49 protein-coding genes are annotated in these 54,235 nt (G+C 58.0%); 27 read left to right on the forward strand and 22 right to left on the reverse strand.

The genetic code is table 11. From position 1 onward, the window contains the following. The 3 genes from ACTIEN_RS15685 to ACTIEN_RS15695 all read left to right on the forward strand — a co-directional run. Positions 1 to 168: aldehyde dehydrogenase family protein (locus ACTIEN_RS15685; RefSeq protein WP_439524136.1), on the forward strand; the 168-nt coding region annotated here is incomplete at its 5' end. Next, positions 165 to 1,508: a (R)-1-hydroxy-2-aminoethylphosphonate ammonia-lyase gene (gene pbfA / locus ACTIEN_RS15690; protein WP_439524089.1), complete on the forward strand. Its 1,344-nt coding sequence runs from the start codon at positions 165 to 167 to the stop codon at positions 1,506 to 1,508. The genes ACTIEN_RS15685 and pbfA, both read left to right, overlap by 4 nt. Continuing rightward, positions 1,505 to 2,332: an EamA family transporter gene (locus tag ACTIEN_RS15695; RefSeq protein WP_439524090.1), complete on the forward strand. Its 828-nt coding sequence runs from the start codon at positions 1,505 to 1,507 to the stop codon at positions 2,330 to 2,332. Before pbfA ends, ACTIEN_RS15695 begins: the two co-directional genes overlap by 4 nt. A gap of 2 nt (positions 2,333 to 2,334) precedes the next feature. Here ACTIEN_RS15695 and ACTIEN_RS15700 read toward each other — a convergent pair whose 3' ends face one another. Next, the gene (locus ACTIEN_RS15700) at positions 2,335 to 3,204 is read right to left on the reverse strand and encodes a MurR/RpiR family transcriptional regulator (protein WP_439524091.1); all 870 of its coding nucleotides are present in this window, start codon (positions 3,202 to 3,204) and stop codon (positions 2,335 to 2,337) included. 96 nt (positions 3,205 to 3,300) lie between these two features. Between ACTIEN_RS15700 and ACTIEN_RS15705 the strand changes: the two genes are divergently transcribed. From ACTIEN_RS15705 to ACTIEN_RS15735, 7 genes are all read left to right on the forward strand, one after another. Continuing rightward, a complete protein-coding gene (locus tag ACTIEN_RS15705) occupies positions 3,301 to 4,080 on the forward strand; it encodes an N-formylglutamate amidohydrolase (RefSeq protein ID WP_439524092.1) in 780 nt (259 codons plus the stop codon). After that, a complete protein-coding gene (locus tag ACTIEN_RS15710) occupies positions 4,077 to 4,658 on the forward strand; it encodes a TRAP transporter small permease subunit (RefSeq protein WP_439524093.1) in 582 nt (193 codons plus the stop codon). The genes ACTIEN_RS15705 and ACTIEN_RS15710 overlap by 4 nt, the downstream gene beginning before the upstream one ends. Next, entirely contained in the window at positions 4,658 to 5,983 is a 1,326-nt protein-coding gene (locus tag ACTIEN_RS15715) for a TRAP transporter large permease (protein WP_439524094.1), read from the forward strand. The genes ACTIEN_RS15710 and ACTIEN_RS15715 overlap by 1 nt, the downstream gene beginning before the upstream one ends. A gap of 60 nt (positions 5,984 to 6,043) precedes the next feature. Then, positions 6,044 to 7,081, forward strand: a complete 1,038-nt coding sequence (locus ACTIEN_RS15720; RefSeq protein WP_439524095.1) for a TRAP transporter substrate-binding protein — start codon at positions 6,044 to 6,046, stop codon at positions 7,079 to 7,081. 72 nt (positions 7,082 to 7,153) lie between these two features. Beyond that, positions 7,154 to 8,515, forward strand: a complete 1,362-nt coding sequence (locus ACTIEN_RS15725; RefSeq protein ID WP_439524096.1) for a glutamine synthetase family protein — start codon at positions 7,154 to 7,156, stop codon at positions 8,513 to 8,515. A 3-nt stretch (positions 8,516 to 8,518) separates the two neighbouring features. Next, positions 8,519 to 9,895, forward strand: a complete 1,377-nt coding sequence (locus tag ACTIEN_RS15730; protein ID WP_439524097.1) for an aldehyde dehydrogenase family protein — start codon at positions 8,519 to 8,521, stop codon at positions 9,893 to 9,895. A gap of 4 nt (positions 9,896 to 9,899) precedes the next feature. After that, positions 9,900 to 11,045: an iron-containing alcohol dehydrogenase gene (locus tag ACTIEN_RS15735; protein ID WP_439524098.1), complete on the forward strand. Its 1,146-nt coding sequence runs from the start codon at positions 9,900 to 9,902 to the stop codon at positions 11,043 to 11,045. A 54-nt stretch (positions 11,046 to 11,099) separates the two neighbouring features. Here the strand turns inward: ACTIEN_RS15735 and ACTIEN_RS15740 are convergent, their stop codons facing one another. Beyond that, entirely contained in the window at positions 11,100 to 12,326 is a 1,227-nt protein-coding gene (locus ACTIEN_RS15740; protein WP_439524099.1) for a urate hydroxylase PuuD, read from the reverse strand. Between the two features lie 101 nt (positions 12,327 to 12,427). Between ACTIEN_RS15740 and ACTIEN_RS15745 the strand changes: the two genes are divergently transcribed. Beyond that, positions 12,428 to 13,336, forward strand: a complete 909-nt coding sequence (locus tag ACTIEN_RS15745) for a LysR family transcriptional regulator (protein WP_439524100.1) — start codon at positions 12,428 to 12,430, stop codon at positions 13,334 to 13,336. A 62-nt stretch (positions 13,337 to 13,398) separates the two neighbouring features. Here the strand turns inward: ACTIEN_RS15745 and uraH are convergent, their stop codons facing one another. Next, positions 13,399 to 13,755, reverse strand: a complete 357-nt coding sequence (gene uraH, locus ACTIEN_RS15750) for a hydroxyisourate hydrolase (protein ID WP_439524101.1) — start codon at positions 13,753 to 13,755, stop codon at positions 13,399 to 13,401. Between the two features lie 148 nt (positions 13,756 to 13,903). Between uraH and puuE the strand changes: the two genes are divergently transcribed. From puuE to ACTIEN_RS15770, 4 genes are all read left to right on the forward strand, one after another. Further along, positions 13,904 to 15,316, forward strand: a complete 1,413-nt coding sequence (puuE, locus tag ACTIEN_RS15755; RefSeq protein WP_439524102.1) for an allantoinase PuuE — start codon at positions 13,904 to 13,906, stop codon at positions 15,314 to 15,316. Then, positions 15,313 to 15,801 (forward strand): ureidoglycolate lyase, encoded by a 489-nt coding sequence (locus tag ACTIEN_RS15760; protein ID WP_439524103.1) that lies wholly within the window; start codon positions 15,313 to 15,315, stop codon positions 15,799 to 15,801. The genes puuE and ACTIEN_RS15760 overlap by 4 nt, the downstream gene beginning before the upstream one ends. 66 nt (positions 15,802 to 15,867) lie before the next feature. Further along, a complete protein-coding gene (locus ACTIEN_RS15765; RefSeq protein WP_439524104.1) occupies positions 15,868 to 17,283 on the forward strand; it encodes a uracil-xanthine permease family protein in 1,416 nt (471 codons plus the stop codon). Positions 17,284 to 17,484: 201 nt separating this feature from the next. Next, on the forward strand, positions 17,485 to 18,252 hold the full coding sequence (locus tag ACTIEN_RS15770; protein WP_439524105.1) for a PRC-barrel domain-containing protein: 768 nt from the start codon (positions 17,485 to 17,487) through the stop codon (positions 18,250 to 18,252). Positions 18,253 to 18,439: 187 nt separating this feature from the next. Here the strand turns inward: ACTIEN_RS15770 and ACTIEN_RS15775 are convergent, their stop codons facing one another. The 8 genes from ACTIEN_RS15775 to ACTIEN_RS15810 all read right to left on the reverse strand — a co-directional run bounded on the left by ACTIEN_RS15775 (position 18,440) and on the right by ACTIEN_RS15810 (position 25,862). After that, entirely contained in the window at positions 18,440 to 18,643 is a 204-nt protein-coding gene (locus tag ACTIEN_RS15775; protein WP_439524106.1) for a dodecin family protein, read from the reverse strand. A 69-nt stretch (positions 18,644 to 18,712) separates the two neighbouring features. After that, positions 18,713 to 19,219: a peroxiredoxin gene (locus ACTIEN_RS15780; protein WP_439524107.1), complete on the reverse strand. Its 507-nt coding sequence runs from the start codon at positions 19,217 to 19,219 to the stop codon at positions 18,713 to 18,715. 40 nt (positions 19,220 to 19,259) lie between these two features. Beyond that, positions 19,260 to 20,225, reverse strand: coding sequence for an iminosuccinate reductase BhcD (gene bhcD / locus ACTIEN_RS15785; RefSeq protein ID WP_439524108.1), 966 nt, complete (start codon positions 20,223 to 20,225; stop codon positions 19,260 to 19,262). A gap of 128 nt (positions 20,226 to 20,353) precedes the next feature. Next, entirely contained in the window at positions 20,354 to 21,517 is a 1,164-nt protein-coding gene (gene bhcC, locus ACTIEN_RS15790; RefSeq protein ID WP_439524109.1) for a 3-hydroxy-D-aspartate aldolase BhcC, read from the reverse strand. Positions 21,518 to 21,551: 34 nt separating this feature from the next. After that, positions 21,552 to 22,523 (reverse strand): beta-hydroxyaspartate dehydratase BhcB, encoded by a 972-nt coding sequence (bhcB, locus tag ACTIEN_RS15795; RefSeq protein ID WP_439524110.1) that lies wholly within the window; start codon positions 22,521 to 22,523, stop codon positions 21,552 to 21,554. Further along, a complete protein-coding gene (gene bhcA, locus ACTIEN_RS15800) occupies positions 22,520 to 23,713 on the reverse strand; it encodes an L-aspartate--glyoxylate aminotransferase BhcA (RefSeq protein ID WP_439524111.1) in 1,194 nt (397 codons plus the stop codon). The genes bhcB and bhcA overlap by 4 nt, the downstream gene beginning before the upstream one ends. A gap of 189 nt (positions 23,714 to 23,902) precedes the next feature. Then, entirely contained in the window at positions 23,903 to 24,727 is an 825-nt protein-coding gene (locus tag ACTIEN_RS15805) for a bifunctional allantoicase/(S)-ureidoglycine aminohydrolase (protein ID WP_439524112.1), read from the reverse strand. 130 nt (positions 24,728 to 24,857) lie between these two features. Continuing rightward, positions 24,858 to 25,862: an NAD-dependent epimerase/dehydratase family protein gene (locus ACTIEN_RS15810; protein WP_439524113.1), complete on the reverse strand. Its 1,005-nt coding sequence runs from the start codon at positions 25,860 to 25,862 to the stop codon at positions 24,858 to 24,860. Positions 25,863 to 26,039: 177 nt separating this feature from the next. On the opposite strand from ACTIEN_RS15810, the gene ACTIEN_RS15815 reads away from it, so the two are divergent. The 4 genes from ACTIEN_RS15815 to ACTIEN_RS15830 all read left to right on the forward strand — a co-directional run bounded on the left by ACTIEN_RS15815 (position 26,040) and on the right by ACTIEN_RS15830 (position 30,103). Then, on the forward strand, positions 26,040 to 26,777 hold the full coding sequence (locus ACTIEN_RS15815; protein ID WP_439524114.1) for a metallophosphoesterase: 738 nt from the start codon (positions 26,040 to 26,042) through the stop codon (positions 26,775 to 26,777). 104 nt (positions 26,778 to 26,881) lie between these two features. After that, positions 26,882 to 29,089: an NADP-dependent isocitrate dehydrogenase gene (locus tag ACTIEN_RS15820; protein WP_439524115.1), complete on the forward strand. Its 2,208-nt coding sequence runs from the start codon at positions 26,882 to 26,884 to the stop codon at positions 29,087 to 29,089. A 569-nt stretch (positions 29,090 to 29,658) separates the two neighbouring features. Continuing rightward, positions 29,659 to 29,865: a hypothetical protein gene (locus tag ACTIEN_RS15825; protein ID WP_439524116.1), complete on the forward strand. Its 207-nt coding sequence runs from the start codon at positions 29,659 to 29,661 to the stop codon at positions 29,863 to 29,865. 31 nt (positions 29,866 to 29,896) lie between these two features. Further along, a complete protein-coding gene (locus ACTIEN_RS15830; protein WP_439524117.1) occupies positions 29,897 to 30,103 on the forward strand; it encodes a hypothetical protein in 207 nt (68 codons plus the stop codon). Between the two features lie 122 nt (positions 30,104 to 30,225). Here the strand turns inward: ACTIEN_RS15830 and ACTIEN_RS15835 are convergent, their stop codons facing one another. Beyond that, positions 30,226 to 32,472 carry a glycosyltransferase family 2 protein gene (locus ACTIEN_RS15835; RefSeq protein WP_439524118.1) on the reverse strand — a complete coding sequence of 749 codons (2,247 nt, stop codon included), beginning with the start codon at positions 32,470 to 32,472 and terminating at the stop codon, positions 30,226 to 30,228. Between the two features lie 264 nt (positions 32,473 to 32,736). Here ACTIEN_RS15835 and ACTIEN_RS15840 point away from each other — a divergent pair, with 264 nt between their 5' ends. Next, the gene (locus ACTIEN_RS15840) at positions 32,737 to 33,483 is read left to right on the forward strand and encodes a class I SAM-dependent methyltransferase (protein ID WP_439524119.1); all 747 of its coding nucleotides are present in this window, start codon (positions 32,737 to 32,739) and stop codon (positions 33,481 to 33,483) included. Positions 33,484 to 33,518: 35 nt separating this feature from the next. After that, positions 33,519 to 35,171 (forward strand): glycosyltransferase family protein, encoded by a 1,653-nt coding sequence (locus ACTIEN_RS15845; protein ID WP_439524120.1) that lies wholly within the window; start codon positions 33,519 to 33,521, stop codon positions 35,169 to 35,171. Positions 35,172 to 35,183: 12 nt separating this feature from the next. On the opposite strand, the gene ACTIEN_RS15850 is transcribed toward ACTIEN_RS15845, so the two are convergent. After that, positions 35,184 to 36,152, reverse strand: a complete 969-nt coding sequence (locus tag ACTIEN_RS15850) for a glycosyltransferase family 2 protein (RefSeq protein WP_439524121.1) — start codon at positions 36,150 to 36,152, stop codon at positions 35,184 to 35,186. Positions 36,153 to 36,379: 227 nt separating this feature from the next. Here ACTIEN_RS15850 and ACTIEN_RS15855 point away from each other — a divergent pair, with 227 nt between their 5' ends. Beyond that, a complete protein-coding gene (locus tag ACTIEN_RS15855; protein WP_439524122.1) occupies positions 36,380 to 38,587 on the forward strand; it encodes a hypothetical protein in 2,208 nt (735 codons plus the stop codon). A 60-nt stretch (positions 38,588 to 38,647) separates the two neighbouring features. On the opposite strand, the gene ACTIEN_RS15860 is transcribed toward ACTIEN_RS15855, so the two are convergent. Next, on the reverse strand, positions 38,648 to 41,170 hold the full coding sequence (locus ACTIEN_RS15860; protein ID WP_439524123.1) for a glycosyltransferase: 2,523 nt from the start codon (positions 41,168 to 41,170) through the stop codon (positions 38,648 to 38,650). Between the two features lie 376 nt (positions 41,171 to 41,546). Here ACTIEN_RS15860 and ACTIEN_RS15865 point away from each other — a divergent pair, with 376 nt between their 5' ends. Further along, entirely contained in the window at positions 41,547 to 41,891 is a 345-nt protein-coding gene (locus ACTIEN_RS15865; RefSeq protein ID WP_439524124.1) for a hypothetical protein, read from the forward strand. A 521-nt stretch (positions 41,892 to 42,412) separates the two neighbouring features. Beyond that, the gene (locus ACTIEN_RS15870) at positions 42,413 to 44,017 is read left to right on the forward strand and encodes a PQQ-dependent sugar dehydrogenase (protein WP_439524125.1); all 1,605 of its coding nucleotides are present in this window, start codon (positions 42,413 to 42,415) and stop codon (positions 44,015 to 44,017) included. Between the two features lie 781 nt (positions 44,018 to 44,798). On the opposite strand, the gene ACTIEN_RS15875 is transcribed toward ACTIEN_RS15870, so the two are convergent. The 8 genes from ACTIEN_RS15875 to ACTIEN_RS15910 form a co-directional block, all read right to left on the reverse strand. Next, positions 44,799 to 45,284, reverse strand: a complete 486-nt coding sequence (locus ACTIEN_RS15875) for a toll/interleukin-1 receptor domain-containing protein (protein WP_439524126.1) — start codon at positions 45,282 to 45,284, stop codon at positions 44,799 to 44,801. 321 nt (positions 45,285 to 45,605) lie between these two features. Further along, a complete protein-coding gene (locus ACTIEN_RS15880) occupies positions 45,606 to 46,355 on the reverse strand; it encodes a hypothetical protein (protein ID WP_439524127.1) in 750 nt (249 codons plus the stop codon). Then, positions 46,355 to 47,131 (reverse strand): hypothetical protein, encoded by a 777-nt coding sequence (locus ACTIEN_RS15885; RefSeq protein ID WP_439524128.1) that lies wholly within the window; start codon positions 47,129 to 47,131, stop codon positions 46,355 to 46,357. The genes ACTIEN_RS15880 and ACTIEN_RS15885 overlap by 1 nt, the downstream gene beginning before the upstream one ends. Next, positions 47,131 to 48,951: a hypothetical protein gene (locus ACTIEN_RS15890; protein ID WP_439524129.1), complete on the reverse strand. Its 1,821-nt coding sequence runs from the start codon at positions 48,949 to 48,951 to the stop codon at positions 47,131 to 47,133. The genes ACTIEN_RS15885 and ACTIEN_RS15890 overlap by 1 nt, the downstream gene beginning before the upstream one ends. Positions 48,952 to 48,953: 2 nt before the next feature. Beyond that, positions 48,954 to 49,181 carry a hypothetical protein gene (locus ACTIEN_RS15895; protein ID WP_224954943.1) on the reverse strand — a complete coding sequence of 76 codons (228 nt, stop codon included), beginning with the start codon at positions 49,179 to 49,181 and terminating at the stop codon, positions 48,954 to 48,956. A gap of 112 nt (positions 49,182 to 49,293) precedes the next feature. Then, positions 49,294 to 49,710: a very short patch repair endonuclease gene (locus tag ACTIEN_RS15900; protein WP_439524130.1), complete on the reverse strand. Its 417-nt coding sequence runs from the start codon at positions 49,708 to 49,710 to the stop codon at positions 49,294 to 49,296. Then, positions 49,707 to 51,251 carry a DNA cytosine methyltransferase gene (locus tag ACTIEN_RS15905; protein ID WP_439524131.1) on the reverse strand — a complete coding sequence of 515 codons (1,545 nt, stop codon included), beginning with the start codon at positions 51,249 to 51,251 and terminating at the stop codon, positions 49,707 to 49,709. Before ACTIEN_RS15905 ends, ACTIEN_RS15900 begins: the two co-directional genes overlap by 4 nt. Before the next feature lie 5 nt (positions 51,252 to 51,256). Further along, positions 51,257 to 51,436, reverse strand: coding sequence for a type II toxin-antitoxin system Phd/YefM family antitoxin (locus ACTIEN_RS15910; protein ID WP_439524132.1), 180 nt, complete (start codon positions 51,434 to 51,436; stop codon positions 51,257 to 51,259). A 112-nt stretch (positions 51,437 to 51,548) separates the two neighbouring features. On the opposite strand from ACTIEN_RS15910, the gene ACTIEN_RS15915 reads away from it, so the two are divergent. The 3 genes from ACTIEN_RS15915 to ACTIEN_RS15925 form a co-directional block, all read left to right on the forward strand. Continuing rightward, positions 51,549 to 52,895, forward strand: a complete 1,347-nt coding sequence (locus tag ACTIEN_RS15915; RefSeq protein WP_439524133.1) for a tyrosine-type recombinase/integrase — start codon at positions 51,549 to 51,551, stop codon at positions 52,893 to 52,895. A gap of 414 nt (positions 52,896 to 53,309) precedes the next feature. Continuing rightward, a complete protein-coding gene (locus ACTIEN_RS15920; RefSeq protein ID WP_439524134.1) occupies positions 53,310 to 53,516 on the forward strand; it encodes a helix-turn-helix transcriptional regulator in 207 nt (68 codons plus the stop codon). Beyond that, a partial coding sequence (locus ACTIEN_RS15925) for a hypothetical protein (protein WP_439524135.1) occupies positions 53,506 to 54,235 on the forward strand: 730 nt, incomplete at its 3' end. The genes ACTIEN_RS15920 and ACTIEN_RS15925, both read left to right, overlap by 11 nt.

Consider the following 54,235-nt stretch of genomic DNA (forward strand, 5'->3'; position numbering starts at 1 on the left):
GGGCTCAACGTCGGCACCTGCAACATCTGGGAACAGCCGGGTTACCGGATCGAGATGTCCCCCTTCGGCGGCATCAAGGACAGCGGCAACGGCGTCAAGGAGGGCGTCATCGAAGCGATGAAGTTCTTCACCAACGTCAAGACCTACTCCCTCCCTTGGCCGGGATGAGGCACACCGAAGGCGAAGCCAACACAAGCGCCGCGCGGGCCGATTGGACCGCGCGCGAAACGCAGGACGAAACGCGAGACCTTCTTGCTCGGGATGCCAATGCGTTCCTGCACCAGTCGCTGTCCTCGCCCTGCCTCAGCACAATTGCCAAGGCCGAAGGCATCTGGATTGAGGACACGTCTGGCCGTCGGTTCATGGATTTCCACGGCAATTCCGTGCACCATATTGGCTACGGCCATCCGCGCCTTGTGCAAGCCGTCAAAGACCAGATCGACGCGCTGCCGTTCTCGCCGCGTCGGTTTACCAACGATGTCTCGGTCACTTTGGCCGAAAGGCTGGGCCAGATCGCACCCGGCGATCTAAGCCGCGTTCTGTTCACCACCGGCGGATCGGACGCCGTCGAAGTCGCGCTCCGCCTTGCGCGCGCGGCGACGGGCCGGTTCAAGACGATCAGCTTTTGGGATGCGTTCCACGGTGCCGGGTTCGGCGCATCCAGCGTCGGCGGAGAGGCAACGTTCCGCAGCCATATCGCCGGCCCGCTTTTGCCCGGTGCCGAACACGTCGCACCGTTCAATTGCTATCGCTGCCCTTACGGCCATCCCGGCCCCGACACCTGCGCCCTTGCCTGTGCAAAAATGGTCGAGTTCGCGCTTGTGCGCGAAGGCGACGTGGCCGCCGTCATCGCCGAACCGATGCGCGCGGTGCCCGTTGTACCACCGCCGGGATATTGGCAGGCGGTGCAGACGGCGTGCCGCAAACACGACGCACTGCTGATCATGGATGAAATCCCCACCGGCCTTGGCAAAACGGGCAAGATGTTCGCCTTTGACCATGACGGGATCACACCTGACATCGTTGTGCTGGGCAAGGCTCTGGGCGGCGGGATGCTTCCCATTGCGGGGATTGTCGCGCGGGAAGATCTGAACGTTGCGGGTGACTTCGCCATCGGACACTACACCCACGAGAAAAACCCGGTCACCGCCCGCGCCGCGCTGACCACGCTCGACATCATCGAAGACGAAGGGCTGGTCGAGCGGTCAGCGACTTTGGGCAGTCGCGCACAGGACCGCCTGAAAGACACTTTGCACGACCATCCCAATGTTGGTGACATCCGCGGACGCGGCCTGATGTTCGGGGTCGAGATCGTGACCGACCGCGACAGCCGCGCCCCTGATCCTGACCGTGCAGAACGTATCTATTATGCCTGCCTCGACAAAGGTCTCAGCTTCAAGATCAGCGCTGGCAGCGTGCTGACCCTGTCGCCCCCGCTCGTCATCTCACAGCCAGACCTCGATACAGCGCTGTCCATCGTCATCGACGCGATCCGGGGCACCGAGTGACTCTTTCCGTCTTAGGCATCGTGCTGACCGCCGCCCTGCTCCACGCTCTTTGGAATGCCCTGGTCAAGGTCTCGGCGGATCGCGCCGTCACTTTGGGCCTTGTGGCAACGGGACATTGCCTTCCGGCGCTGGTGCTTTTGCCCTTTGTGCCTGTACCGTTTGCGGCCGCTTTTCCCTTTATCATCGCCTCTACGGTGATCCACTGGGCATATTACTACTTTCTCAACGTCTCGTACCGGTTCGGTGATCTGTCCCTGATCTACCCGATTGCGCGCGGCACTGCGCCGGTCATGGTGGCACTGGGCGCAACGATCTGGGCCAACGAATACCTGTCCGTTTGGGCATGGGCCGGGATTCTCACCATATCTGCGGGGATCATGATCCTTGCCGCCGTCCGCCATGCCGACAAGCGTGGGATCGGCGCTGCCCTTTTGAATTCAGCCATCATCGCCGCGTATTCGGTGGTCGACGGCATCGGTATCCGCCTGTCGGGATCGCCCATCGGTTATGTCGTCTGGCTGTTCGCCGCCGAGATCATCGTGGCGGTCTTCGTGATCGCATCGCGGTTTGAGCGCGCCCGCAGCATCAGCCAAAGGTCACTTGTCCTTGGCCTGTCGGGCGGCGTGATTTCCGGCCTTGCCTATGCGCTGGCGCTGTTCGCCAAAACGCTTGCCCCGATCGGGATCGTGTCGGCGGTGCGTGAAACGTCCGTGATCTTTGCGGCGCTGATCGGCGTCTACTGGCTGGGTGAAGGCCCGGCGCGCCGCCGCCTCGTCGCCGCCTCTGTCGTGGCTCTCGGCGTGATCATCCTCGCGCTCACCTAAGCTCAGGTCGATTTGCGGAAGATGCGGGTAGAGCGGAACATGTCTTCCAGTGCCTCGATCCGGGCGCGCGCTGTGTCCGAAACCCGTGTCTGCACTTCGGCAATCAGCGCTTCGATGATCAGGTTGATCGCCAGCGTCGAATCCCAGCTGGAGGGCACTTCGATCATCGCATTCACGACATGATCCGCCAGCCTGGAAATCGGCGACCCCCATTGATCGGTGAAGAGGATGATCTCGGCCCCCCGTTCCTTGGCCAGTTCCGCCAACCGGGCCAGATCGCGTTCATAGCGCCGGATGTCGAACAGGATCAGAACCGACGCGCGATCCATATCCAGAATATATTGCGGCCAGACATTCGGCGATGCCCCCAGAAGCGTCACCGCCGGGCGAACGATCTGAAGATGATTGTAGAAGTAATCCGCATTCGACCGTGTGATCCGCCCACCCGACAGGTACAGAGGTCGTTGCCGGTCCGCCAGAACCGCCGCAATCGCATCAAGCGTGTCGGGCTCAAGCCGGTCGATGGTGCGACTCAGATTGTCAAAGACCGCCTCGGCAAATGCCGTAAACGCGGCAGATCCCGGCTTGGTGTCGCCCCAGCCTTCGCGTTTGCGGATTGGGGTCTTGAACTGTTCCGACGCCTCGTCCCGCATTGCGGCCTGGAGTTCGGGAAACCCGTCAAAGCCAAGCTTGCGCGCCAGTCGGATCACCGTTGGCGTAGAGACCCCCGCCGCGTCGGCTATCCGGGTGATGGATTGCAACCCGCCCACCGGGTAATCCCGCATCAGCACGCTGGTCAATTGCCGCTCCGCCGGGGTCAGAGCCGCAGCCTGATCATGCAGTCGATCCTTGACGGACAGGGGCTTGGGCATTGCTTTGCCTCTCATTGTAGCAATCTCTACATGCTATGAATGTCGCGTACAAAAATCAACGAAACAAACTTGACAGCCGCAAGGGCCAGACCCCTAATGAGCGACGTGAAAACTGCCGCAAATCATACGATTCTGACCAAAGACGAAGGCCCCCCTGCCGAGGTGATAAACCCCCAAGGCGCGGCTGCCATTTGTCTCGTCTGCGAACACGCCAGCGCGTTTATCCCGGAATCGCTGGCGGCTCTGGGCGTCGTTCCCGAACACCGTCAAAGCCATGCCGCCTGGGACATCGGTGGCCGCGATCTGGCGGTGGCGCTTTCTGAAACGCTTGATGCTCCGCTGGTGGCCTCGCGGGTGTCGCGCCTTGTCTACGACTGCAACCGCCCGCCAAGCGCACCGGGGTGCATCCCGGCGAAATCCGAGGTGGTCGACGTTCCCGGCAATATCGCCCTGAGCGAGCAAGACCGCACCGCGCGTGTGACCGAGGTATACACACCGTTCCGCACTCTGCTGAAATCCACCCTGGACACGTTCGAAACACCGCCTGTCCTTGTAACGATCCATTCCTTCACCCCCGTGTGGTTCGGACAACCGCGCGATGTTGAACTTGGCCTGTTGCATGACAGCGATGACAGGCTTGCCCGCGCCATGTTGATGGCCGCGCCGGACGACTTGGATGCCCGGCTCAACGCGCCCTATTCGGTGACCGATGGCGTCACCCACACCCTGCGCGAACACGCGATCCCGCGTGGTCTGCAAAACGTGATGATCGAAGTGCGCAATGACCTGATTTCCGATGCCACTGGTGTCGCACGATTCAGCGCGATCCTAGGCCAGATGCTGAACAGCGCGCTGGCCACACAGGTGGGCACATGATCCGCGCGCTTCAGGCCTATGTCGGCGTGATCGACCCGTTCAACCGCATGATCGGGCGCATCGTCATGTACGGCATTTTCGTGATGATGGGCATTCTGCTGTGGTCCTCCGTCAGCAAGGTGTTCCTCGTTCCGTCGCTCTGGACGCTTGAAATGGCCCAGTTCGCGATGGTCGCCTATTACATCCTTGGCGGGCCCTATTCGATCCAGATGGGATCGAACGTGCGGATGGACCTGATCTATGGCGAGATGTCGGACCGCCGCAAAGCTGCCATTGACGCGATGACGGTGGTGTTCCTGCTGATCTATCTCGGCTTCCTGCTTTATGGCGGCATCGCCTCGACCGCCTATTCGCTGGGCTATTTCGGGTCGGAACCGATCACGTTCTTCACCGGCCTTGCAACCGGCAGCGAAGAACTGGGCTTCCTCGAACGCAGTCCGACGGCGTGGCGGCCCTACCTTTGGCCAGTCAAAACGATCATGGTGATCGGCATCTTCCTGATGCTGCTGCAAGTGCTGTGCGAACTGGCCAAGGACATCCTGCGCCTCAAGGGACATGACATGGGGGCCAAGGTCTGATGCCGTATGAAATGATTGCGGCGCTCATGTTCTCGACCATGATGCTGATGCTGCTCACCGGGCAACGCGTGTTCGGCGCCATCGGCTTTGTTGCGGTCGTGGCGGCGTTCTTCCTGTGGGGCGACCGGGGTGGATACGACCTCGGTTTCTCGGCCGCGATGAAGCTGATGAAGTGGTATCCGCTGCTGACCCTGCCGATGTTCATCTTCATGGGCTACGTCCTGTCGGAAAGCCGCATCGCCGACGATCTTTACAAGATGTTCCACGTCTGGATGGGTGGCCTGTCGGGTGGACTTGCCGTGGGAACGATCGGTCTGATGGTTCTGATTTCGGCTATGAACGGGTTGTCCGTCGCGGGCATGGCCATCGGCGCCACCATCGCGTTGCCCGAACTTCTGAGGCGAGGATACGACAAACGCATGGTCACGGGGGTGATCCAGGCCGGATCGTCGCTCGGCATCCTTGTGCCACCCTCGGTCGTGCTTGTGCTTTACGCGATGATCGCCCGCCAGCCGGTGGGCCAGCTTTGGCTCGCAGGTGTGATCCCCGGCCTGATGATGGCAACGATGTTCGTCATCTACATCGTGATCCGCTGCAAATTGAACCCGGCCCTTGGCCCCGTCCTGCCGGCCGAGGAACGCGACATTCCCCGCGCCGAGAAACTCCGCCTGCTGCGTGCGGGCCTTCTGCCGCTGGCGATCTTCTTCATCATGATGGTGCCTTTCGTGAACGGCTGGACATCGCTTGTCGAAAGCTCGGCCATTGGGGCACTGGCCGCCTTTGGTGCTGCCGTCCTCAAGGGCCGCATGACCCGCGAGGTGTTCGAGAATTCGGTCCGCCAGACCCTCGGCATTTCCTGCATGTTCATGTGGATCATCCTCGCCGCTCTGGCCTTTGGTGCGGTGTTCGACGGTCTGGGTGCGGTCAAGGCAATCGAGAACCTGTTCACCAATCAGCTTGGCCTCAGCCCGTGGGTGATCCTGATCCTGATGCAGCTTAGCTTCATCGTCATGGGCACATTCCTTGATGACACCGCGATGCTGGTGATCGTTGCGCCCTTGTACGTCCCACTTGTCGGCGCGCTGGGTTTTGACCTGATCTGGTATGGTATCCTTTATACCATCACGACCCAGATCGCCTACATGACCCCGCCTTTCGGCTATAACCTCTTCCTGATGCGCGCGATGGCCCCACCCGAGATCAGCTTGCGTGACATCTATGTCTCGATCATCCCGTTTGTGCTGGTGATGGTCGTGGCACTCGCCGTCATCATGATTTTCCCACAGATCGCGCTGTGGCTGCCCGAATATGTCTACGACAAATAACCATAACCAAGACTCCGGGATACGGAGCGCAGAAACCCAAACCAACTGAGAGGACATGACATGACCACCAGACGTAAGTTTCTCAAGACCGCCGGCATCGCCGGTGTCGGTAGCCTTGCCGCCCCAGCCGTTGTCAAGGCGCAGGACGCCATCACATGGCGCTTTCAAACCTATGCCGGAGCCGCGCTTGGCGAACACGTGACCAAGCCGGTCATCGACTACATCAACGCCAACGCCAATGGCGAGTTGAACGTCGAACTGTTCTACGCCGACCAGATCGTTCCAACCGGCGAACTGTTCCAGGCACTTCAGCGCGGCACAATCGACGGTGTGCACTCGGACGACGATTCAATGGCGTCCCCGACCCCGCTGCGCCAGTTCGGCGGCTACTTCCCGTTTGCCACCAAGCATATCCTCGACGTGCCGGTGCTGTTCAACCAGTACGGCCTGGCCGAGATCTGGGACGAGGAATATGCCAAGGTCGGTGTGAAATGGCTGTCTGCGGCAGGTCAGGATCCATGTAATTTCAACACCACCAAGGAAATCACTTCGGTCGCGGATCTCGATGGCCTGCGCCTTTATACCTTCCCAACCGCCGGGCGCTTCCTGTCGAAATTCGGCGTTGTCCCGGTCAGCATTCCCTACGAGGACGCCGAGGTTGCCGTACAGACAGGCGAACTCGACGGCATGGCATGGTCCGGCATCACCGAAGACTACACCGTGGGCTGGGCGGACGTAACCGACTACTTCCTGACCAACAACATCTCGGGTGCGTGGATCGGGTCGTGGTTCGTCAACCAGGAACGCTGGGCCGAATTGCCGGATCACCTCAAGTCGGTGGTCATGGCCGCGACCGAAGCAGGCCACACCTACCGCAACCAGTGGTATTGGGGCGGCGAAGCGGCCCTGCGCGCCAATGGCGAAAAGCTCGCCCTGCGCCAGGTGCCTGCAAGCGAATGGGCCGAGGTCGAGAACGCCGCCAAGGAATTCTGGTCCGAGGTTGCGGAGGAAGGTGAAATTCAGCAGAAGATCATCGGCATCTTCCGCGAATACAACAGCGTCATCAACCAGGCGGGTGCGCCGTACACCTTCGATTGACCTGACCGAAACAAAACAGGGCGACCCCTTCACCGGGGGTCGCTTTGATCCGTGACCAAAGAGGATTTTCCAATGGCTTTTCTCACCCTCGACGCTCTCAATGACGCCGCTGCATCCGGCGAGATCGACACTGTTCTGGTGTGCATGGTCGATATGCAGGGCCGCCTGATGGGCAAGCGGTTCCATGTGTCGAACTTCCTGGAAAGCGCCTGGAAAGAAACCCATTGCTGCAACTACCTTCTGGCCACCGACCTCGAGATGGCCACCCCTGACGGTTACAAATCCACCAGCTGGGCGGCGGGCTATGGCGACTATGTGATCAAGCCCGACATGGACACGCTGCGTCCTGTTCCCTGGCTCGAAGGCACCGCCATGGTGCTTTGCGATGTGCTGGATCACCACACCCACGCGCCCGTTCCACATTCGCCGCGCCAGATCCTCAAGAAACAGATCGCGCGCCTGACCGAGATGGGCCTGACACCGATGATGGCGACCGAGTTGGAGTTTTTCCTGTTCGAAAAAAGCTATGATGCGATCCGCAAGGGCGGCTACCGCAAACTGACCCCGATCAGCGGCTATAACGAGGATTACAACATCCTTCAGACCACCCGCGAAGAACATGTGATGCGCCCGATCCGCAATCATCTGGTCGCGGCGGGCGTTCCGGTCGAAAACTCCAAGGGAGAAGCAGAGACGGGACAGGAAGAGCTCAACATCCGCTACGCCGAAGGTCTTGCCTGCGCCGACAACCACACAATCGCGAAACACGCGGTCAAGGAAATCGCACATATGCAGGGTCACGCGGCGACCTTTTTGCCAAAATGGCACGCCGCAAAGGTGGGCAGCGCCGCGCATATACACCAGTCCCTGTTCAAGGACGGCGATAACGTCTTTTACGATGCAGACGCGCCGATGACGATGTCCGTCACGATGAAATCCTACGTCGCGGGTCTGATCAAATACGCGCCGGACATGACGGTTTTCCTTGCACCCTATGTCAACAGCTACAAACGTTTCCTGCCCGGCACCTTTGCCCCCACCAAGATCGCGTGGTCTGTGGACAACCGCACGGCGGGCTATCGCCTTGTCGGCGAAGGCACCAAAGGTGTGCGGATCGAATGCCGCATCCCTGGATCGGACATCAACCCCTACATAGCCTGTGCCGCACAACTCGCTGCGGGTATCGCAGGAATGGAGGAAAAGCTGACACTGAATGATCCTGTCACTGGTGACGTCTACAACATGACCGACGTCCCCGAGATCCCCTACACCCTGCGTGACGCCACCAAGTCCCTGCGCAGCTCTGAAATGCTGCGCGCGGCCATGGGTGACGACGTGATCGACCATTACACCCGCGCCGCCGAAGTAGAACAGGAAGCCTTTGACGCCGTTGTCACCGACTGGGAACTCCAGCGCGGATTTGAAAGAGCCTAAGACATGACCAAGACCCAAGACCTCATCTCGCCGATCGACGGATCGGTCTATCTCACACGCGATGTGCTGAGCCGCGAAGCCGCCTTTGACGCCGCCAAACGCGCCCGCGCCGCGCAAGCCGAATGGGCCGCGCGCCCGGTGTCCGAACGCATCGCTCTGGTGCGCAAGGCGGGCGAAATCATCGGCCGCCAGCAAGACCGAATGGCAACCGAACTCGCGCACCAGATGGGCCGCCCGGTGCGCTATGGCGGCGAATATGGCGGCTTCAACGAACGCCTGAGCTACATGGCGGATGTCGCCGAAGAAAGCCTTGCGCCGATGCAGATCGAAGACAGCGCCAGCGCCCGCCGCGTCATCAAACGTGTGCCTTGGGGAACCGTTCTGGTCGTGGCACCCTGGAACTACCCCTACATGACCGCGATCAACACCGTTGCGCCTGCGCTGATTGCGGGCAACAGCGTGATCCTGAAACACGCAGCGCAAACTCTGGCCGTGGGTGAACACCTCGCCGAGGCGTTCCATGCCGCTGGGATCCCCGATGACGTGTTCCAGAACCTCGTCCTTGACCACGACACCACCTCTGCGCTGATCGCCGAACGCGCTGTCGATTTTGTCAACTTCACCGGCTCGGTCGGTGGCGGTCAGGCGATGGAACGCGCAGCGGCGGGCACGTTTACCCCGGTGTCGACGGAACTCGGCGGCAAGGATCCGGGCTATGTCCGCGCCGATGCCAACCTCGACGCCGCAGTCGACGGTTTGATGGACGGCGCGATGTTCAACGCGGGCCAATGCTGTTGCGGGATCGAACGCATCTACGTGCATGAAAGCCTGTATGACGCCTTTGTCGAAAAGGCCGTGGCTTGGGTCAATGCGCAGAACCTCGGCAACCCGCTCGACCCGGCTACGACAATGGGCCCGATGGCCAATGTCCGCTTTGCCCAAGTCGTCCGCACCCAGATCGAAGAGGCGCTGGCCGATGGCGCCAAGGCCCATATCGGCACGATGCCAGCAGACGATGGCGGCGCCTACCTGACGCCGCAGATCCTGACCAATGTCACCCACAAGATGCGCGTCATGCGCGACGAAAGCTTCGGCCCCGTGGTTGGCATCATGCCGGTCAAGGACGACGAAGAAGCCATCGCCCTGATGAATGACAGTCCCTTCGGCCTGACCGCCTCGATCTGGAGCACCGACGCCGAAGCGGCGGAACAGATTGCCGACCGCATCGAAACCGGCACCGTGTTCCTCAACCGCTGTGACTACCTCGATCCGGCGCTCTGCTGGACCGGGTGCAAGGACACCGGACGCGGGCAAGGCCTGTCGAAACTGGCGTATCAGGCGCTGACACGCCCCAAATCCTACCATCTCAAGAAAGCATAAGCCGATGTCGCTTACTGGAAACTGGTCCTACCCCACCGCCATCCGTTTCGGCGCAGGCCGCATCTCGGAAATCGCCGAAGCCTGCATCGCGGCGGGAATTACCAAACCGCTCCTCGTCACCGACCGGGGCCTTGCGGATATGGAAATTACCACCAAGACCCTGAACCTGATTGAACAGGCGGGGCTGGGTCGTGCGATGTTCTCGGACGTCGATCCCAACCCGAACGAAAAGAACGTCGAGGAAGGTCTCAAGGTCTACCGCGAAGGCGGCTTTGATGGCGTCATTGCCTTTGGCGGTGGCTCTGGCCTCGATCTTGCCAAGACGCTGGCCTTCATGGCCGGTCAGTCCCGCCCGCTTTGGGATTTTGAGGACATCGGCGACTGGTGGACCCGCGCCGATCCCGCTGGCATTCACCCCATCGTCGCGGTGCCGACAACAGCGGGCACCGGATCGGAGGTGGGCCGCGCCAGCGTCATCACCAATTCCGAATCCCACGAGAAAAAGATCATCTTCCACCCCAAGATGCTCCCCGCCGTTGTGATCTGCGACCCCGAGTTGACCGTGGGAATGCCGAAATTCATCACCGCAGGCACCGGGCTTGATGCCTTCGCCCATTGTGTCGAGGCCTATTCCAGCCCGCATTACCACCCGATGAGTCAAGGCATCGCTTTGGAAGGCATGCGCCTTGTCATCGACAACCTGCCCCGCGCCTATGCCGACGGGACAGATATCGAAGCGCGCGCCAACATGATGAGCGCCGCCGCCATGGGTGCCACCGCCTTCCAGAAAGGCCTCGGGGCGATCCATGCCCTGTCGCACCCCATCGGCGCGCATCACCATACGCATCACGGCACGACCAACGCGGTGTTCATGCCAACAGTGCTCACCTTCAACGCCGACGCCATCCGCGACCGCTTTGACCGCGCGGCGGGCTATCTGGGCATCGACGGTGGGTTCGACGGCTTCTGCGCCTTTGTCGATCAGTTCAATGACGGATTCGCGATTCCGAAAACCCTGACCGATCTGGGTGTCACCGATCCCGATCTCGATATTCTGGTCCGCGATGCGCTGAACGACCCGTCAACAGGCGGCAACCCGGTCAAGATGACCAAGGCCAACACACGGGCCATGTTCGAATCTGTCCTCTAAGGGCACGCAATTCTTCGAAGAATTGCGGGAGACTTTTCGAAAAGTCTCCCGTCCCTATTCAACCGCCCGATACCACGCCACGATCTGCGCGCGTTGATACACATCCATCTGGATCGCGTTCGGCGGTGGCATTGCATGGGACCGCCCGGCTTGCAGGTAAATCTGCTCAGCATGTTGGGCCACGTCACCTTCGGTCTCCAGGAACACGCCCTTCGGTGCCCAGCGAATACCGTCCCAAAGCGGCTCCCGCGCATGGCACATCGAACAATTGCCCTGCACGACGTTATAGGCATCCTCGAAACCCTCGGCCGAAGCAAAGCGCATCTCGAACTCGGTCAAAGGACGTTCTGCCGCCTCGTCATAGGTCTCTGCCCCGCCCAGCGTCGACAGCCACGCAATCGTCACAAAGATCACCGCCGTGACCGCCCATGTCCAATTCGGCTGGCCTTTGCCCGCATGCATGGAGTTGAAGTAGTGCCGGATCGTCACCCCCATCAGGAACACCAGCGACGCAATGATCCATGCGAACTCCGTGCCGAACGCCAGCGGATAGTGGTTCGACAACATCAAAAAGATGACCGGCAGCGTCAGGTAATTGTTATGCGTCGACCGCAGCTTGGCAATCTTGCCATACTTGGGGTCCGGCGTGCGCCCTTCCTTGAGGTCCGCCACCACGATGCGCTGGTTCGGCATGATGATGAAGAACACGTTGGCCGTCATGATCGTTGCCGTGAACGCCCCCAGATGCAGCAGCGCGGCGCGCCCGGTGAACACCTGGTCATAGCCCCAGGCCATCACCACGAGGATGCCGAACAAGAGCAGCATCAACACCGTCGGCTGATCGCCCAGCGCGGATTTGCACAGGACATCATAGAGCAGCCAGCCGATGGTCAGCGACAGCGCGGAAATCACGATCCCCTGCCACAGCGCCAGATCCGCCTTGGTCGGATCGAGCAAGAACAACTCCCCTCCAACCCAGTAGATGATCATCAACAGCGCCGCGCCCGAAAGCCAGGTCGTGTAGCTCTGCCATTTGTGCCAGGTCAGATGCTCGGGCAACCGGTCGGGTGCCACGAGATACTTGGTGGTGTGATAGAACCCGCCGCCATGCACCTCCCACTCTTCGCCGGACGCACCTTTCGGCATGTCGGGCGCAGGTTTCAGCATCAGGTCAAGCGCGATGAAGTAAAAGCTCGCCCCGATCCAGGCCATGGCGGTGATGACGTGCAGCCAGCGCACCGCAAAGGCGATCCAGTCCCAAAGAACGGCGAAATCATACATGGCGAAAGGCTCCTGTTGCTCAGGTTTGTGACAGACTAGCGACAACGGGATTATTCTGCTATTCCGATGAAAACCCAAGCTGTATCAAAAATCTGCGAATAATGTCCTATCTCGACAACATCAGAACCTTCGTGCGTGTCTATGAATTGGGCAGCATGTCCGCCGCCGGTCGCGACTTGCGCATTTCACCGGCTGTGACCTCGACCCGCATCGCCCAGCTTGAGGAACACCTGTCGGTCCGGTTGTTCCAACGCACCACCCGCAATCTGACACCTACCGAACAGGGGCGGCTTTTCTACACCGGGGCCTGCGAGGTGCTGGAAGCGGTCGAAGTGGCCGAAGCGCAGGTTGTGGACATCACCGAAAACCCGCGTGGATCGCTCTATGTGGCGGCCCCGCTGGGCGTTGGCCGCCGCCTGATTGCACCGCAGGTGCCCGCCTTTATCGCAGAGTTCCCAGAGGTAAGCGTACGGTTGCGCCTCACGGACCGTAAGGTTGACCTGACGACGGAAGGCCTCGATCTGGCGTTCTTCCTTGGTGAACCCGAAGACAGCACCTTGCGCATCCGCAAGATCGCAGATGTCGACCGGGTGCTTTGCGCCGCTCCGGACTACGTTCGAAAACACGGCATGCCCAATTCAGGCGACGATCTGATCCAGCAGAACCACGAATGCCTGAACCTGCGCTTTCCCGGCGCAACCGAGTTTCAATGGCGTTTGCAGACCAGCGATGGTCCCAAACGCTTCAAGGTGAAAGGGCGGTATGAATCCGACGATGGAGATGTTCTGACCGACTGGGCGCTGGCCGGACACGGGATCACGTTGAAGCCGGTGTTCGAAGTGGCCGATCATCTGCGCGCGGGTCAACTTGTCCCCGTTGCCAAGCAAACACCGCCGGTGCCTGTGCAAATGGCCTGTCTTTATACCCATCGTCGCAGACAGGATCCCAAGACGCGCCTGTTCATGGATTTCGTGATCGGTCGAATCGGGACGGTGATCAAGAACGCGTGACGCACTTCAAGAGCGCTGCAAGATGCGTCGACGCATCTTGATGTTTCCGTCGACGGAAACGGTCAGCTTCCCCGATAGGTCGAGTATCCGAACGGCGACAGGAGCAGCGGCACATGATAATGCGCATCCGCGTCCGACATGCCAAAACGCAGCGGGACCTCATCAAGAAACAGCGGGTCGTCCCCTGCCTGACCACTTGCCCGAAGATAGTCACCGGCGAAGAACACCAGCTCATATGTCCCGGTCTTGAAGTCTCCGGCAGGCAGGATCGGGCTGTCCGTGCGACCATCCTCATTGGTCACGGTCTCGGCAATCTTGTGATGGGAATTGCCCGACACCCGATACAGCGCGATCTTCAGCCCTGCGGCCGGGCATCCCTTGGCCGTATCCAGAACGTGGGTCGTCAAATAGCCAGACATCGTGCTCTCCTGTCTTTGATTGCCTCTTTATGCAGCCTTTCACCCAAAATGCACAAACCGTAAGCCATTTGACACAGCTTTCGGGATTTCTTGAAAAACGAATTCGATTATTCGGATTACAAAGACAACCAATCAGGAGGACCCAGACGTGCAACGCTATCCCCGCGACATGACAGGACATGGACCAAACCCGCCCAAGGCCAATTGGCCCGGTGGCGCGAAGATCGCCGTTCAGATCGTGCTCAATTACGAAGAGGGCGGCGAGAACAACATCCTGCATGGCGATGCCGCCTCCGAGGCGTTCCTGTCCGAGATCACCGGCGCACAGCCCTGGCCGGGCCAGCGTCACTGGAACATGGAATCGATCTACGAATACGGATCACGCGCCGGGTTCTGGCGTCTGCATCGCATGATGAAGGACATGCCGGTCACCGTCTACGGCGTCGCCACAGCGCTGGCCCGTGCGCCCGAACAGGTCGCCGCGATGAAGGAAGCTGGCTGGGAAATCGCGTCGCATGGGCTCAAGTGGGTCGAACACAAGGATATGCCGGAAGCGGAGGAACGCGCGCAGATCGTAGAGGCGATCCGCCTGCATACCGAAATTGTCGGGGAACCGCCCAAGGGCTGGTATACCGGGCGCTGCTCGAACAATACGATCCGGCTGGTGGCCGAAACCGGCGGCTTCGATTACGTCGCTGACAGCTATGCCGATGACCTGCCGTACTGGATGACCTTCGGCGACACGCATCAGCTTGTCATTCCCTACACGATGGACTGCAACGACATGCGGTTCGGCATCCAGGCGGGGTTCACCACCGGCGACCAGTTCGAAAGCTATCTCAAGGACAGCTTTGATTACCTCTATGCCGAAGGGGTCGAAGGCAGCCCCAAGATGCTGTCCATCGGCTTGCACTGCCGCATCATGGGCCGCCCCGGACGGGCCGCCGCGCTCAAGCGGGCGCTCGACTACATGACCGGCCATGACGGCGTCTGGTTCGCCACGCGCCAGCAGATCGCGCAGCATTGGGCGAAAGAGCATCCTGCCTCGACTGCGCAACGCCCGTCTGACATGACGCGCGACGATTTCGTTGCGGCCTTCGGCGGTATCTTCGAACATTCACCCTGGATCGCTGAACGCGCCTGCGATTTCGAAACCGGCCCCACCCATGACTGCGCGCGTGGGGTACACAGCCTTCTGTGCCGGGCGTTCCGCAATGCGTCCGACGATGAACGGCTTGGCGTGCTGAACGCCCACCCAGACCTTGCTGGCAAGCTGGCCTCCGCAGGGCGTCTGACGGCCGAATCTACAGCGGAACAGGCGGGTGCGGGATTGGACATGCTGACCGACGCCGAACGCGAGACCTTCCAGAGCCTCAACTCTGACTATGTTGCGCGCCACGGCTTCCCGTTCATCATCGCGGTCAAGGACAACACCAAGTCGTCGATCCTCGACGCCTTCCACCGCCGCATTGAGAACGACCGCGCCTCCGAGTTTGCCGAGGCCTGCCGTCAGGTCGAACGCATCGCGGAACTGCGCCTGATCGAAAAGCTGGGCGCATGACCCATCAGATCGTCACAGAGCCGCTGACCGCGAATGCCTTCTCCCCTTTTGGCGATCTGCTCGATTGTGCGGGCGACCCCGACAAGCTCATCAACCAGGGCCTGTGTGGCCGCTACCACGACCGTGCGACGCTGGATTTCGCCGATGGTCGCGCCGGGATCAGCCTGTTCAAGGCAGACTTGCGCAGCCTGCCCTATACGCTGGACCTGCTGGAACGGCACCCGCTGGGCAGCCAGGCCTTTGTCCCGATGAGCCATGATCCCTTCCTGGTGATCGTCGCCCCGGATGAGAACGGCGCACCCGGCACACCGCGCGCCTTTCTGACCCAAGCCGGACAGGCGATCAACATGCACCGCAACACCTGGCACGGGGTTCTGACCCCACTGTCCGGCACCGGCCTTTTCGCAGTCATCGACCGGATCGGCGATGGCGACAATCTGCAAGAACACTGGCTCGACACCCCTTTCCTGGTGATCGACCCCTGAAACGATCCGGGCAGTCTTTGAGGAGGGACACCCGACCAAACAAATGGTTACGAGGGAGAGAGAACCATGTCTGACACATCCATCGGCACGCCGGAGCAGCTCCGCGATCCGAATTACACACCGCCCATCATCAAGGCGATTCCGCTGGGCATTCAGCACGTTCTGGCGATGTTCGTGTCCAACGTCACCCCTGCGATCATCGTCTGCGGCGCGGCGGGTTTCGGCTTTGGCTCCAACAGCCCCGATTTCCCGCAGATGATCTACATGCTCCAGATGTCGATGTTCTTTGCCGGCATCGCAACACTGTTCCAGACCATCGGCGTCGGCCCTGTTGGCGCGCGCCTGCCCATCGTGCAGGGCACCAGCTTTGCCTTCATCCCGATCATGATCCCCCTTGTCGCGGGCAAAGGTGTTGACGCCATCGCGGTGCTGATGGGAGGTATTCTGGTGGGTGGCATGTTCCACGCGTTCCTGGGCCTGTTCATCGGAAAGCTTCGCTTTGCCCTGCCGCCGCTGGTCACCGGCCTTGTCGTGACCATGATCGGCCTCGCACTGGTGCGTGTGGGCGTGCAATACGCGGCAGGCGGTGTACCCGCCATCGGAACGCCGGAATACGGATCGCTGCTCAACTGGGTGATGGCCGGCACGGTGATCCTCGTCACGCTGGGACTCAAGTTCTTCACCCGTGGCATGTTGTCGGTCTCGGCCGTTCTGGTCGGCCTGCTGGCGGGCTATGTCGTGGCTTTTGCTCTGGGTCAGATCAGCTTTGACAACGTGGGCCGCGCGGCCAGCTTTGCCCTGCCGAACCCGCTGCATTTCGGGCTGGAATTCTCGGTCGCGGCCATCGTCGGCTTCTGCGCAATGTCCTTCGTGTCGGCGGTGGAAACCGTGGGCGACGTATCCGGCATCACCAAGGGCGGCGCAGGTCGCGAGGCGACGGACACCGAGATTCAGGGCGCGACCTATGCCGACGGGATCGGTACAGCAATCTCGGGCCTGTTCGGCGCGCTTCCCAACACGTCCTTCAGCCAGAACGTGGGCCTGATCGCCATGACCGGCGTGATGAGCCGGGGTGTCGTCACCATCGGCGCGCTGTTCCTGATCCTCTGCGGCCTGGTCCCCAAGGTTGGTGCTGTGATCTCGTCCGTCCCAATCGAAGTCCTTGGTGGCGGTGTGATCGTCATGTTCGGCATGGTTGTCGCTGCGGGTATCTCGATGCTGTCCGACGTCAACTGGAACCGTCGCAACATGGTGATCTTCGCGATCGCCCTGTCGCTGGGACTTGGGCTTCAACTTGAACCCGATGCGCTCCAGTACCTGCCGCAGACGCTCAAGGTGCTGGCGACATCGGGCATCCTGCCCGCCGCGCTCATCGCCATCGTTCTCAACCTGTTTCTGCCGGAAGAACTGTCCGGAGAATCCACCGAGGAAGTCTCGGGCGGAATGGCAGGCCATGGCGGCGGATCTATGCCCGGCGAGTAACCGCACCACCCACAGATTGAACAGGGCCCCCGACAGATCGCCGGGGGCCTTTGTCGTTTCCGAAACGCCACAACCTCAGAACCCACGGCTTTCCCGCCCGCCACACCGGGTCTTTGCCAAACCGGAACGATTGCCGTGCCCCTGCGTTTTTTCACTGAAGTCGCGCAACGCGACCCACTTGGACAAGACAAGGAGAGACCCATGAAACGCTTCTCAATTGCAGCAACAACCACCAGCGCGCTGGCATTGGCAAGCCCCGCGATCGCACAGGACGCTCAGGACAATCAGGATACGGCGGAAGGATCTTCGGTAGAGGTTCTGTCAAGCTGGACCTATGATCAGCTTTATGCCGAGGGGTGGAGCGTCGAAGACATGTTCGCCACAACCGATGTCGTGGACACCAGCGGCGAAACCATCGGGGATGTCGAAAACGTCATCTTCGGTACCAACGGTGAGATGCTTGGCCTGATTGCCGAGGTGGGCGGCTTCTGGGATATCGGTGATACCCATGTCCACGTCCCATGGTCCGAGGCGTCGATGACCGATGGCATAGAGCAGATCCAGGTGCCCGTCACCGAAGACACGGTGGACGAGTATGGCATTTTCGGCGGATACAGCGGTGACGGGCAACTCACCCAAGAGGATACGTCCGACACGTCGGCGGTTGATGACGATGTCATGGCTGGACCCGATGTCTTCAAGGCAACCGACCTGATCGGGGATTATGCCTACTTGTCGGATGACGTGCGGTATGGATATGTCGCCGACATCATCGTGCAGGATGCTTCGATCTCGGCCATCGTGTCGGATGCGCGCGCCTACGGTAGCGGCGGGTATTACGCCTATCCATATAGCGAAAACCGGGTCTCGCCCATGCGCAGCCCACGGTACGATATGCCTTATGACGATGCGGCGATCGATACGCTCGAAAATTTCGACTACGATCAGCTTCAGTCCCGCGTCCGATAGACCATTCAATTGCCAAGAGGCACATGATGTCTTTTGCCCTGCGTTCCATGATCGCGAACGCAGGGCTTTTTTCCGAGGCTTCATTGGTTGCGCTGAAAAAGGGGCCCTGCACGCTCTGTGCAAGACCCCTTTTCTGCGGCAGATCGGCCTTCGCCGAACCGGCCGAAGCGCGCCCCGGTTATGAGTGTCAATCATCCAGAACGAATGTCACGGCGAGATTGACCTTGAACTCGGTGATCTTGCCATTGTCGACCATCACGTTCTGATCCTTCACCCAAGCACTCTTGATCCCACGCAGCGTCTTCGACGCCCGCTCGATCCCTTGCTTGGTTGCATCATCAAAGCTGTTCGGCGATGTCGCTGAAATCTCTGTTACACGAGCAATGGACATGGTGCCCTCCTTTCACTTGTTGATGTCAAACCAACTCGTGACTTGGGCTCATGTTCCAGATGCAAAGCTTCAGACCACGCGATCTGTCCGCAGCCAGTTCAGAACCTCATCCGCGTTCGCGCCCGGATCACTGACCTCGCGCTGCACCATGATGAACACGCCGTCTTCGACAACAAACGCCCCCCGCTTCAAGAGCGTCATGCCGCCCGCTTCGAAGGTTTCAAGCCCGAGGGCGGTTGCAAAGTGCAACTTTGCATCCGACAGGATCGCAAAGGGCAGCCCAAGCCGCTCCACCGCTTCCTGCTGATAGGCAGTGTCTTGCGTGGACAGCCCGAACACTTCCGCCGCGCCAGCCCGTCGCAATTCGGCATGGTGATCCCGAAACCCGCAGGATTGCGGTGTACATCCGCTGGCACCGGGGATGTCCGCCCACCCTTCGATGGGTGCCGCACTTGGCACGCCTGTGCGTGGATAGACGTAAACCACGGTCAACCCACGCAACCGGCCAAGGTTGACCTTGCGCCCGTCCGTCGCCAAAAGGGCAATATCCGGAACCTGTGTTCCAACCTCAAGCATCTCGGTCCCTCTCGCGCAGTATCCCCGCAGTCAACACCGCTCAGAACGCCACTTCGATCGCCACGCCCCGTTCGATGGCCAACGCGACCACCTTCGACGCCACCGCCAAATCCTGAAGCCCGACACCGGTGCCGTCAAACAGCGTGATGTCCTCGTCGGACGTCCGTCCCGGATGGGTGCCATTGATCACCGCGCCGATCTCGATCACGTCGCTCTCCGCGATCAGGCCAGACGCCACCGCGTGCTGCGCCTCGCCGATGCTGACCGATTGCGCCACTTCGTCTGTGAACACCTTGGCCCGCGCCAGCAGCGCCGCCTCGACTTCCTGCTTGCCCTTGGTATCGGTTCCCATGCAGGCCAGATGCGTGCCCGGGCTGACATGATCCGCCATCAACGACGGCGCAAAGGCCGAGGTGATCGAGATGATCACATCCGCCTCCTGCATGCCGGGCAGGTCCACCGCCTCGAACGAAACACCGGCCTCGTTCGCGACCTTCTCGATATTCGGCAGCATCTCGGGGTGATAGTTCCAGCCGATCACCTTTTCGAACGACCGCTGCTCCAGCGCCGCGCGCAGCTGGAACGTCGCCTGATGACCCGCGCCGACCATGCCCATGACCTTGGCATCGGCGCGCGCCAGATGTTTGATCGACACAGACGAGGCCGCCGCCGTGCGCAGCGCTGTCAACAGGTTGCCACCCACCATCGCATGCACGCGACCGGTGTCCGGATCGAACAGGAACACCGTCGACTGGTGGTTGATCAATCCGCGTTTTTCAAGGTTGTGCGGCCAGTAACCCCCGGCCTTCAGGCCAAGCGCCCCACCAACCCGGTCGAACCCGCCTTTGAAGCCGTACAAAGCATCTTCATGCCCAATCGCCTCCCGCACCACAGGAAAGTTATAGGCATCCTTGGCCGCCATTGCGGCGAACACCTGTTCGACGGCCTCGAACGAGGCCTCGCGTGACACCAGATCGGCAATCAGGACTTCTGGAACGATATACATGGTCTCTCCCTCGAAAAAACGGTGCAACAGCCCTCACTGCGCACCGTCCTGTCTTCTTCTTTTTCAAAATATGCCGGGGGTCTGGGGGCAGAGCCCCCAGCCTGTCGATGCGCGTCAGCGCAGCGAAATCAATACGCGCGACCGCGTGCCGACACCGGCCAGACGGATTCGACAACGCCATTCCGCACACCGACATACCAGTCGTGCACGTTGCAGGTCGGGTCGCAATGGCCCGGCACCAGCTTGAGCTTGTCATTGACCTTGAGCACACCTTTCGGGTCCATCACCACGCCATGCTCGTCCGAGCACTTGATATACTCCACATCATCGCGACCAAAGATCACCGGCAAGCCGCTGTCCACCGACTGCGCCTTGAGACCGGCATCGACGATGGCTTTGTCCGCCTTCGCGTGACTCATCACCGAAGTCAGGATGAACAGCGCGTTCTCCCATTCGCCCTGGTCGATGCGCTTGCCGTCCTTGTCGAGGATTCGCCCGTAATCAGCATCCATGAAGGCATAGGAGCCACACTGAAGTTCGTTATACACACCCGAGTTGGACTCGAAGTAATACGACCCTGTGCCGCCACCTCCGACGATATCGCACTCGATGCCCTCGGCCTTAAGCGCATCAACCGCGTCCTTCACCTGAGCCACGGCAATGTCGATCTTCGCCTTGCGCTCGTCATAGCTGTCCATGTGCTGCATCGCGCCTTGGTAGGCCTGGATGCCAGCGAATTTCAGTCCCTCAGCCGCGTTGATGGCCTTGGCAATCTCGACAACCGCTGGCGTCGTGGTCACACCACAGCGCCCAGCGCCGCAGTCGATTTCGACCAGACATTCGATCTGCGTGCCATGCTTGACCGCCGCAGCCGACAGATCGGCGACGTTGGCCAGATCGTCAACACAGCAGATCGTGCGCGCGCCCAGCTTGGGCATGCGCGCCAAACGGTCGATCTTGGCCGGATCACGCACCTGGTTCGACACCAGCACGTCGGTGATGCCGCCACGGGCAAAGACCTCTGCCTCGGACACTTTCTGACAGCAAACGCCGCAGGCCCCGCCCAGGTCCACCTGCAAAAGCGCGACATCAACCGACTTGTGCATCTTGCCGTGCACGCGGTGACGCATGCCATGCGCCTTGGCGTAATCGCCCATCTTCTTGATGTTGCGCTCAAGCGCATCGAGGTCGAGCACGAGGCAGGGTGTCTGCACATCGGCTTCCGCCATGCCCGGTTTGGCAGGAATATCGAAGCCCACTTCGTAATCGTCGAATACGGTCATATCTTTCATTGTCGTTCTCCCTTGATCCGTAGGGTGCGTGATCTCACGCACCAATCATCCACGGCAGTTTATCCAAATCCACGTTGCCGCCGGTCACAATCACGCCCACGCGCTTGCCAGCAAACCGGTCCTTGTTCTTGAGGATCACCGCCAGCGGCACGGCGCAGGACGGCTCCATCACGATGCGCAGGTATTTCCAGGTGATCTTCATCGCGTCGATGATCTCTTCCTCGGACGCGGTCAGGATGTCGGACACATGGTTCGACACAAAATGCCAGGTCAGATCCTTGAGCGGCACTTTCAAACCATCGGCAATGGTCTCTGGTGCGTCATCCGCGATGATGTGCCCCGCCTTGAAGCTGCGATAAGCGTCGTCCGCCTGTTCGGGTTCCGCCGCGATGATCTTCACCTCGGGCGCCAGCGTCGACAGCGTCAGGCAGGTGCCCGAAATCATGCCGCCACCACCGATGGGGGCGACCATCATGTCCAGACCATCAACTTGCTCCATGAATTCCTTGGAACAGGTGCCCTGCCCCGCGATCACACGCGGGTCGTTGTAGGGGTGCACGAATTCGCCCCCGGTCTCGGCCTGCACTTTCGCAAACACCTCTTCGCGCGAACTTGTCGAGGGTTCACATTCGGTAATCGTGCCACCGTAGCGACGCACCGCGTCCTTCTTGGCCTGTGGTGCGGTGCGTGGCATGACCACGTTGCACGGGATGCCCCGGCGACCGGCGGCATAGCTCAGGCACAGCGCGTGGTTGCCCGACGAATGGGTGCAGACCCCGCGCTTGGCTTCTTCATCGCTCAGACCGAACACAGCGTTCGACCCACCGCGCACCTTGAAGGCGCCCGGTTCCTGAAAATTCTCGCATTTGAAGAACAATTCTGCCCCGGTCAGTTCATTCAGATAGGCTGACTGCAAGACCGGCGTGCGGTTGATATGCGGCTTGATCCGCTCATGCGCGGCCAGCATGTCTTCATAGGTGGGAATGATCATTCCGGTGTCTTTCATTGCGCCGCAACCTTCTGTTCGATCTTCGACCCGTGGCGGTAGTGCTCCTGCGCAGCAGCAACTCCCGACCCAAGCGTGATGTCGAGGCCCAAGTCCACCATGCACATTTCTGCCGTGGCAATGCCGGACAAAGCCATGACGTCTGTCAGACTGCCAAGGTGGCCGATGCGGAACACCTTGCCTGCAACTTCACCCAGACCCACGCCAAACGCGACGCCGTAGGTGCTGGCCGCATGGGTCACGATATCGGTCGCATTGAAGCCTTCGGGCGTGCGGATCGCGCTGACCGTGTCGGAATAGAGATCAGGCGTCTCGGCGCACAGGTTCAGCCCCCATGCACCTATAGCGGCGCGCACACCTTCGGCAATGCGTGTGTGACGGGCAAAGACGTTCTCGATACCTTCGTCAAGCAGCATCTTGCACGATTCGTTCAAGCCATTCATCAGGCCAACCGCAGGTGTGTAGGGATAGGCATTGTTTGCATATCCCTTGGCCATGTCGTGAACGTCAAAGAAGGTGCGGTGCAGTCCGGCGGTTTCTGTTGCCGCCATCGCCTTGGCACTGAAACCGACAATGGCCAAACCAGCGGGCAGCATGAACCCCTTCTGCGAGCCGGTTACAGCCACGTCGATCTTCCATGCGTCGAACTGGAAATCCATCGACCCGATCGAGGACACTCCATCCACAAACAACAGTGCCGGATGGCCAGCCGCGTCAATCGCATCCCGCACGGCGGCGATGTTGGACTTCACGCCAGTGGCGGTTTCGTTATGTGTCGCCAAGACCGCTTTGATCTTGTGGCCTGTGTCAGCCGTCAGGATCTCTTCGTAGCGATCGGCAGGAATGCCCTTGCCCCACGGCACATCGACGATCTGCACGTTTAGGCCGAAGCGCTGGCACATGTCGATCCAGCGATGCGAGAACATGCCGTTGCGTGCAACCAGAACGCTGTCGCCTTCGCTCAGCGTATTGGTCAAAGCGGTCTCCCATCCGCCTGTTCCGGACGCCGGAAAGATGAAGACCTCTGCGCTGTCGCTTTTCAGGATCGTCTGAACCGCCTTGCGGGCAGGATGCAGGATCTTGCCAAACAGGGGCGACCGGTGGTCGATCGTCGGCATGTCACATGCCTTGCGCAGCGATTCCGGGATGTTGGTTGGTCCCGGGATGAAAACTGGGTTCTGAAAACTCATGGAATTGCTCCTCCGATTTGAACCCACTTTACCTGTCAGGCCATCCTGCCTTCAATTTTTTCGAAATTATTTTTCATTTTGATAAATCTCTCAAAATATCATGAATTCAATGTTTTACATTTTTCACTGGTTGAAAGTGTTTTTTGATTGCTGCGACCCAACCCCCTTACGTCAGATCAAAACCGATTCTCAGCGCCCAGGTTTGAGCGGCATATGACGGTTCACATCCTTATAGAGCAGATAGCGGAAACGCCCCGGACCACCCGCATAACATGCCTGCGGGCAGAACGCGCGCAGCCACATGTAATCGCCGGCTTCGACCTCGACCCAATCCTGATTGAGCCGGTACACCGCCTTGCCCTCGAGCACGTAAAGCCCGTGTTCCATCACATGCGTTTCCGCAAACGGGATCACTGCGCCGGGTTCGAAGGTAACGACAGTCACATGCATGTCGTGGCGCAGATCCGCAGGATCGACAAAGCGCGTGGTTGCCCATTTGCCATCCGTGAAGGGCATCGGCGTCGGCGCTACATCGGCTTCGTTCGTCACGATCACCTGCGGATGCTCCAGCCCGTCGACCGCTTGATACGCCTTGCGCAACCAATGGAACCGCGCAGGCTCTGACCCGGTATTGCGCAGGGTCCATCCCGACTGCGGGGGAAGGTAGGCATAGCCGCCTGCCGTCATCTTGTGCGTTTCACCATCGACCGTAAGGCTCATGGCGCCTTCGACCACGAACAGTACACCCTCGGCTTCGGGATCGGTTTCGGCGCGATCAGATCCGCCGCCGGGGCCGACTTCCATGATGTAGTGCGAAAAGGTCTCTGCAAAGCCGGTCAGCGGACGGGCGATCACCCACAGGCGGGTGTTGTCCCAGAACGGAAGAAAGCTTGTCGTGATGTCCCGCATCGTGCCTTTCGGGATCACAGCATAGGCTTCGGTGAACATAGCGCGGTCGGTCAGGAGCTGGTCTTGTCCTGGATGGCCGCCTGTGGGCGCAAAATAGGATGTCATGTCGGGTGCCTTGATTGGTTCTTAGCCACTATTGCGCTGATCTGCGGCGCAAACCATGCCAAACGCCAAGCAAGACTATTCGAGATTCTTTGATAATCCCGTCGAATTAACCCAACACTCCGATAAATCGTCAGACGCCGTAGTAGTCCCGATACCACGTCACGAACCTGCCTACCCCGTCACGGACATTGGTCTGTGGCGCATAGCCTGTCAGGTTCCGCAGCAGGGACGCATCGGCCCAAGTGGCGAACACATCGCCCTTCTGCATGTCCATGTAATTGCGCTTGGCCGCAAACCCGGTCTCGGCCTCGATCGCTTCGATGAAATCGAGCAGGCGCACCTTGTCCGAGTTGCCGATATTGACGATCCTGTACGGCGCAGCAGGGCTTAGCGTGTCGGCTACGACCGCCGTTTCCGGTCCGCCCGGCACCGCATCCATCAACAACCGGATGCCACGCACCAAGTCTTCGACATAGGTAAAATCGCGGTACATGTCGCCGTGGTTGTAGATGTCGATGGGTGTACCGTCGAAGATCCCCTTGGTGAACTTGAACAGCGCCATGTCGGGCCGACCCCACGGACCGTAGACGGTGAAGAACCGAAACATCGTCGTCGGGATCTGCCACAGATGTGCATAGCTGTGCGCCATGCTTTCATTGGCCTTTTTCGTCGCCGCATAAAAGGTCAGCTGAGTGTCCGCCTTGTCGGTCTCCTTGAACGGCATCTCTTCGTTGGCACCGTAGACCGACGAGGTTGAGGCCATCAGCAAGTGTTCAACCTCCAACTGTCGCGCTGCCTCCATCACGTTGAAGGTGCCGACAAGATTGCTGTCCAGATAGGCGCGCGGGTTCTCCAGCGAATAGCGCACCCCGGCCTGCCCCGCGAGATGGACGATGATGTCCGGCGCGAATTCGGAGGCGACCCGCTCAAAGGTCTCGGGTTCCTCGAGCGTTGCATGGGTAAAGCTGTAGCCCTGCGATTGCAGCAGCATCTGGTTGCGGCGCTCTTTAAGCGTGACATCGTAATAATCGGTGATCGCGTCGTAACCATGAACCGCATAGCCATCATCCAGAAGCAGCCGCGCAAGATGGAAACCGATAAAACCGGCAGTGCCGGTGACAAGGACACGTTTCATCAGGTCATTTCACCTATGCAATCACGATGGGTCGGATCAGCGCCTAACATGATCGTGTTGTCAGAACCACAGCGCGAAATTGCTCAAAACCTTCCTAATGATGATTTCGGGCCCATATTCCCCTGTAGATCCGCTCAATAAACTGGCAGATGCCGGTTGTCCAAACAAGAAATCTGCATGAAAATCCCAACTCTTTTCGGCAAACGCAAATCTCCAGAGCCAGAGGCTCATTTCGATCCGGTCAAGCCGGACGCGCCATTCTGCGTGATCGGAGACGTGCATGGGCGCATTGATCTGCTCTCCACGCTTGTCGAGGCATTGCCGAAAGAGACCAGTATCATCTGTGTCGGAGACCTGATTGATCGTGGCGACCACAGCGCCCAGGTTCTGAAATATGTGATGAACCACGACCTGATCACACCGCTGATGGGCAATCACGAGCAACTCATGCTCAATTTCCTCAAGTCGCCCGACACCCAAGGACGGCGCTGGCTGCGCAATGGTGGTCTGCAGACCCTGGCCAGCTTTGGTATTGCGGGGGTCACTGAATCCTCGGGCGCAGAGACCTTTACGCGGGCGCGTGACGATCTGTATGATGCGATGGGCGATCAGATGGTCGCGTGGTTGGCAGGTCTGGAATGTGTGGCATGGTCCGGAAACGTGGCCGTGGTCCACGCAGGGGCCGACCCGAACATTCCGCTGGAACAGCATGACCCCGACACGTTCATCTGGGGCCATCCCGAGTTTCGCAAGACACCCCGCAAAGATGGCTTCTGGATCGTCCACGGCCACACGATTGTCGAAGCTCCAAAGATGCGGGACGGCCGCATTTCCATTGACACGGGGGCTTATGCCACCGGGCAATTGACTGCCGCAGTCTTTACGCTGGACGGGGTGGAATTCATTTCGACCTGATCCCGCAGGCAATCGGCTGATTGCGGCAATGTATACCACTGTATGCTGTTTACGACTCACTTGCTTTGGCCTATGGCAAGAGCAAATCAGGAAAGGCGTGACCCATGGCTGACAACACCACATCCGACATCATCTACACCAAGGTTGACGAAGCACCCGAGCTGGCCTCGGCGTCGTTTTTGCCGATCATCCAGAAATTCGCAAAGGCCGCTGGCGTGAGCGTCGGCACAAAGGATATTTCGCTTGCAGGTCGTATCATTGCAACCTTTCCCGAGGTTCTGACAGAAGCACAGCGTCAGCCAGATGATCTGGCAATCCTCGGCAGTCTTGTGAAGACACCCGAAGCAAACGTGATCAAGCTTCCCAATATCTCGGCCTCGGTGCCGCAGCTTGTGGCGGCGATCCGGGAACTGCAAAGTCAGGGCTACGCGCTTCCGGATTATCCCGAGACACCTGCGACAGACGCGGAAAAAGCCGTTCGCGCAAAGTACGACACGATCAAGGGCTCTGCGGTGAACCCTGTTCTGCGCGAAGGCAACTCTGACCGTCGCGCAGCGAAAGCTGTCAAATCCTACGCCCAGAACAACCCGCACCGCATGGGGGACTGGTCTGCCGACAGCAAGACGCGTGTGTCGTCCATGTCAGGTGGTGATTTCGTCTCGAACGAGAAATCCGCCACTCTGACTTCGGAAGCAACGGCAAAGATCGTTCTTGTGGGCAAAGACGGATCGGAAACAGTCCTGAAAGACGGTCTGGGCTACCCCGCCGGAACAGTTGTCGATGCCACCTTCATGTCGGCCAAGGCGCTTGATGCGTTTCTTGCGGATGAGATCGCCAAGACCAAGGAAGAAGGAACGCTCTTCTCGCTTCACCTCAAGGCCACGATGATGAAGGTGTCCGACCCGATCATTTTTGGCCACGCTGTCAAAGCTTTCCTTCAGCCGGTGTTCGACAAGTACGGCGATCAAATGGCTGCCGCTGGCGTCAATCCGAATTCGGGGCTTGGCGATCTGCTGACCCATGTCGAGGACATGCCAGAGGTCAAGGCCGAGATCGAAAAGGTCATGGCCGAGCGGGCACCGCTTTACATGGTGGACAGTGACAAGGGACTGACCAACCTTCATGTCCCGTCGGATGTGATCGTCGACGCCTCCATGCCGGCGCTGATCCGCGCGGGCGGAAAAGGCTGGGGTCCGGATGGCAAGGAACATGACGCCAACTGCGTGATCCCCGACAATTCCTATGCGCCCGTCTATGACGAGACGATTGCCTACTTCAAAGAAACCGGCAAGCTTGATCCGGCGACGGCAGGGACCGTTCAGAACATTGGCCTGATGGCGCAGAAGGCCGAAGAATACGGATCGCACCCGACCACGTTCGAAATCCCGCATGACGGAACAGTGCGCATGATCCTGTCGGATGGGACGGTTCTTCATGAGCACACTGTCGAGGCCGGAGACATCTGGCGCTCTGCCTCAACCCGCAAGGCACCAATCGAAGACTGGGTGCAACTTGCCATCGACCGTCAGAAAGCCGAAGGCTGCGAAGCGATCTTCTGGCTGGACGCGTCACGGGCGCACGATGCCGAGCTGCTCAAATACGTCACGCCCATTCTTGAGGCGAAAGGCGTTGCCGACACGTTCAAGATCATGACCCCGCGCGCGGCGACCCGCGCAAGCTTTGAGACGATCCGCGAAGGCAAGACCTCAATTGCGGTAACCGGCAACGTGCTGCGGGACTACCTGACGGACCTGTTCCCGATTCTGGAACTGGCCACATCGGCCAAGATGCTTTCCATCGTCAAACTGATGAATGGTGGCGGACTGTTTGAAACCGGTGCGGGCGGCTCTGCTCCGAAACATGTTCAGCAGTTGATGGAACAGAACCACCTGCGCTGGGACAGCCTTGGCGAGTTCTGCGCACTTGGCGAAAGCCTGCAGTTCCTTGCCGATGCCCGCAGCAATGAAAAGGCACGGGTTCTGGGCAAGGCAGTGGATGCTGCGACGCAGGGCATTCTGGACAACAACCATTCCCCGTCCCGCAAAGTGGGTGAGCCTGACAACCGGGACAGCCACTATTGGTTCGCGCGCTACTGGGCCGAAGCGTTGGCTGCACAGTCAGACGATGCCGAGCTGGCAGCACATTTCGCCCCGATTGCGAAAGACCTTGCGGACAAGGAAGATGCGATAGTGTCCGAACTGGCGGCGGCACAGGGCAGCGCTGCCGATCTTGGGGGTTACTACCACACTGACCCGGCCAAGACTTCAGATGTGATGCGGCCTTCAGCGACGCTGAACGCAATCATCGGCTGATCCCTCGACGCCGTCGCGTCGCATCAAACCCTATCACAGGCCGGGCACCATCGCCCGGCCTGTTTCGTTTGGGGCGCTCCTGACCCTTGATCGTTGGGAATGCCGCTCTGACAAAGGGGCGATTTGTCTGCAAAGACCCGCCATGCAGACGCAAATTCGCTTTTTATTCCTGACACATGCTTCACACAGAGTGACACGGCCAATCGCGTGGCGGTGTCTGCGCTGAAACAATGGGACGGTATTGCGAAGACACGTTTTCTTGATACGTCATAAGACACACATGAACCCGTGATCGCCGTCACGCGGTGGTGTCATTTCCAACGACGCGTCAGCTGCAAAACACCCAGTCTTTCCTGGGCCGCACCATCACTGTGCAACCATGCGCAAGGGGTGATCGCACCCGCGTCCCGTCAAGGCCACTTTTGCGAGAGCCACTGTGCGCGAGCTGTGAATTCAAAGCCATGCCAACCGAGCCTAACTTGATTGGTGTCGGACAGACAGCCCGGCAGCAAACAGACTTCCAACCGCGCCACACGGCGCTTTGACACACAAGAAAAAGGACCCAGACCATGAAAACCCTTATCACAGCAACTGCTCTCGTCCTCACCGCCTTTTCGGCATCCGCGATGGTCGACACATCCGAAATCCAGCAATACGCACCCAACGTGGACGTCACCACCCTGTCGGACGCACAGGTGAACAGCATCCTGTCGGTCATTCACTCGGGTGACAGCGCAGGCGAAAAGCGCGCGTTCATCCAGGCACTGGTCAAGTAAACCCAACCCTCACACAAAAGGACTGAAGAAAATGAAAACCCTTATCACAGCAACCGCTCTCGTCCTCACCGCCTTTTCGGCATCCGCGATGGTCGACACATCCGCCATCCAGCAATATGCACCGAACGTGGACGTCTCCACCCTGTCGGACGCACAGGTGAACACCATCCTGTCGGTTATCCACTCGGGTGACAGCGCAAGCGAAAAGCGCGCAACGGTCCAAGCACTGGTGAAGTGAACGATCAACGGCTTTTGACAGCCGCACACCAACCCCCGCGACGCCTCCTTTGACACGGGCGCGTCGCGGACGATGAACAGGCCGCCCATACCGGGCGGCCTTCAATGTCTTCCGAGAAGCAATCAGTGGGCCGTTTCACCTGAAAGTTCGACGGTGAAGAACCAGTCCTCTGCGGGGTCCTTCGACAGAACCTCGTCCGGAACAACTTCGGGCCCGGACAGAAAGACGTTCGATCCGAAATGATCGTGTAGCCGCGACAGTGTCTCAAGCCGTGGTCCGGTCAGATCAGAATAGAAACTGGCGTAGTTTTCAGTCGACCGAAGCGCATCAATCTTGGCGCGATGCGCGGCCACGGCGTTTTCGTGCGCAGTCTTGATCTCTGGGTCGGACATCAGCCGCGCCAGTTCATCCTTCATCATCGCGAGGCGGGGTTGGATCGAAAGCTCATCCTCAGCGTTGTTGTTCATCCGAAACCAGTAGGCGAGCCCCTGATCCCGGTCGACATGGTTCACCCGCCCCCTGTCACGCTTGACCAGAAAGCTTTCGGCGGAGCGCACCGCATAATGGTTGAGCTGCACCAGGTCATACCCATAGGTGTCCGTCGTCGACCGCCAGCCGTTGCGGTACATCTCTCGCGGAAGCGGCTGGCCAGACCCGTTGACCCAGTTGATTTCTTCCCACAATTGCGGGTTCAGTCCCTTGGGTCGGTGAACCCCCAGTTTCTTGAACAAACCGATATTCTGGAACAGGGTCTTGAAGCCCCACGCCTGATGCGGTTTGCGGGCAAATTCCGGTGCCGATCGCAGGAATTGTTCGGTGATCGGGCGATCCTCGTATTCATGCACATCGCCATTGCCAAACAACCGCCAGGTCATCGCAATCATGTTGGCGTCCGGCACGGCATCGAACAGCGCATCCAGTGTGCCGTCGCCCACCTTGATGTTCACGAACTCGTCCACGTCGATACAGGTGACCCAGGCCGCGTTCCTGATGACGGGTTCGTCCTCGGATGCCTGAAGGGCGGCATGTTGCGGTTTCAGACCCGAGTCCCGAAACGGGTTTTCACGGTGCTGCACATAGCCTTTCCGTTCGAGCATCTGAAGCATGGTATCGGTGCCATCGGTGCAATCGTTGGTATAGACGATGATATCGTCGAACCCGATGGCGCGATGGTAGGCGAGCCATTCAAGGATGAACGGACCCTCGTTCTTCATCGTCGTCACAATCGCCCGCCGGCCTTTGCCTTTAGGCAGATTATCCGGTTCCAGTTCAGGCATCCGGACAGGTTTGTGGCCCCAATGGTCTTGCGACATCTCAAGCAGTGGCGGGTGTTCGATCAACGACGTTTTCGGCACGATCTTGGATATCGACGGTGTCGGATGCCGCAGCGCCATGTAGCGATAGAACAACTGCGTTCTGGCCCGGTCGGGTGTGGCATTGCCGATCCGGATCATCCGCCAGATCGCAGCTTCGGGAGCCTTGGAGGGTGCGATGCACCAGCGTTGACGCCCACCCTTGGCATCGAACTGCACACAAATATGATCCGCAAACAGTGTCGGTTCGTCCTTGCGCACACGCCACGGATAACAGTGCCGCCCGAAAAGCGCGATCACCCCACCATCGGCCTCGACAGCGCTGTCGAATACATTCGGCGCATCGGGCGGAAGAAGGTCGTGTACCTCGAGATTGGCAACTGCGCGGGCCTGGGACAGGAACCGCAGGCGCAGAATTTCATAAAGCGACATTGCCCCAAGCGGGGCGCTCCATGGCGCGGGTGCGGGGATGGTCATCCGGTCTTTGCCCGGCGCTTCGGGCACGCAGAACGGATGAGCCTCTGCCGGGGTGTCGGGCTTGCCCAACGGCAACTCGCTGGTCAGGATCAGGACCGTACACTCCAGACCGCGCCGTTGGACCTGGACCGACATCTGAGATGCAAACGTCGGATCAGTCCCGGCCTTCGTGCGGTCGACGATGACGGCAGCTTGCAGCGACTGGTGATCGACATGGTGTTGCAGCCAGGTTGCAACTGTCTCAGCGTCTTCACCATTGCGGATGGCGGCAATGCAGTTCTTGCCTTCGAACGCTGCTGTCTCGATCTCGGCAGGTGAGAGGGTCACATCCTGTCCGGAAAGGTCGAACGAGATCGGTCCGTCATTCGGCATGGCGTAAGTGATGCAATGCGCCCCACCAACGCTGATGTCGTGAACTGCAATGGCCCCGCCTTTCGGCACCAAGGCCTGCGTGTCGGACCCGGCTGCGAAAAAAATGGTGACATGGCGATCAGCGCCGGTTTGATGCGCAACCGCATCAAGCACCCCGATCGCACCGAACTCCTGCCCCGACAAATGCCGACTGATCACGCGTTCCATGTTTTTACCTGCGGCCCCGCACCAAACCGGGACACCCGACTGTTACGGCTCATTTCTGCTCGTTTTGTTTGACTTTTCTAGCCGAAATGCTGTGACAACACCAACAAAGCCGGCCTTTCCGGTGCAAGCGACGTGCAAAAGGGACACAGGCGCGCGAAGCAGATCGACACCGCACCGCAGAAAACCGTGCCAAATGCTTTTGTTTGCGTATATCCTGACGTCAATCGACGCGTCAGACGTCAGAATATCGAGAAAGAGCAGTTGATGGCGATCCCAGACACGCTTGCCGCGCGGCTTATTGAAACCGTGAAGCAGAATGACCTATCCGGAGCTTTTGCAATGCTCGGGCGTCAGCGTTGGGTTGGAAAGCGCCGCAAACGCTCTGCCGCGCTTTTTGAAAAAACGCTGGGGACATACCTGCCGGATGTGGCCGAAGAGGATCTGGTAAATCCAAACGATTCATATTCAGAGACATTTTTCGAGACCCTTGGGTTTTCCTCGGTGGATTCGATCGACGTGTCCGATTTCGAAAACGCAACGATTATTCAAGACCTTGGTGGAAAGCTGCCCAAGAAGCTCGAACGCAAATTCGATGTGATTTATGATGGTGGGACTTGCGAGCATATTTTCGACCTGCCGACAGCCTATCGCAACATTCACAAGATGCTGAAACCCGGTGGGGTTCTGATCGGTCATTCGCCCTGCAACAACTGGATCAATCATTCTTTTTACCAGATCAATCCGGAAATGGTGTACGGTTTCTGGGAAAAGACCATGGAATATGCGGTGCTGCATTGCTCGCTACAGCCCTTGATGCCGATGTATGCCCACAAGGTGGTCACAACCACCAACCCAAACGAAACCGGTGTGCGTCCGCGTCTGTCTGGTGATCTTCCCGGTGGCGGCATCATCTTGAACTATGCCGTGCGCAAACCTTTGAAGGCGCAGTCATCAAATCCCAAGGTCTATCAATCAGACTATGTGAATCGCTGGCAGGAAGCGGCGGAATAAGCCGCACTGCACAAAATATAGACGAGGTATCAGGTATGAATCAGATTGCAGAAGATGGATGTATCCGTGCCGAAGGGATGCAATACCTGTCATTTTTCGAAGCGCTTCATCACGCGCTCGACCCCGAATGGTATCTTGAGATCGGAACACAGACCGGGGCGAGCCTTGCGTTCAGCCGGGCAAAATCCATCTCGGTCGATCCGGTGTATCGGCTTCGGCAAGAGGTCATAGGCGAAAAACCGGAATTCTACGCGTTTCAGGAAACGAGTGACGCATTTTTCCAGGCTGAAAGGCTGTCGCGGCTTGGTGCCAAGGTGGATTTGGCGTTTCTCGACGGGATGCACCTTTTTGAATACCTGCTGCGCGATTTCATCGGAACGGAGAAACACTGCACGAAGGACGGGATGATCGTGATGCACGATTGTCTTCCTTGGAACGCGCCAATGGCCTCGCGGACACGCGGACAGGCTGGTACGTCATCCTGGACAGGTGACGTCTGGAAGATGGTCCCCGTCTTGCAGAAATACCGCCCCGATCTGACAATCGAAATTGTGGACGCCGCGCCGACAGGTTTGGTCATCGTGACAGATCTGGATCACAAGAACCGCGTTCTCGAAAAGAACTACGATCAGATCCTTGAAGAGTATCTTGAAGTCGAATTGGAAGATTACGGCGTAGAGCGCTATTTTTCGTCGTTCGATATCATCCCGGCACACCAGAGCCGCTGGCTCACTGAATTCCCGCGCGAATTGGGCAAGGGCTGGGAAACCAATCCCGACATCTGCATCAAGATAGCGGCACCGTCACAAGCCAAGATGCGCAACTGGGGGGATTACCATTTCGCACGAGGCCTCGCGCGTGCCTTCAGCCACATGGGCCACCGGGTCACAATTGCATCGCAGGAAAACTGGAACCTCAACCAGACGCAAGGCGGCATCGACCTGGTCCTGCGCGGTCGGGCACAGGTTGCCCGCATTCCAGGGCGTCTCAACCTGTTCTGGTCGATCTCCAAGGGCATGCGAGACATGAACTATGATCAGGCCGATCACGTTTTCTGGGCCTCGCAGCCGCTGATGGACGACGCACTGACCGGACGTGGCAAGGGGATTTCAACGCTCTTGCCGCAGGCGTTCGATGGGAACCTGATGACACCCGGAAAAGCGAAAATCCGCGACGGTGTTGTTTTTGTCGGTCGCGCCCGCGAACCCGAGGGCCGCAAATCGGTCACCTATGCGGTTGACGCCGGTGAAGATATCCAACTTTGGGGGCCAGGTTGGCGAGACGGACCATATGACCGCTTTGTCGTCGCGGATGGTGTGGACAACGTGGACCTTCCGATGATCTACCAATCCGCCGAAATTGTGCTGAATGATCATACCGGCGTGATGCAAAGCCGCGGGCTTTTGTCGAACCGCGTTTTCGACGCTCTGGCTTGCGGTGCGATCCCGATCTCCGAGGATGTGGGCTGGATGCCCGACGACATTGCCGAATTTGTGTACACCTTCGACGACCAGAAAAGCTTTGACGCGGCCCTGAAAAAAGCACGTTCGGAAACAGCGACCAAGCGCAAGAAACGCGTGACGCTGGCCAAGAAGCTGGTGAAGCTACATTCCTTTGAGGCGCGGGCAGAGCAAATTCTGGATGTGGTTGCGCAGATCAACGCACAGCAGGCGATGGCGGCGGAGTAGGTCTCTGCTCTTCTAAAGAGCCGCCTTAAGCCCGTTTATCAGGTCGTCCATGTCCGGATCCATCTTGAGGGAGGCTGCCTTGCGCCTGTGCCAGTCGACAGCGCGTGCGTGCAGGTCTTTCAGGACCGGATCGGATTTCAGCTCTTTTGCGAGCTTCGCTGACTTCGTCTTGTAGCGATCAATCGACGTGTCCGTCTCGTCGTTCAGGTTGAACCGGTCCCAGTACTCCATCCCCAACACATGATGGGAATGGTTGGCGCGTCCGCGGGCGCGTTTCACCAGAAAGCTGTCCATGGATCGCAGGGCATAGTGATTGACCTGAGCGTGCGTGAACAGGGGCGGATTGTCGGTGCGCTGGCCGTTGATGATGTATTCCGCCCCACCCGGCAAAACACGCCTTGTGTCGGCGATGTGGTCGTCCAACGACACGGGGGCATGCAGGCCCATGCGCTGAAACTTGTGCTGGTTCGTGTATAGGGACTTGATGAATTTCCCGGTTTCCGGCCGATCCGTTGCGTCCCATTCAAGCTCGGCCTTGATGAATTGCTGGCTCACGGGTTTGTCTGAAAAGGTTTCGATCCCGTCCGGCCCAAAGACGCGCCACGGCACAGAGATCACATCGCTGTCGGCGCCTGACCCTTCGACCAGCGCCTGTACCGATCCATCCCCCATGTGAATGTTCAGATATTCGTCCACGTCGCAGACAAAGACCCACTTGGCGTCCATCACGATGTCATAACGGCGGCTTGCCTGTCGCAGGGCACTGCGGTGAATTCCGGCTTTGCGGACGATCGTGTTGTGCTGAGTGACCAGCCCCATCTCTTGCAGACGCAGCAGGATATCCACCGTTGGATCTGTGCAGTCATTTGTGCAGACCAGGATATGGTCAAACCCCAGCGTTTTGTAATGAGCGACCCAATCGAGGATATAAGGGCCCTCATTTTTCATGGTTGAGACAACTGTGTAGGTCTCGCTGCTCATCTTTGCCTCACACGGCGGTTCATTGGGCGACCGCCATTGTTTCGTTTTGAAAAAATGTAACGTGTTGTTCCCGTCCCGTGCAAGCCACATGGCAGCAAAGGCACGAATGGCGCAAAAACTGAGTCAGAATTCACGCAGGCTACACAAGTTGGTCGATTGCCCCTAGGATTTAGCAAACGACGCCGCCCGGACCATGCAACGAGGCGCGCGCGCATGAGGAAAAGCAGATGCCACGCACACGCGAGGTTGGAACGCTCTGGATCGGTGGCCCGCTCAGTTGGCTGGAACAGCTGTGCCTGAAATCCTTTGTCGACAAGGGTCAGAAGATCACGCTGTTCAGCTATGAAGACATTCCCAACGTGCCCGATGGCGTGATCCGCCGGGACGGTCGCGAGATCATAGATACAGACGATTTCATCAAGTACGAACAGAAGAACAGCTATGCGCTGTTCGCAGACTGGTTCCGCCTGCACATGATCCAGCAAAACCCCGGCATGATCTGGGTGGACACCGACGTCTATTGCCACCGCCCGATGGACTACGACACCGAATATGTCTTTGGCTATGAATTGCCCGGTGAGCATCGCGTGAACAACGCCGTTCTGGGATTGCCCGCCAACAGCGACGCGCTGCGCCAGATGATCGACTTTACCGATGACCGGTATTCCATCGCGCCTTTCCTGCCGAAAAAGCGGCAAGAAGAGATGCGCAGGAAGGCCGAAAAGGGCAAACCGGTTCACATTACCGAACAGCCCTGGGGCGTTTGGGGGCCGATGATGGTCACTCACTATGTGCATGCCCTTGGACTGGAAGACCATGTTCAACCGCTGAACGCGTTTTATCCGGTTACCTTCCGTGATCGCACAAAATTCATGCGCCGATCAGAGTTGGCTGATGGCCTGATCACCGGACAAACCACGGCCTTGCACCTTTGGGCATCAAACAAACGCCAGTTGGGCACCCTGCACGATGGCTTGCCGCCCAAGGAATCGTACCTCGAAAAGCTGGTGCAGGCGCATGGGATCACCCCTGCCCTGGCCCCAATCAAGGGACGGGGGCGCACCACGTTTGACGGTGCGCTGATTGATGAGTTGGACCTGGGCGACGTCAGCAGCGTGGCTGATATTGTCGGCACAGCGCGCAGCTTTGTCCTTGCTCTGCATCACAAGTTCGACTGTGACATTCAATTGGTGAACACCAACCGGCGCGCCAAGTTCAAAGACGACGACATGCCGTGGCTCTCCGATTACATCGCCTTCTTGACCGAGAACGAGGTTGACGCAGACCGGATCAAGATCATCCGATCCGAAGCCGACCTGCGGCCGGTGGACGTGTTGTGCAATCTGCAAGGCTTTGGCGATCAGTGGAAAACGCAGTTTCTTGAACCCTTCTTGCAGCGCTGTGTGCATTCCGACACCCGCATTTTCATGGATGTGCGGCGTGGATCAGGGGCGTTTCCGTTCTTGAAGGCGCACGGAACCAACACTTCGCTTTCAACGCGTGAGGAAGACGGCAAACCCGTGACCCGCATCCGCGTCACGCCCAATCCACCCGCCCCGGTGACGGATGAAAGCTGGGATGACATTGCCTTGCAATTGGCAGGTGAGAACGGCTGGTATCGACCGGGGACGAACGGACACAGCTTTCTCTATGTGCCGCGCGATCCTGACACCCTTGTCGTGACCTTTGACAACCTCGATATCGCGATGACCAAGCGCGAGGATCGCCGTCCGTGGGGCTATGGCTTTATCAGGGATCAGGGCTGGTCGATGCTGGGTGTTCTGGCGGGCGGCTGGACGTGGTATCGTGAACCGTGGGTCTATGACCAATTCGACGAGTTGAAGAAAAGCGGCTTCTTCAAACAATTCAAGCGCGTAGTGTTTTACGGCGCCTCGATGGGGGGCTACGCGGCCTGCGCGTTTTCACCAGCGGCACCGGGATGCGACGTGGTCGCGATCTCTCCGCAATCCACGGTCGATAAAGCAGTGGTCCCGTGGGAGACCCGGTACAAAGTTGTCTGGGATCGGGATTTCAGCGGCGCATATGGCGATGCTTCCGAAGTCTGCAAAGCGGCCAACCGCGTGTCGATCCTGTATGATCCGTACGAACCTCTGGATGCTCAACACGCGGCGCGGTTCACGGGCAAGAACGTCCAACACCTGCGCGCGCCCTTGCTGGGTCACCGCCTGGGAAGTTCGCTGAACCAGATGGGAATCTTAAGTCCAATCATTCTAGGCGCGCTGAACGGAACGCTGAGCAGCGAGGACTATTACCAGATGCTTCGCACACGCCGAACCTTTCCAAGATATCAACGAGAGCTGTTCAATCGCGCCGTGGAAAAGGGCCATACCGCCCTTGCACGCGCACTTGGCGAACACATCCTCAAACAGAACCCCAACCGGGCCGTGCGCATGGGGATGAAGGCGCTGGGCTAACGACACCGGGGGCTATATTTGGCCCACCAGACGCGTTGACCCAACGCCCACTTTGCGCATTCAGCCAACCTTCATTTTCTTGAGCGACTTTTCCAGGTGGCGTCGCACAACGTGTCGATAGCGCGAGTCCTGCCCAACATTCTGGAACAGGTTCGAAAGCTCTGAGAAAGTATCTTCGTCGAAGTCCTGCGCGGCGTAATTCCGTATTGCGTGGTCAATCACCTGCTCATATGTGTCGAAGGTATTCTCGGGGGCAAACATGTCTTGCCCGATGCTGGACGCGGCTGATCTGGTCGCCTTTTCATCGCAGTCGAACAGAACCCATTCCAGTCCGGACGCCAGATCATCGGTGTCAAATGCGCGGGCGGTGTAGCCATTGACCTTGTGATGCACAAAATCCTGCAAGCCGCTGGTCTTGAAGCACACCACCGGCGTGCCATTGCGAATTGAATCCGAGGCGATCACCGACAGGGATTCCTGTAGTGACGGCACCAGACAGACATCCGCCGCCTTGTAGATCATGGATTTCTGGGCTTCATCGGTGATGAATCCAAGTGGTACAACCTTGAACGGCAAATCGAGGTCAGCAAGCGCGTTCTTGTCCACGCTGCCCAACACCGCCACGCTGATATCACGCCGGTTGCCATTCGCGACCGCCAGTTTTGCAAGCGCCTGCGCGGCCTGAGCAAATCCTTTGCGCTTGTTCGACGCTCTGTGTACCGCCAGCAGGATCACCTTGGTTTCTGGAGCGATGCCCAGTTCTTCCCGGCACAAGTGCCTTTGCGGCGCACGCGGAGCAGGTATCGGATTGTTCACCGTGTAGATGGCATGCTCTTGTGTGAGAGGAGAGTCACGCAGCATCTTGGACATCCAGTTCGAAATACCACAGAACACGATATCGGGCCGTCTGCGGAACACCATTTTCCGGAGCGTGTAAGACGCCGCAACCTTCGGGCTTTCGCGCCTGTCAACGACCGACGGGCAGTCCGTGCACCCCAGCTTGTAGCGATCGCAGGTGAGGGCGCTAAAGAACTCTTTCTGCTGATCCGGGAGTTGAGCAACAGCACCCTCTTCAAGTTTGAACAGACAACCGCCCGTATGCAGCCAGTTGTCCCGCGCGATCCAGACAATCGGAAACCTGAGGTTCAGAAGATCGGCGATGCTCAGGATACTGCGGTCTATGGCACCGAGGATGATGCAATCGGGATTGTAGCGCTCGACATCCTCGACAACTCGCTCTGAAATGCTGGTGCTGCCAATGGAAATCCAGGTTGGAAGGTGAACGCCCTTGATCGGTTGATCGCTCGATTCCGTGCCGACAACCGGGTAGTCCTCAAGCGAGAACGTGCGGATATCGTACCCGCGGTCCCTGAACATGTCGCGCAGTCGGGAGGATGACGCAGCAGCCCCTGCACCCCGCTTGATATCAAAACTCGTTCCGATCATCGCGATGCGCAACGGTTTTTCCGAAGGTGAGGGTTTTTCATTCAGATTGGACAGACACCGCCGCACGTTCGAACCGGCAATCATGCGCGCCTTCTGAAATGGAGTCTTCACAGGCTGTGGCTTTGGCTTGTTCGGCAGAAACGAGTCGATCCAGGCGACAGGCTCGAAAGACGTCTCGCTCAGGATTTCGGCCGCATCCGAAAGCTGGCGTCGCAAGATATGGTTTTCGTTCGCCAGAAGCGTCGCACTGTGGGTTTTCGTCAAGGCACGCGCAGCGTCTGAATTTCCATAAAAGAACGTGTCCGTCTCTGTTGCGATGGTACATTTGTCAGTAGACACCGCAATATCACAGGCCTGCTTGTGATTGCTTTCGACAAACAGAATATCATCTCGTGTCGAATAGACGCTGGACTTGAAGGGCGCATGCGCCTTCAGGCGCCGACGCTCTTCGGCAGAGGGCAGGTCCAGCATGATCAAATCTTTATACTGCACGCCATTCGCCTCGAGCCATTCAACCGTTGGCGCACGGTATTTCTCAAGACGGGACGTCACGATGGCGCTGATCCGCTTTTGCGGAATAAACAATGGTCGCGCGTTCAGCACGAAATCAAGATATAGCGGCCCATCATCGTTTTCCTGCGCCGTGGGATCCTGACACAGTACGCCATCCATATCGAAGCAGGCACTTTCTGCGATGATATGGTTTCGGTAATTCCATTGAAAGATGCGCGGCTGCGGAACACGTTCCAGAACAACATGTTTGGGTGCGTTCTTTGTCCGGTCCGGCAGACCGAAAATCGCACAGAACGTGACGTCGAATTCGGTCTCCAACGCGCCAAGCCGCCGCTGCACGCGACGAAATTCCGCCCCGGTGTTGACCGAGTCATCAACGATGAGAACCTTTTGAAGCTCAGGCAGGCTGCCATCGGTGTGAAGCCGTCGCCCCTTGCGGCGGGACTGCATGAACAGGAAGGAATCGATATCAAGACAGGTTACGTTCTTGATGGTCGCAATCATCGTCGCGGGCACGATGCCCGATTTCGGAATGCCGACAACATAGTCAACATTCGGCAACATCCCGACATTTTCCGAGATGATCCGCGACATGTCTGCGTATGAACGATAGCTGAGCGTCATGTGCCAATCCAATTCAGTAGGGCCAAGTGGCAAAGATCGCCACACAAATTACGGTTTCGATTCAAGAGGTCGGTCGACGTGTCGGCATGCGGGAATGCTCGGTCGCCTGCCATTGATTGTGCAAAGAATTCTGCGCGATCAATCCCGGTTCTTGAGCAAGACTTATCCCTTCTTCAGCCACCCGGATTTCGTCCCTTGGATGCCACATCAAGTAATTCACTTGACGCTTTCGCAGGTCCGAACTCGGGATTTGCATCGAAGCCTCTTCTTTTTTTGAATCGATTTAGACGCAATCTAGGGGGACATTCGTTTAGGCTTCATTAAAGGCTGACCTGCTAATCCGATCTCATGAAACATTTTGCGGAGTGACCCAAAAATGAAGAAACTCAAGATCGTCCTGCTGTCGTCCGTCCTCGCAATCAGCCTCGGGCAAGCAGCAAGCGCAGCGTATTCACAGGAACAACTCACCACGCTCAGGGCCCTGGTTGAATCCGGCAACACAGGGGCGGTCATGGCCTACATCAATGCCAATTCCGATCTCCTGACCGGCACCGACCCCCTCGCACTGGCGCTCCAGGAATTCATCAACAGCCGCGAGGGCGTTCTTGGCGGCATCTTCGGCCAACGGATGCCAAACCTCGGCAATGTCCCCGATGTGCAGTCGGCCGGTTTTTCGGGTGACCCTTTGGAAACCGGATCTCTTTCCCAATTCGGGTCATGATTGTCAGCGACCCGCGCCGCTGACACAACGCCGTCGCACTTAACAATGTCGCTTCCGCATTTATGCCGGTCATGATGTGACCGGAGTGCGGGATCGGCATGACAAACACGCGCTTGGTTCCATATTTCAGACTGGGCAAACCCCAATGTGCGGTGCAGGGCATCCACAGGGCTGTCGGCCTTGCAGCAAAATCACTCTGGTTTTGTCCCTTGCGGCTGAGGGACACTTTCCAGAGGGAAATGCGTGTCGGTTATGCTCTGGCTAGGTTCGATGCCGAAGCCATTGTTCCGATGAACCAATTGCCAGACCTCTGTCACCTTTACAAAGGGCCATTCAATTTGAGGTCGTTCACGACCTGAGGAACATCGACACCGGGCCTCTTGCAACGTGACGGACCTGCCTTCCGCGAGTCCCGGGGATTTTCCGCGACCGAAGTTGCCTTCTGTAAATGAGATTTTTTTTGGTCCATAGTCTCGATCAAAGCCGAGCAGATCGACCCAAGAGCAAAAAAGGAAATCGTCATGAGGCAGAATTTCGTCACCCCGACTCGTGCCATCGCAGTGTTGGTGATTGCGGCCTCTATTGGATTGGCAATCACGATGGCGTTTCAAAATAGGGACACCCCTGTCGCAGCCGAGGCCTCAACCGTCATCGGCGACCGGGTGGATACCATTTTCCTACCGTTGAGCCGCGAACGCATTGCGGTTCCAGTCGAAAGACAGGGGAGCGGCGGTGCCCTGACAGAGTGGGCAGGAAATCTTGTCCTCATGACCCACGAAGGGCGCTTCTTTTCGATCGCGGATTCTGTCGCGCAAGAGCTTGATTTGGAACCTCCGGCAAACCACTATGACGCTTACCTTGAATACATTTCAACAATCGATGGCCTTAATCCTGCCGGATACTATTTCCGCTACAATGACGTCCTGATCACAGATGGCCTTCTGGTCGTTTCCTACTCTCGCTGGGATCCCGTCGAACACTGTGTTTCAAACGCAATCGCCACAAGCCCGACCCTGACAACACCTGGCGAGATTGAAGGCGGATGGACAAATGTCTTTGTCACAGAGCCCTGCCTGCCAATCGCCAAAAGCGGCGTAGCGTTGCAGGCTCACATGGCGGGCGGTCGTATGGTCGCATTGGGTCAAAAACGCATTGCAATGGCCAGCGGCGATTACGCCTTTGACGGCAATTACAATAGCCCCGCCATTTCGCAGCGCGACGACTACCAATACGGCAAAGTTCTTGAAATCGACCTGGCAACAGGGGAGGCGCGACAACTTAGTCGCGGACACTCAAATATGCAGGGGATTTCAACCGATCGGAATGGTGATATTTGGATCGTCGAACACGGTCGGCGCGGTGGAGACGAACTCAATCGGATCGTGGAAGGCGCAGATTATGGATGGCCAGTTACCTCTCTGGGAACACGATACAATCGACTCCCCCTTCCAAACACAACAACTTACGGACAGCACGACCAGAACTTCGAGTCCCCGGTCTATGCTTGGCTTCCATCCGCAGCCGTCAGCTCATTAACCCAGATCGAGGGTTTTGATCCCAGTTGGGATGGCGATTTTCTTGCCGGCTCGCTGTCGGGTCAGTCTCTGTTCCGCATCCGTATTCGAGACGATCGCGTTCTGTTTGCAGAGAAAATACCAATGGACGTCCGCATTCGCTATGTTCAGCAGATGACCGATGGACGCCTTGCGCTTTGGACAGACCAGCGTTTCGTTGAAATCCTGTCTGTTGGAACTGCAGATCATTCCTATGAATTCACGATGGCGCGCATTGACACGCTGGACCTGGATCCGCCAACTGCCGAAGCAATAAAGCTGGCCATCGACACCTGTAGCGAGTGTCACAGTTTTGGAATCACCAATGCGGCCGCGGCGCCTGCCCTTGGAACCGTCTTTGGCCGTCCGGTCGCTTCGAACGGTTGGAACGGATACTCGGCATCACTGGCCGGGAATGGCGGAACCTGGAATGCCGAGTCGCTGCGCAGGTTCATTGATGATCCCGAAGCGTTTGCGCCCGGTACAACGATGCTTGATCCCGCGCTTGACGATGAGAAGGTGCTGACTGGCCTGGTCACCTTGCTCCAAGCCATTAAGGAAGAGCCTGAATAGCCAAGAGCGTGGATGAATGCCATCGAAACATACCCCACCGAGGTTCAGAAATCGCGGGCGGGAACAAAGCTATTACCTTCCAACGGAAGTTTTCATTTGGGTGGCAATTCACAACCGAGGCAAGAACCAACGCGTTCCAACAAACCAAGACTTCAGACAATCATGGTGCCGGTGATAGGACTCGAACCTACGACCCCATCATTACGAATTGTTTGGCGGTTCCGGTGGACCGAGTTGCACACGGGCGCACGGCCTCTGCTTAATCCTTACAACACTCTGGTACGAAACGCTATTTTCCAGTCTGGGTCTTGCACGGCATCGCACCCGCCCTTCATCGGTTGTACCCGGCTCCCCTACTAATCCCCTACAGATTTCGGTTTGCCCTACTAATCCGTCAAAAGCCTGTGCCGGGGCGGCTCCTACGCTACTCGCTTTTGGCACCCCCTACACCCCACCCCAAGCACGGCGACAGCGAGGTTAGGCGGGGTAGGGCCTCTCTGGAGCAAGGGGGACGAGTTCGCACAGATAGTGGTAGCCCACTTTAGGTCCGCTGGTCGCCAACATGTGGACACCGGACAAAACTAAGATGAAGAGCGGATGTTTCACCTCTAGCAGCCCTCAATCATTAAGTATTAACGCTGCGGCGTGAGTTTTCATTCTGGATATTCGCTGCGACCGCAGCGTCCGACGTGACGCGATATCTGCCCGGCAACCGGGAGCAGTCGTTTTGCGAAGCTTGGTTCACAGAGCATGCAGCGCTCGCGCTGACCTTCAAAAGCGATTAAGCGGCTACCAGTTCTGCGATTTTGGCTGCAACTTCGACCATCGACTCTTCGGCAGTGCTTAGTCCGGCCCGGGAAGCCAACAAGAGGCTGACCTGTTCAAGTGCTTCGTAAGTCGTTCCATGAACAACCGGGACGAGGCGCTCGCGTCGGAGAAGCGCAGAAAGCTCTTTGTCTGCCACACCTTCGGCTGGGAGGCGTCGCAACATAGCCGGTGTCACTAAAACGATACCGAGCCTAGAATTCACCAAGCCCTTGTCGATAGCGCGCATCATCGGCACCCCGAGGCCAAGGTCTTTCTCGCTGAACCAAACACGGACACCGCGAGCTTCGAGCAAATCATGCAATTCTTTCGCGGAGCTCTGCCTGTCATCCCACGCGTGGCAGAGAAACACGTCTCGAAGGTCAGGCTGCGAGACTGCGAGGTTCTCCACCTTTTCTCTGACAGGTGTGAGCGCCAACACTTGTTCTGGCGTGTACCACACACCCGAACCGGCTCCCGACCAACGTGGCTTTGCGGAGCGACGCCCCGAACCGCCGCTGTTCCGACCGAGACTACTCCCCGAGGAAGAATATGACGGGGCAGGATTTGATTTGTAGCTGCTGTAGCCGCCGCCATACCCGCCGTAGCTTCCGGAACGCCCGTAGCGACTCCCGCATGCGGGACAATTGGCTGCGGCGGCCGCTGATCTATGGCCCCTTAATGGTGCAGTGCATCTAGCCATGCCTTTTCCTTTTCTTCACCACTACCCTCAACCTGCCACGTTTCGTGCCGCCCCAAGGGCACGTTTACTCTTTGACTACGCTCACGCCGCCTGCGACTGACCTGCCGCCAACTGCTTCCGCCACTTCTCAAACTCGTCCGGCAGAATACTGATGAATGCGCTGTCGGTCATGCATTCGGGGTCATAGGTCAGATCCAGCTGCCGCAGAACAAGCCCGAACCTGCGCGCGCTGCCCCGTCCGTTACCCGCAACACCTGTTCGCGGACGCGATTTCTGCTTATCGAAGTACAACTTATTGGCTGCTTTGATGATCGGTCGGCTGGCAAGAACCTGCTGGCGACCACCAAACTGTTCCAGAATTTCGCCATGCACGCTGAGAGGATGTGCCTGTTTGCGGGGGGAAATCAGAAGGAAGCGCGAGGCGTCGCCGTGATCTTTCACCAGCTGCCACGGCGAACGAACCAGATGCCGGTAGTAATGACGATAATCGGAACTGAGAACGTAAAGATACTCCTGTTTGGGCGACCGATTGCCGCCTGCATCCGTCGGGCACAGCCTGTCAAACCATTGCAGTGCAAGGGCGCTCCACAATCCGGCATCGCCGCTGATTGCTGCCGAATCAGAACCCTTCAATAGAGTGTTGAGATAGACGCCAAACGTATATCTGTCGTCAAACTGTCCCGATCCCGGCTGAATAACGGGTTGCAGCGGAGCCGAAGTTTCCGGGTTCTCCAGCAGGTGAAGAGGAGGCGGACCTTCCGCGCCATCCCTGATGTAGTCTCTGAACGCGGCTATTCCGGCTTCGTTTAGTTTTCTGAATTTTGCACTCATCACGACTCCTCCGAAGCGTTCTTGATTTTCTCGATGAGCGACAGGTTTTCGCAGAACCGCATCACGACCTCGTCAATCCAGTCCTCCCTAGCGTTGTTATCGGGAAACTCGCGCGGATCGTCTTCAGCCCCCAGTTCTGCGCGACAGTATTCCAGCCACTCTTCCTTCCAGCCGGGTTCGTCGTCACTCTCGCCTGTCTCGGACACCCGAACCAGTTCCTTCAGAACAATCCGCAAGGCTGCAGGAAGCAGCAGCCCCTGCATCATCGGACTTTCAAGGAGTTTATGAGCGAAGCCGGGTATGCGCTTGTTAACGATCAGGACAGGGCGGTCCCCCTGTTCAATCTCGACCTTCCAGACATCGTGCCGAAGGTCCCGGTAGAGAATCGGAAAGATGCTGCGACGGTTCTCGCTGTCATCTTCACTCCGGGGTTTCAGCCGTTCGGCTGAAGCAAGCAGTTTCCCTGGCGTGTCATCGTTATCAACTACTTTCAGGCGGAACAGAACGGAACCGCTCTTGTCCACCTCGCTGAGTACCAGAACATCAGGCACCTCCGGTGAATCGACTGTTCCGCAGTCAAAGCGCATCCCGGAAGATCGGTGATAGGCTTCTACCGCCACCCGCGCTCCGCCTGGAAATCCCTGATTCTGCAGCTTCAATTTGATCTTCGCCTTGAGCGGTTCATCGGTCCCGGTTTCCAGCATACTGATCTCGATGCACTCCCGCCCGATGCGTTTGCGTCCTGTAGAGTTGATGCGTCGTTTGGCCGTACTCATTACGAAGTCCTCGCATCCACAATTAGGTCACGCTGCATATCGAAACCGCTGGCTTTCAGATGAAAGTCAGCAGCCGTAACGTCAAAGAACAGAATATTGGCCTTGGCGACCTTGATGTCGCCGTTTGTCGTTTCAAAGGTCAGCTTTTTCGTACTGTTCAGGTCAAAGTCGAAGGAGCTGAAACGTTTGAACGGATCGGCGCCGATCATGTCATAGGCCATCCGGACGCGAATCCGCTTCGGAAACGTCCACTTCTCGGCACCGGGGCCGGAAAGAATTTCAAAACCTCCGTTTCCAGGTCTGATACGGATAGCGGCTTCACGCGGGGGAATATCAGGCTTGGGCTTTCTGACACGCTTCTTCTTGCTTTTTGTGGCCTCAGCCTTTTCGGCCAAAGAAAAGAAGTCAATAAGGGCGTCATCGTCCTGCGTTTCCTTCTGATCGGCGATCATGTTGTACAGGTCACGCAGCGACTGCCTGATAGCCGAGAGGGTTTTTTTGGGATGATCCCATTTGGCATTTAGCTTTTCAGCGTTGGAGTTCCACGCGGTGTGCGCCGGATTCTCAGCGTCTCCCAAGAACTCGGCCACAAGATCATCGTGTGCAATCATCGCACCGCGGGCCACAGCTCCGGTAAAGTGGCGTTCGCCGGGCAACGTTATCGGTCCCCGTGCGAACAGCGAGAACGGATCTTCATATTCGGCAAGCGCCCGGACGAAAAGATCGATATTTCCACTCTGCTGCGCCTTTCCCTTCGGCTTCAGCATGACCGGAACACGAAGGTGGACAAGACCGCCGCCCGAAAACGCGGCCTTCGTGGCTTCGACTTGTTCTGACGCCAGATGCTGCGACGAGAGTCGGGTATCTCCTATGGTGCCGGAGGCAACCGTTGCCTCCTGCGATTCGAGCGCGTCACTGATTTCCTTTACAAAGGCAAACGGAATAGGCGTACCAGACTTCCCGACGTTTGCCGCCACATCCAGAAACGACCCTGCATTGACAAGAACGTCACCCACTTCGACTTCCAGCCTTCCGGCAAGGATAGGAAAGTAATAGTTGTTGACCACCCCGGCGAGAATGGTGTCGTCGGTGACGCTGTCGATCAGATAGGGAATAATAACGCTGAGACCTGTCTGGTCGGTACGTTCAACCCCGAAGAGCGCTTTGAATTGCGCAACCTCTTCGCCGTCCTGAACCGGCAGTTGCAGGTCCAACCCGTTGCCGGAACGACCGTCAAACCAGAATCCGTGTGCCGGGTAGTACACGTTTTTGATGCAATGGTTTTTGAGTACGGCCTGCCCCATGACAGAGGGACCGCTCTCGCCCTTGCGGACCGTCAGCCCGAAAAATGCGCTGATCTTTGAGGATGACGAGTAGACCAGCTTTCCTAGTCCCCATCGCCCGCCTTTCTGCCCGGACTTTTCGGACTCGCCCACAGCCCGCCAGAAATTGTCGAAGTTGTCCCTGTCCAGCTCTTCAAAGCTGCCGGTCAGTCCTTTGGTATTGTAATCCTCAATGACCAGAACACGCGCCGGACCCTGTTCGGCTCCGGGCAGTTCACGACCGCAAACACTGAGATGCGGAAGAAGGCCATGGAATTGCGCGGCAAGCTGACCGGCCTCATCACCGTTCAGAGTTTTCAACCGAAAGCTAACTTTGACGGGTGCATCCTCGCTGCCCGCATCAGAAGAGTTCTGAATTACCTCCCTGACCAGCGCTTCGGCCAGACCGACATCGTCGTTGTTGAACTGGTCACGCTGCGTCACGCCAATCCGGACGCTTGAAGGGTCTGCTTTATTAAATTCCCAGTATCCCGCCATTCTCAATCTTCCAGTCTGAAATCTGTGTCTTTTCCGCCAGAGTCTCCGAGAAATCGGCCTTTCGCCGAATCCAACTCCTTCTGGAGCGCGCGGACGATCTTACGCGCGTCTTCCTCCGTGTATTCATACGAATTTCTGTTGGCGAGATTGCCGATCAGCCGGATGTCCTTGATCGCACGGTTTACCCGTGACTCAGCCAGGTCAATAAACTTTTTCCGTTTGTCGCGCATGGTAGACCCCTGTTGTCTGCACGCATAGTGTGCACATTTACGATATGTGAGTCAACACAGGTTCCTAACATTAATGACATATTTACAATATATACATCATTTGTATGCGCTCTTATCTTTCAAGTATCTGATTTTTAATACTATATGCCAGTTTGGAGGGATCGGTCCTCAGCTCACATTCCCATACAGTCAGAACCCGCCATCCAGCACTTTCCAGCTTTGCCTGCTTTTCCCAGTCGCGCTCGACCGTCCGGTCGAATTTCTCCTGCCAGAATTGCGGGCGGGTCTTCGGCATGGTTGAATTGGAGCATCCTTCATGCCGGTGCCAAAAGCAGCCATGAACGAAGATGACAGTACAGTATTTCGGGAGAACGATGTCCGGCTTCCCTGGCAGGCCGGGAACGTGCAGCCGGAAGCGGAAGCCCGCTCTGTGAAGCAGGCTGCGCAGAATCAACTCGGGTTTCGTGTCCTTGCCCCGGATTCGCGACATGTTCCAGCTGCGATGTTCTTTAGAAATCCTGTCCGTCACGCATCGCCGTCTATTATCTGATCCAAAACGTCCGCGATGATCGCCGCGATCTGCCGTGCAAGGTAGGGCGGCACGGCATTGCCGACCTGATGATACTGAGAGGTGCGCGGCCCCTCGAAGCGATAGTTGTCCGGGAAAGTTTGAAGACGGGCCGCCTCTCTTACTGTCAGACTGCGACACTGCCTCGGATCGTAGTGGATGAAATAGTGTCCGTCTTTCGAGATGTGCGATGTGACAGTTGTGGAAGGCTGATCAGGAAGCTGAACGCGGAAGCGGTCAGAGAACATCTTTCCGGACCTGCCGTCCTCAACATTTGCATGGTCGGGAAGCAGGCTGCGCGGAAAATCCGCCAGCTTCGGACTCTTTCCGGTAACAGATGCGAATGACGCTGCGAAGGCGTAGCGGCGCAGATCTGAGGGCATATGTGAGCGCGACTCATGACTGTCTAGAACCGAAAGTTGCTCGTCATATATGCTGTCGAGTACATCGTGTGAAAGGCGTGGACGCACCGGATATCTGGAGGAGGACTTTTCCAGGCCTTTGAGAGGCCGTGCCAGGTCGTTTCCCATCAACTCCATCAGGTCATTGGCGTGTTCGTGCTCGTTCATTTCCCAGCGTATTGCTGCAGGGTCGAGGCCTTCGATTTCTCTGTACCATTTGTCGTAGCTGTCCCCTCCCTTTGAAATACCGCTTCTGATCTTAGGCAGGTTGCCGATGGTCTGTTTCAATGACGGCGGCTTGTGCGGCTTTAGCCTTCCGGGTCGTATGCTGATATCGTTCCGAACGCCGACAATGAACATACGGTGTCGTGCCTGCGGAACGCCGTACTCTTCTGCGCGCACCAGAAATATGCGGGGATCGGCTTCAATACCCGGAAGCTCGTCTTCCGAGAGAGAATAGAGCCTGTACCCCAACCCGTTGGAAGACATGCCAAGCGCGTCCTTTGGCGATGCAAGATCGGCTGTGATCCGGTTGATGACCAGCTCACCTTTGACACGAGCCGAAAGCAAGCCCTTGACATTCTCCATGACGAAAACAGGAGGAGCATGATCGATGATGATACGGAGATATTCTTTGTACAGAAAATGCCGCTCATCCTTTTCGAACTCAGGGTCACCCATCATTCTGGATCTGCCGACGAGGGAATAGGCCTGACACGGCGGCCCTCCGACAAGCGCCCACTTCTTCTCGTTCTGAAGTCTTTCGCTGATCAGTTTGCGGACGCGCTCATGATTGTCCCCTCCGAGAGAAATTCTGATTGCGGAGCGCTCCGCGTGTGCCTTCTCGTCCGGGTGCAGTTCATACAGCTGATTGAGGGTGATGTCGCCTTTGAGATACTGATAGTAATCTTCAGGGAGGGCTCCGCCTTTGAAGCTCTTCAGGAAGTGCCGCAACAGAAGTGTCCGGTGAGCGAACTCGTCCTGTTCAATCGAAATCGCACTTCTGAAGCACGCTTCCTTCTTTCCGCGCGTTAGGGACGAAAAACCCTCTCCCAAGCCGCCTGGCCCCGCGAAGACGTCAATCAGTGGATAGGCCGCCATTCTGGTCATCCGGGCTTCCCGGTACTAGTCTCGGATGCCGCACTTGCTAGGCGTTCGTAGTCTTCGACGCTGAGCACCACAACGACGGGCCTGCCGTGTTTTTCCACGGAAACAGGTTCCTGTCTCGCTGTATCGATCAGATAACCGAAGCGGTTTTTGGCGTCGCGGGCGGACAGCGTTTTCATGCCGATTGCTCTATAATGGACATTTTGTCCACTATGCTTGAAGTGGGAAACGGAAACAACGCCATACGACCTACGCTAAGCACTCGACGGGACGGATGAAGCAAAGAGCTTGATGCGTTTTGAACAGGCCCGTCGGTTGAGGAGAAAAGGTTGTTATGGTGGCGCTCCAATCGTCGAAAATGGGACAGCCTTTCATTCTGCCAGACACAGTGTTCCACGCTCGCATAACTTCATGAAAAGTCGAGCTTTTTATCGAGATGTGCTTATACTGACTTGTGGCCAGAAGGAGGTCACGATGCCCAGTCTACGTTTTACCCGCCGCGCGATTGATGAAATCCCCTTCGCCCAGAAGGGGCAAGTACTCTACCGGGACACGATGCTCCCCGGCTTTGGGCTACGTGTTGGCGCGCAATCCAAGGTGTTCTTCGCCGAAGGGCAGGTAAACCGCCGCACTCGGCGCGTCACCATTGGTCGTGCCGATGTCTTTGCCCCCGAGGTTGCCCGAAAAAAGGCCCTGACGATCTTGGGAGACATGGCTGACGGTCATGACCCAAACGCCGAAAAGCGCCAAGAGGCTGCCGAACAGGTGACGCTTGGGTTGGCGCTGGAGCGCTTTCTAGAAGTGCGCACCCTGTCAGCGCATACCGTCAGCCATTACCAACGCACCGAACGCCTGTACCTCAAGTCGTGGCGAAAGACGCCCTTGAACGAGATCACCCGCCAGATGGTGCTCAAAAAGCATCAGGACATTGGTACGATGCACGGCGAGACCACAGCCAACAACGTGATGCGGCATTTCCGGTCGATCTACAATTTCGTTGCCGCAACTCAAGACAACTTTCCAGCGAACCCCGTGCAAATCCTGACGCAAGCACGCGTTTGGTATAAGGAGCGGCGACGTCAAACCGTGATTACTGCGCTGGACCTGCCCGCATGGTGGGAAGCCGTCATGGCAGAACCGGAATACTCGCGTGACTTCCTTCTGACAGCTCTGTTCACCGGTATGCGTCGGGGTGAATTAACCAAGCTACGCTGGGACGAGGTAGACCTGAAAAGCAAGGTGCTTCATCTACCCACCACAAAGAACGGCGACCCGCTGCACCTACCGCTGTCCGATTTTCTGGCCACGCTACTGAATGAGCGCAGGGCGTATAACAATGGCTCACCTTGGGTGTTTCCGGGGCCCGGAAAGAGCGGTCATCTGGTTGAAACCAAGAAGTTCCTGCTGCGTGTATCGGCTGGTTCTGGCGTCAGCTTCACCCTGCACGATCTGCGGCGCACCTTTATCACAATCGCAGAAAGCCTTGACGTGCCCTACTACGCGCTCAAGCGCTTGCTAAACCACCGCACCAACGGTGACGTGACCGGCGGCTATATCGTGGTGAACGCCGAGCGGCTGCGCGAGCCGGTGGAACTGGTAGCCAAACGCATCCTTGAACTGAAAGAACAGCGCCGCTGAAGGACCCCACCCCATCAACGGGTGAAACCTCCAAAGAACCGGGCGTGGCATCTCGGGCTAAGGGAGTCCGAGACCAAACTCTCGTCATACCGTAAACCCTGCATTTTTTATAACCCGAGTTCCTCCAGTGGCCTGTTCGCGCGCGCATGACGAGCTTTGATTGTTTTAGACGGCATTGCATTCGCAGATTATTCCAGTTGCTCTGGTGGCCAAGTTTGGTAACTTATACTTGCCTACAAGAAGAGTGCCCCAAGAGCGTAAAAGACAAACGCAGGGCCGGTGAGAGGCCGGTAGTAGGACGGTGGGATCGTGAACGTGTAGTGCTCCCTTAAAGGAACGGAAACCCCGCGCCGTAGTCATCCACTAAACATCTCGTTGCCTCAGCAGCGAGTGTGTTTCAGCTCGGAGACTACAATGGCTGATTCCAAAAAACTCGATCTTTTGACGACCGAGCAGGTCGCCGAATACACCCACATGAGCGCATCCTTTTTCGAGAAGCGCCGTTCGTACAAGAAGAGCCCTGCCTATCTGAAAATCGGTGCGCGCGTGTTCTATCGCCGCGCTGTCATTGACGAATGGCTGGAAGCTCGCAGCTGTGAGGATTTCACTCATGGCGAATAATTTGAAAACCGACGCGACCCGCGCCATCGAGTTCATCCGCTGGCTGACCTCGGAGGCCCCCTTGCACCTCGAGTCTATGGCAAGCCGGGGCAAGGCGAAGCCGAAGGCCAAGGTATTCGGATTGCCGGAGCACGAAAAGGCCGTGTCCTTCGTTGCATACGGCAACGCTGATGATGTTCAGCGCAACATGTACTTCCTTCCGAATGCTGAGTTCTTGGAGGGCCCACGCAAGAAGGAGAACCTTTCAGCCGTGCGCTTCCTGCATGTCGATCTAGACTTCAAAGACTATCCCGGCGACGAGAAGGAAAAAGTAGACTTCGTGATAAACATCCTGCACGAGAAAAAGACGCGCCCGAAAGGAATACCGCTTCCCACTGCGATATGGCTCACGGGTGGTGGCTGTCAGGCCGTCTGGAAGTTGGATGAGCCTTTAGAAATCGAAAAAGCCGAAGAACTCAATAAAGCCTTGCTCTTTGTCCTTCAGGGCGGGCCGGGGACGCATAATGCTGACCGTTTGCTTCGGCTGCCTTGGACGATTAACTGGCTAAATGACAAGAAGCGCGCGGATGGTCGTAAACCTGCCTTGGCGTGGGCTTTCGAGCCGATGGACCTGACCAAACCGCCCCGCACCTACGCAGTCGGTGACTTCCGGGTGAGGGTGCCAAAGGAGGCCGCCAAAACCAGCGGGAAGCCCTCGGACGTGGCCAAAACAGCGGTCG

It is taken from the genome of Marivita sp. (assembly GCF_051859345.1).
Taxonomy (GTDB): domain Bacteria; phylum Pseudomonadota; class Alphaproteobacteria; order Rhodobacterales; family Rhodobacteraceae; genus Marivita.

Coding starts and splice junctions, on each gene's coding strand:
- pbfA (WP_439524089.1), top strand. CDS start 165: ATGAGGCACACCGAAGGCGAAGCCAACACAAGCGCCGCGCGGGCCGAT.
- ACTIEN_RS15700 (WP_439524091.1), bottom strand. CDS start 3,204: ATGCCCAAGCCCCTGTCCGTCAAGGATCGACTGCATGATCAGGCTGCG.
- ACTIEN_RS15705 (WP_439524092.1), top strand. CDS start 3,301: ATGAGCGACGTGAAAACTGCCGCAAATCATACGATTCTGACCAAAGAC.
- ACTIEN_RS15710 (WP_439524093.1), top strand. CDS start 4,077: ATGATCCGCGCGCTTCAGGCCTATGTCGGCGTGATCGACCCGTTCAAC.
- ACTIEN_RS15715 (WP_439524094.1), top strand. CDS start 4,658: ATGCCGTATGAAATGATTGCGGCGCTCATGTTCTCGACCATGATGCTG.
- ACTIEN_RS15720 (WP_439524095.1), top strand. CDS start 6,044: ATGACCACCAGACGTAAGTTTCTCAAGACCGCCGGCATCGCCGGTGTC.
- ACTIEN_RS15725 (WP_439524096.1), top strand. CDS start 7,154: ATGGCTTTTCTCACCCTCGACGCTCTCAATGACGCCGCTGCATCCGGC.
- ACTIEN_RS15730 (WP_439524097.1), top strand. CDS start 8,519: ATGACCAAGACCCAAGACCTCATCTCGCCGATCGACGGATCGGTCTAT.
- ACTIEN_RS15735 (WP_439524098.1), top strand. CDS start 9,900: ATGTCGCTTACTGGAAACTGGTCCTACCCCACCGCCATCCGTTTCGGC.
- ACTIEN_RS15740 (WP_439524099.1), bottom strand. CDS start 12,326: ATGTATGATTTCGCCGTTCTTTGGGACTGGATCGCCTTTGCGGTGCGC.
- ACTIEN_RS15745 (WP_439524100.1), top strand. CDS start 12,428: ATGTCCTATCTCGACAACATCAGAACCTTCGTGCGTGTCTATGAATTG.
- uraH (WP_439524101.1), bottom strand. CDS start 13,755: ATGTCTGGCTATTTGACGACCCACGTTCTGGATACGGCCAAGGGATGC.
- ACTIEN_RS15760 (WP_439524103.1), top strand. CDS start 15,313: ATGACCCATCAGATCGTCACAGAGCCGCTGACCGCGAATGCCTTCTCC.
- ACTIEN_RS15765 (WP_439524104.1), top strand. CDS start 15,868: ATGTCTGACACATCCATCGGCACGCCGGAGCAGCTCCGCGATCCGAAT.
- ACTIEN_RS15770 (WP_439524105.1), top strand. CDS start 17,485: ATGAAACGCTTCTCAATTGCAGCAACAACCACCAGCGCGCTGGCATTG.
- ACTIEN_RS15775 (WP_439524106.1), bottom strand. CDS start 18,643: ATGTCCATTGCTCGTGTAACAGAGATTTCAGCGACATCGCCGAACAGC.
- ACTIEN_RS15780 (WP_439524107.1), bottom strand. CDS start 19,219: ATGCTTGAGGTTGGAACACAGGTTCCGGATATTGCCCTTTTGGCGACG.
- bhcD (WP_439524108.1), bottom strand. CDS start 20,225: ATGTATATCGTTCCAGAAGTCCTGATTGCCGATCTGGTGTCACGCGAG.
- bhcC (WP_439524109.1), bottom strand. CDS start 21,517: ATGAAAGATATGACCGTATTCGACGATTACGAAGTGGGCTTCGATATT.
- bhcB (WP_439524110.1), bottom strand. CDS start 22,523: ATGAAAGACACCGGAATGATCATTCCCACCTATGAAGACATGCTGGCC.
- bhcA (WP_439524111.1), bottom strand. CDS start 23,713: ATGAGTTTTCAGAACCCAGTTTTCATCCCGGGACCAACCAACATCCCG.
- ACTIEN_RS15805 (WP_439524112.1), bottom strand. CDS start 24,727: ATGACATCCTATTTTGCGCCCACAGGCGGCCATCCAGGACAAGACCAG.
- ACTIEN_RS15810 (WP_439524113.1), bottom strand. CDS start 25,862: ATGAAACGTGTCCTTGTCACCGGCACTGCCGGTTTTATCGGTTTCCAT.
- ACTIEN_RS15815 (WP_439524114.1), top strand. CDS start 26,040: ATGAAAATCCCAACTCTTTTCGGCAAACGCAAATCTCCAGAGCCAGAG.
- ACTIEN_RS15820 (WP_439524115.1), top strand. CDS start 26,882: ATGGCTGACAACACCACATCCGACATCATCTACACCAAGGTTGACGAA.
- ACTIEN_RS15825 (WP_439524116.1), top strand. CDS start 29,659: ATGAAAACCCTTATCACAGCAACTGCTCTCGTCCTCACCGCCTTTTCG.
- ACTIEN_RS15830 (WP_439524117.1), top strand. CDS start 29,897: ATGAAAACCCTTATCACAGCAACCGCTCTCGTCCTCACCGCCTTTTCG.
- ACTIEN_RS15835 (WP_439524118.1), bottom strand. CDS start 32,472: ATGGAACGCGTGATCAGTCGGCATTTGTCGGGGCAGGAGTTCGGTGCG.
- ACTIEN_RS15840 (WP_439524119.1), top strand. CDS start 32,737: ATGGCGATCCCAGACACGCTTGCCGCGCGGCTTATTGAAACCGTGAAG.
- ACTIEN_RS15845 (WP_439524120.1), top strand. CDS start 33,519: ATGAATCAGATTGCAGAAGATGGATGTATCCGTGCCGAAGGGATGCAA.
- ACTIEN_RS15850 (WP_439524121.1), bottom strand. CDS start 36,152: ATGAGCAGCGAGACCTACACAGTTGTCTCAACCATGAAAAATGAGGGC.
- ACTIEN_RS15855 (WP_439524122.1), top strand. CDS start 36,380: ATGCCACGCACACGCGAGGTTGGAACGCTCTGGATCGGTGGCCCGCTC.
- ACTIEN_RS15860 (WP_439524123.1), bottom strand. CDS start 41,170: ATGACGCTCAGCTATCGTTCATACGCAGACATGTCGCGGATCATCTCG.
- ACTIEN_RS15865 (WP_439524124.1), top strand. CDS start 41,547: ATGAAGAAACTCAAGATCGTCCTGCTGTCGTCCGTCCTCGCAATCAGC.
- ACTIEN_RS15870 (WP_439524125.1), top strand. CDS start 42,413: ATGAGGCAGAATTTCGTCACCCCGACTCGTGCCATCGCAGTGTTGGTG.
- ACTIEN_RS15880 (WP_439524127.1), bottom strand. CDS start 46,355: ATGAGTGCAAAATTCAGAAAACTAAACGAAGCCGGAATAGCCGCGTTC.
- ACTIEN_RS15885 (WP_439524128.1), bottom strand. CDS start 47,131: ATGAGTACGGCCAAACGACGCATCAACTCTACAGGACGCAAACGCATC.
- ACTIEN_RS15890 (WP_439524129.1), bottom strand. CDS start 48,951: ATGGCGGGATACTGGGAATTTAATAAAGCAGACCCTTCAAGCGTCCGG.
- ACTIEN_RS15895 (WP_224954943.1), bottom strand. CDS start 49,181: ATGCGCGACAAACGGAAAAAGTTTATTGACCTGGCTGAGTCACGGGTA.
- ACTIEN_RS15905 (WP_439524131.1), bottom strand. CDS start 51,251: ATGGCGGCCTATCCACTGATTGACGTCTTCGCGGGGCCAGGCGGCTTG.
- ACTIEN_RS15910 (WP_439524132.1), bottom strand. CDS start 51,436: ATGAAAACGCTGTCCGCCCGCGACGCCAAAAACCGCTTCGGTTATCTG.
- ACTIEN_RS15915 (WP_439524133.1), top strand. CDS start 51,549: ATGCGTTTTGAACAGGCCCGTCGGTTGAGGAGAAAAGGTTGTTATGGT.
- ACTIEN_RS15920 (WP_439524134.1), top strand. CDS start 53,310: ATGGCTGATTCCAAAAAACTCGATCTTTTGACGACCGAGCAGGTCGCC.